The sequence below is a fragment of the Aliiglaciecola sp. NS0011-25 genome (genome assembly GCF_040370605.1).
Taxonomy (GTDB): Bacteria; Pseudomonadota; Gammaproteobacteria; order Enterobacterales; family Alteromonadaceae; genus Aliiglaciecola; species Aliiglaciecola lipolytica_A.
Genome location: NZ_BAABWR010000008.1, coordinates 1 through 57,671, shown reverse-complemented (window position 1 = coordinate 57,671; position 57,671 = coordinate 1). Strand labels below are relative to the sequence as shown.

The following is a 57,671-nucleotide window of genomic DNA, read 5'->3' as shown; positions in this document are numbered from 1 at the left end:
TTTAGTGCAGATTGAAATTTATACGCTAAGTACAAGTCGTGCATTTATTGGAGTTCGTAATGATTCGTAAATTCACTTTAAGCCTTGGATTACTATTGTCTTTTGCACTTGGCGCACAACAGCTTATTGATCCAACTAAACCCAAAGGGGCGGGCTTGCTAACCACTAAAAGCAATGAGGACGAAAATGGTCCAGCGCCTATTGTATTAACCGCTGTGTTTATCAAGAGCAACAGTAAGGTCGCCGTCATAAATGGCGAGTCTGTGCTAGAAGGACAGAGTTGGAGAGGAAACCAAGTGAAAAAAATCAATAAAGACGGAGTCGTGCTAATCGTAGACGGCCGTGAAACAGATTTGTTATTAAATCAATACTCAATTAAAAAAGATGCATCCAATGACTTCTAAGCAAATTGTACTTCTAGGATTAGCGCTGACACTATTTGGCTGCCAATCGACCTCAGAAACTGGGCCCGCTCAAAAATCCATGGACCAAGCTATGGAGCAACAAGTTGAAGCGATGCGGGATAAACAAAGCATGCCGCTAGACAATTTACCCGATGCGGTAAGCCAAGCGTTGTTGCCGGGCCAATCCTTAAGTGAAGATCCACTTTTTGATGAAGAGAAATACGATATTAGTGCTAAGGCCGTCGATGCTGTCAGCTTTTTCGCCGGTTTGGTTGAAGGTACGCCTTACAGCGTTGCTGTCCACCCTGAGGTGAAAGGTGCCATTTCGTTAAGTTTGAAGCAAGTTTCACTCGAGCAAGTGTTTGAATTGGTGTCCGATTTATACGGTTATGATGTACAAAAATTCGATCAAATCTTTCGCGTATTTCCTTCTGGCATGCGAACTGAAACCTTTCCTGTCAATTACCTATTGATGCAACGTGACGGTGCTACGCAAACCAGTATTGCCTCTGGTGGGGTAACGCAAAGTGAAAATAACCAAAACTCTAACACAAATAGCGTCAATAATTTCAGTGGTAACTCTTCCACGGGCAATAATATTGGTGGTGGCTCAAGTAGTAATAATACGAATGGCACTAATATCAGTACACGAACTGAAACCGATTTTTGGTCTGAGTTGAAAGAGACTTTACAGTCAATGGTTGGGGTTGAAGAAGGGCGTATGGTAATGGTGACTCCGCAAGCTGGATTAGTTACTGTTCGCGCGATGCCTGGCGAAATCCGCAGCGTGAAAGAATACTTAAAAGTTTCTGAAGAGATCGTAAAACGACAAGTAGTGCTAGAAGCTAGAATCATCGAAGTTTCATTAAGTGATGAATATCAACAAGGCATTAACTGGAATCAAATCGCCAACAGTAATAGCAGCAGTACACAAGTAAACTTTTCTACTACAGCTGGAAACTTTGGTAATCAAATCAGTGCTGCTATCGGTAATGTCACCAGTTTATCGTTTTTAAATGAAGACTTTTCTGGGGTATTAACATTGCTTGAAACCCAAGGTAATGTCCAAGTGTTATCTAGCCCTAGAGTGACAGCAACCAATAACCAAAAAGCGGTCATCAAAGTGGGCGACGATGAATATTTTGTAACCGAAGTGTCTAATCAAAATACCATTACCTCAGGCACCACAACGGTCACACCAAATATTGAACTTACTCCTTTTTTCTCAGGTATAGCATTGGATGTTACTCCTCAAATTGATGACAAGGGCGGCGTATTATTGCATGTTCACCCATCAGTAATCGAAACCGATGAGCAAGAGAAAGTCATCACTTTGAACGAAGAGCGATACGTATTGCCATTAGCTCAGAGCAATATTCGCGAATCGGATACGGTGATTCATGCAAATTCTGGTGAAATTGTAGTGATAGGTGGATTGATGCAATCCATAGTCTCTGAATCAGATTCAAAAACGCCGTTGCTGGGCGATATTCCGCTATTGGGAAATCTATTTAAAAGTAAAAATGATATTGAAACTAAAAAAGAGCTAGTCATTTTACTCAAGCCAACTGTAGTCGATGCAAATACTTGGAAGCAACAATTAAAGCAAAGCCGCGACCAGATGGCTGATTGGTTATACGTGGAATAACACTATGTACCTGTACCATTACGGTATAAAGGAATTACCGTTCACATTAACGCCTAACACCAGTTACTTCTTTGGCTTACCGAGTCACAAAGAAGCGCTAGCTGTGCTAGTTACTGCGCTTAAAACCGGCGAAGGTTTTATCAAAGTGACAGGCGAAGTGGGAACCGGAAAAACCTTGATATGCCGTAAGCTGTTAAATGAATTGCCAGGTGATTTTGTTACTGCCTACATTCCCAATCCATTTCTAAGCCCTGCTGAACTGCGCAGATCAGTGGCCAGTGAACTTAATGTTGCTTTGACAGATCACTCTGATCAGCAAGAGTTTACTCACCGTATTCAACAACGCCTCATTCACATACACCAACAAAACAAAGGGGTAGTATTGATTATTGATGAAGCTCAGGCTTTACCAATGGAGAGTATTGAAGCGTTAAGGTTAATGACCAACTTAGAGACTGAGTCTAGAAAGTTATTGCAAGTGGTCTTGTTTGGCCAACCTGAATTAGATCAAAAACTAGCGTTACCTGAACTACGTCAGCTAAAACAACGTATTACATTCTCATATAATCTACGCTTGATGGATGCTGATCAAGTATTCCAATACGTGCGTCATCGCATGGCTGTAGCCGGATATAAAGGCCAAGAGTTATTCAGCAAAAAGTGCTGTGAACGCTTGTTTAAGGCCAGTAAAGGAACACCAAGAATTGTCAATGTCTTGTGCCATAAAGCATTGATGTTGGCCTACGGTGAAGGCAAAAAAGAAGTATCCCTTGAACACATTCGTTTAGCTATCAACGATACGGAAGCGGCGCTGCTGCCAAACAAACATCTACGTCTAATCTTGATTATTGCCGGTTTGATTTTATTAGCGCTAGCGGCAACATTTGCTTATGAAAGTTGGCTGTTATGAGTGTCGTTAATAAAATGCTACAAGATCTGGAAGAGCGCAAAGCTGAGCCAGAATATTCAGCGGATTATCGCCCTTCAAACGAAAAGAAAAAGACGTTGGCATCCATCTATATTTTAATCGCGATATTGATAGTTGCTTTTGCTATTTGGTTGTTTAAAGACAATTTGTTTATGCAAAAGAGCCAGTCGCAAGACGTTGTTGAGATTGCGGCCGAGACTGAAAAAAATATCCAAGAACAGCCTCTTGAGAAGCAAGATCAGCAAGCAAACGTTGTTCATGACGCAGAGAGATTGATGGATTCAACGAATCCTGAATTACAGCTTGGCAATCAGTTAGAACAGCTCAATCAACTGGATAATGAAGATGTTATTGAAGGGCAGCTTCAAAGCACTGGTAACCTTCAAGCAAACGTGCAGGTTGAAGATAATGAATTGCTGCAGTCTGCAAATAATGCAATTGTTCAGCGAGTAGAAGACGATCAGCAAAGTACCCAAATAGAATCTGTGTCGATAGCCGATGTTGAGCAAAAATTGACAAAAATGAAGTCTGCATCAAAACCGCAGGAGTCTGAGAAATTAGAGAATCTAGACACTGTCGACGGTGTCTTCGAAATGAAATCTAGCGACACTGCAATTGATAAAGAACAGTTAAAGCAACAAGTTCAAATCGCCCTTAAACGAGGGGATGATCGAACTGCAATAAACTTACTGGAGAAACTTGTTGAGGTAACGCCTGAGAATACTACTGCCAGAAAACGATTGGCGTCGATGTTATTTGCTCAGGGGAATCATGACAAAGCTGATAAAACGCTGCAAAAAGGCATTGATTTATATCCTGGAAATTTAGAACTGCGAATTATGCAGGCGAGATTATACGACCAGCTAAAAAAACCTGTGCAAGGGTTCGAGTTGCTAATGGCACACACTGTATCTGCTTTTCAAGCGCCCGACTACGTAGCTTATCGAGCAACATTGGCGCAAAAAGCGAATAAGTTTGAACAGGCGAAACTGGATTATCAACAGCTAGCTAAAAGCCAGTCAGCGAATGCAAAATGGTGGCTTGGTTTGGCTGTGGTAGAAGAGCGACTAGGTAATATGAGTGAGGCTTTAGAAGCCTATCGACATGTTAAACAATTATCCCAAATGTCCGTTGAGGTTGAAGAATTTGTTGAGCAAAGAATACGCTATTTGGCAGAGGTTAAATAATGCAGCCTAAAGCTAAAATACGTCTCGGAGACTTGTTGGTTCAAAACAACATTATAACCGAAGAGCAACTCATGCAAGCGTTATCAGCTCAGCGTGAGTCCGGTAGAAAGCTAGGTGCTGTGCTGGTTGAGCAAGGGTTTGTTTCTGAACATAACCTACTGACTTTTCTATCCCAGCATTTAAAAGTACCGCTAATAAGCATACCTGAATACCGGGTGCAGCCTGAAAGTGTGAAGCTACTACCAGAAGTGCAAGCTCGTCGTTATCGTGCCATTGTGTTAGATGACAAAGGCGACCACCTATTGGTTGGTATGAGTGATCCGGCTGATATTAATGCCGTCGATGCGCTATCTTCGTTACTGACTAAACCGTTAAAGCTGGCGGTGGTTTCCCAAGCTCAATTATTTGAAGCCTACGATAGCTTTTACCGACGAACAGAAGAGATTGCTTCATTTGCCCAAGAGCTAGCCGAAGAATATCAAAACGAAGATGAGTTTGACTTCGCAAGTGGCTTAGAATCAGAGCAAGACACCGCAGTTGCTAGGCTATTACAGTCCATTTTTGAAGATGCGGTGCAGGCTAAAGCGTCGGATATCCACATTGAACCGGATGAAGGTTTACTACGGATTCGCCAACGTGTAGATGGCATGTTGCAAGAAACCATCATTAAAGAAAAGAATATCGCCTCGGCACTTGTGCTGCGTTTAAAATTAATGTCTGGGTTAGATATTTCTGAAAAACGTTTACCCCAAGATGGTAGAACGCAAGTTCGCATCAAAGGCCACACCGTTGATGTTCGTTTGTCGACTATGCCGGTGCAAAACGGTGAATCTGTGGTAATGCGTTTACTCGATCAATCGGCTGGACTTTTAACCTTGGAACAGACAGGTATGCCTGGTCCATTGCTACGTCGATTGCGGACTTTATTGCAACGCCCCCACGGTATGATTTTGGTTACCGGACCAACCGGATCCGGTAAAACTACGACATTATACGGTGCATTGAGTGAGCTGAATAAGCCAGATACCAAGATCATCACGGTCGAAGATCCTGTGGAATACCGTTTACCTAGAATCAATCAGGTTCAAATCAATAACAAAATCGATCTGACCTTTTCTAACATCTTAAGAACCACCCTTCGTCAAGACCCTGACATTATCATGGTGGGGGAGATGCGTGATGCAGAAACCGTTGAAATTGGCCTGCGAGGTGCTTTAACAGGTCACTTAGTATTATCTACTTTGCACACTAATGACGCGATAAGCAGTGCCATTCGACTCTTGGATATGGGCGCACCTGGGTATTTGGTCGCAAGTTCTTTAAGAGCAATTATTGCACAACGATTGGTACGACGAATTTGTGATAACTGCCAAATAGAATATACCCCTAATGAAGAAGAAATGTTTTGGTTGGGGAATATCGATGCCAGTGCTAAAACGGCCACATTTAAAAAAGGGGCTGGTTGCCAAAGCTGCAATCAAAAAGGCTACCGTGGTCGACTTGGGGTATTTGAATTGCTTGAGATGACCGAGCCGATGATGGATGCGTTGAAAAACTCAGACACAGTGGCATTCAGTCATGCAGCATTAAATAGTCCTGGATATTCACCTTTGGCCAGTGTCGCATTGTCTTATGCCAAATTAGGCTTTACCACTGTAGAGGAAGTGCTCAGGTTGGTGGAAATGGTTGCTGAAAGTGAGGGTATAACTCATCAAGACCAAGAACACGACGAAGAACACAAGAGTACAAATAATGAAGGTGAGGTAGATGGCTCAGTTTAATTACACTGGACGGGCATCTAATGGTGAGTTAACCAGCGGCCTAATTGAAGCTGTAGATCAGTCTACCGCTGCAAAAATATTGCTTGGTCGCAACGTAACTCCGCTAAATATTTATGAAAGTACCGAGCAAAGTGGTACTAAAAAACAAAGTAATGAAATTAACTTTTTCACCCCTAAAGTTAGTTTAGAAGATTTAGTTATTTTTTCCCGCCAAATGTATTCGCTTACTCGTGCAGGGATACCCATATTGCGTGCGGTAAATGGGTTAGCAGATTCAACTAATTCGAAGCGCATGGAAATGGCGTTGAAAGACGTTGTTGAGCAATTGGAACGTGGACGGACGCTGTCATCTGCATTGCATCAGCATCCTGAAATATTTAATCAATTATTTGTTTCAGTTGTCCATGTGGGGGAAAACACTGGTAAATTGGACGATGCATTTTTACAGCTATCCGATTACTTAATTCGCGAGCAAGAAACTCGTAAACAAATTAAATCAGCAATGCGTTATCCCTTTTTCGTGGTTCTCGCATTAATTGCCGCTCTAATTGTAATGAACATCTTTGTCATTCCCGTATTTGCCGACATGTTCAAAAAGTTCGACGCAGAGCTTCCATTGATGACTCGATTTTTGATCGGCATGTCGGATATGTTTTTAACTAAATGGCCGTTTATGTTACTTGTCATCGGTGGCGTGATTTATGCGATTAGACGGTATTTAAACACCGATGTCGGACGCTACAAATGGGATAAGCGCAAGTTGAATTTACCGGTCATTGGCGGTGTTCTAGAACGTACTTTGTTAGGACGTTTTGCGCGTAGTTTCTCGATGATGTTGGTGTCTGGTGTTCCTCTTACTGCAGCGCTAAATTTAGTTGCTGATGCGGTTGATAATCGCTATATGTCAGAAAGAATCTTGAATATGCGGCGCAGTATCGAAAAGGGTGAAAGTTTATCTCGAGTGGCCCATTCAAGTGAATTGTTTACGCCTTTGGTTATGCAAATGATAACCGTTGGCGAAGAAACCGGGCGGGTTGACGAGCTGCTAGCTGAGGTAGCTGACTATTACGAACGCGAAGTAGATTATGATTTAAAGAGCTTAACGTCTAAAATTGAACCTATATTAATCGTAATTGTGGCGGTAATGGTGCTAATTCTAGCTTTAGGTATCTTTACCCCAATGTGGGAAATGATGGGGGCGTATAAAGGCAGATAGTTAGCCCAAAGCGCGTAATTAGGAAAGAAATTGGATAAAAATCAGGCGGGACAAGAAAGTAGCAGCCAACTATTCGGCAAAATTGTTGTGTTAATAGTGTTTATTACTATTCTCACTAGTTTTGTGCTGTACTTTAATAATAGTTCGCCTGACATGAAATACATTGCAATGGAAAACTTACAACAACGTTTTTCACAAAGTGTGACTAACTCACATTGGCAATGGCAGGCCGAAGGTCGCCCGAGAATTATCGTGTTGGTGCATTATGAGTCGCAGCCTGATAACGATAACCAAGCGGTTGAAAAAGATAGGCGACCGATTGAAATGGGTTTAAATGGCTACCCTAAAGCAACACCTAGCACTGAAGGTTGTGGCAAGTTATGGCAAACCATTCTCAATGTTTCTATGAGTGTGGAAGGGTTTAAGGTATATGCAGAGTATTTTTCGGATACGGATCCTGAAGATGCCGTAGATGATGCAAAATGCCGTTTTAGATTATCCGTTGGACCATATTTTGAATATCAGTTAGCAACGGGACAAGTGAGCGCCTTAAAAAGTTAACGATAAATGAAACTTGGGCTCGGGAAAATTAACGTAAATACAATAATTTACGAAAATAAATTGTGACAAACTAATTATATAAATTAATAATAGGTACTAAATGGAGGTCAATTATGAATTTTTCAAATAATACCTCTAATCAGCTAAAAGGTGGGTTAATCATGCAAACTAAACAACGAGGTTTTACCCTCATCGAACTGGTCGTAGTGGTCATAGTATTGGGGTTGCTTGCAGCTACCGCATTGCCACGAATGTTAGATATCACTAAAGACGCTGAAGATGCGACTGTTGAAGGCGTGGCCGGTGGTTTTGCGACAGGTGTTGGTTTAGTCAGAGCTGCTTGGGAATTAGAGGGACGCCCAGAGGAAAATTTTGGTACAAATAGTACTTCTGTGGTGATTGATGGTGTGCAAGTCGGAATTGACAAAGATACAGGCTACCCCACTGGACAACTCAGTAATGACTCTAGTAGTGAAGATGACAATATTAATAACTTAGATTGTGAAAGTACGTTTAATTTGATTATGCAAAGTGCACCTACAATCTCTTCAGATTGGAATGATCTGCCTTTTGAAGACTATCGTTATTTCACTAATTCGAGTGACGGACAAGGTTCTGGTGGTAACGACTTATGTTTCTACTACCTGACTCAAACGATTAAGAATTTAACGGTAGAACCGACTGATAGAAATTCAGGTAACGGTTTTATATACGACCCTAGAATTGGCCAAGTTGTTGTTTTTAGTAATAATTAAACTAAAGCCTAATAACTAAAAAAAATAACTGTGTATAGTTAAACATACTTATATTAGCTATATCGTTGTTTAAAACAGATTGAAATTTTGACATTATAGAATTTAAAATGAGGATACTACCATGCAACAACAACGCGGATTTACATTAATAGAATTGATCATAGTCATTGTGATCTTAGGTATCTTGGCTGTGACTGCCGCACCAAGATTTATTGACTTAAGCAGTGATGCTACCGCATCTACTCTCAAGGGAGTGAAAGCGGCTATGCAAAGTGGCGCACAACTGGTTTATGCTAAATCAGCGATCGCTGGTCAGCAAACTGTTGCCAATGCTGGTGATGATACGTCAGAAGTATCTGTCAGTGGTGTTGATGTTCAAACTGACTTTGGTTACCCAGATGCTGAGTTGATGACAGAAGCAATGCTAGCCGGTTGGGTACAGTTGGATATTGGTACAGACTTCAATTTTGTCGTTGGTGCTGCAGGCGCTACTACGCCTGATGAAGGTTCTTTTGGGATTGCGCCTGGTTCAACAATAACAGACTACACTGACGATGAATGTCACGTTATCTACACTGATGCGGAAAACGCAAATAGCGCACCTGTTATTACAGTAGTCGATACTGGTTGTTAATCAGCAAAGCCAAGTAAAACTGGTTTTTGCAGATGAATAACGGTGAGAACATCATCAAATATTAGAAGTGCAATTGGCTTCACAATAGTGGAGCTGGTTGTGGTAATTATTATACTTGGTATTCTTACCGTAGTCGTAGCTCCTCGCTTCCAAACTGGCGAGGGCTTGGCTGAATACACCTACCAAGCGCGACTTATTTCTTCTTTGCGCACTATGCAACAACGTGCAATGAACGATACTCGCGACAGTTATTGCTTCCAAGTAAACGTGTTTACAGGAGCAAACTCTTCTTTCGGTCCCCCTACACTTGTTTACAAAAACAGCAACAGAGCACTTTCTTGTGCGACGACTATAGATACCTCTGAAGACGCTGCGTATGTTGTCGCTAATATAGACGAAATGGATGCTGATAATGTAACTATCACCAGTGGTGGCGGTAGCATACTGTTTAACCGATTTGGTTGCGCAAATATTGGCAGTGGTTTTTGTGCTAGCGATATTGAAGTGATCTTGCAAGGCGAAAGTGCGGTGTCGGTATGCATTGAATCACAGGGGTATATACATGCCTGTGAATAGTGCTAAAAATCAAACGGGGTTTACCTTAATTGAACTGATTATCGGGATTGTGATTTTTGCTATTGCTTTGACCTTTATTACCAGTTTGATATTTCCTCAAGCCCGCAAAAGTGTTGATCCTATAATGCAAGTGCGGGCCACGGAGTTGGCTAATACGCTTATTCGAGAAATTACTGCAAAAGCATATGACGAAAATAGTCAGAATAATACTCGTTGCAACGATGACCTAAATGATGATGGTGATTTTGATGATGCCGGTGAGTCTGCTTGCACTGCAATAGGCAACTTTGGCCCTGATAGTTCTGAGCTTCGTAATTATCCCAATTCGAATTTCGATGATGTAGATGATTATCATGGTTTGCAGCAAGGAGCAGGTTATTCCGATGCAATTATCCGTAATTCACTAGGTGAAATACTGTTAGTGAACGGCCAAAACTTATATGCAGGGTTCAGCGTATCGGTATTGGTCACTTACGACGGAGATATGGATGGCATTGCAGATAATGATCAGTCATCAAAGCTGATTTTAGTTAATGTGACTACACCAAGTGGTGAAACTCTCCAGTTTTCGACGTACCGGAGTAATTACTAATGGTAAGCTGCAAACCTAGGGGCTTTACATTAATTGAATTAATCACGGTGCTGGTGGTGTTAAGTGTTGTGTCGGTTGGGATCGCCGGTTTTATCCGCACCGGAACAGAAATTTATGTGGATGTGGTTGAGCGAGACAAATTGTTAAGCCAAGGACGTTTTGCCGTGCAACGAATGAACTTAGAAGTGAGTAATGCACTTCCAAATAGCTTACGAATAGCTGGTAATAGTTCAATTCAGTGTTTGGAATTTACCCCCATTTTGTTCAGTAGCTTTTATTTTGATTTACCTGTAGCGCCTGACCCTGCTGCTGATCAAGTGACACTGATTGCGACCGATGCAGCCATCAATGATTATAGTTATGAAAGTGGTCAATCCATTATCGTTTATCCCACCTCAGTAGATGACGTTTATGCTGACTCTGACCGTAGGTTTCTGTTGGGGGGCGAGCCTGAATTAGATCCGGCAGATTCTAAAAAGTTGTTAGTTCCTTTGGCATCCAGCGAACAGTTTGAAACCGAATCACCCAGCTCACGAGCATATATTACAGGTGCCCCAGTCAGTTTTTGTATTACCGATAATAAACTCTATCGTAAACAACAGTATCCAACCTCTAGTACGCAATCAACATCTCTTATTGGAGCGGTATTAATGGCGGAAAATATTCAAAACGATTTGACTGGTTCAACTCAAGATATGCCATTTCGAATTGCAGAGTCGAGTTTAACCCGCAATGCTTTTGTGATTACCCTGTTACGATTCGAATTGAATGAGGAGCTCGTTGTTTTTAATAACGAGATACATATTCCCAATGTTCCTTAACTCAGCGCAAAGCAGCCCTAAAAGACAATCCGGCAGCATGATCATAATTGCGTTGTTTGTGATAATTGTAATGGCCATTTTAGGTTTAACCATGGTCAAACTTTTAAGCGCTTCAGCAGATTCAGTGATTCATGAAGTTTATGGTGCTAGAGCATTACATGCTGCCCAATCATCAATGGAACGCAACATTAAAGAAGCATTTCCACTGACTCAGGATGGTTCCGGTAGCTGTGATAGTTTGAGTACCTTTTCATTTGCTTCCGTGCCTGGTTTGCAAAATTGCCTCAGTGTTTCGAGTTGTACTCTAACCACAGGGTTTGTCGACGAAACCACCCAGTATTACCATTTTGAGAGTACCGGAATTTGCACTGCAGGAAAGGTGACTGCCAGTCGCACAGTAGCGGTTGATGCAATTGTGGAATAAGAATCGCCACCGCAAATCTCTAGCATGGTCTTCAGGCCATGGAATATTCCCTGTCGAATTGGCTATCCACATTGCAGGGCTAAAGCCACCGCCTACAATCATAAATCTGTAGCATGGTCTTCAGGCCATGGAATATTCCCTCATGGATTGACTATTAATATTTCAAGGCTAAAACGCCCATCTACCCACCTAAAATGCTTATTTGACCGGTAAACTTCTAAAAAGCACAATTCTTTTGGTGTTAACACCGGATAAATCTATTCTTTACTTGCTGATTTAAAGGGGCATTGGTAAAGTTAGCGGATCATTATGTCTATCTCCAACAGGGTGCGGTCTGTTCATGTTTAAAAAGCTTCGAGGAATGTTTTCAAACGATTTATCAATCGACCTCGGTACTGCAAATACGCTTATTTATGTTAAAGGTCAGGGAATCGTTTTGAACGAACCCTCAGTAGTTGCAATTCGTCAGGAACGCGCGGGCGGACCAAAAAGTGTTGCCGCAGTAGGTACTGCAGCAAAACAAATGCTTGGTAGAACGCCTGGAAACATTAAAGCTATTCGTCCAATGAAAGACGGCGTTATCGCTGATTTCTATGTGACCGAAAAAATGCTTCAACACTTTATTAAACAAGTGCATGACAATAACTTTCTCAAACCCAGCCCTCGGGTTCTGGTTTGCGTGCCTTGTGGTTCAACGCAAGTAGAACGCCGTGCGATTCGTGAATCTGCACTAGGTGCTGGCGCAAGAGACGTATACCTTATCGATGAGCCAATGGCCGCTGCAATTGGTTCAGGCTTGCCTGTATCTGAAGCAACAGGGTCTATGGTGGTCGATATCGGTGGTGGTACAACGGAAGTCGCGATCATTTCATTAAACGGTGTGGTGTATTCATCTTCAGTACGCATCGGTGGTGATAAGTTTGATGAAGCTATTATCAATTATATTCGTCGTAATTTTGGTTCACTCATAGGTGAAGCTACTGCTGAACGAATTAAACATGAAATTGGCGCTGCTTATCCCGGTGAAGAGGTACGTGAAATAGAAGTACGCGGTCGTAACTTGGCAGAAGGTGTACCTAGAGGATTCATGCTAAATAGCAATGAAATTTTAGAAGCCTTACAAGAACCACTTACCGGAATTGTTTCTGCAGTCATGGTTGCCCTTGAACAATCTCCTCCTGAACTGGCTTCTGATATTTCTGAACGTGGAATGGTATTGACTGGCGGTGGTGCATTGTTAAAAGATTTGGATCGCTTGCTAATGGAAGAAACTGGCATTCCTGTGGTGATCGCTGATGATCCGCTAACCTGTGTAGCTCGTGGCGGAGGTAAAGCGTTTGAGATGATCGATATTCATGGTGGTGACCTGTTTAGCTACGAATAGTCTGAATTAGGGATTATTTGTGCTAGACATCGTTCAATTATTACAAACATTATCAAACAGGTATTTAGCCTAAATGAATACCATGTTTACTAGAGGGCCATCACTTGTCAGTCGACTCGCGTTGGCCTTATTCGTTTCTGTTATCCTCATTTTTGTTGATCACAAATATGACGGTTTTGCTTCGGTAAAAGTCTATTTAAACTCTATTGTTAGCCCCCTTCAGTATATTGCCAGCTTACCTGGGCAAATGTTAAGTTCAGGGGCTGAAAAGTTTTCTACCCATAAAAAACTGCTCGAAGACAACCAGCAATTAACCCTGCAAGCGATGAAAATGTCTGAAAAGCTACAACGCTTCGATTTGTTAGCCGCAGAGAATGATCGTTTACGGGCATTACTTGGAGCGCCTGTTTCAGCCCCAATCCAGAAAATGGTAACCGAATTAATGGCGGTGGATAACAATCCATTTAGCTTACAAATTATCATTGATAAGGGAGCGATAAACGGGGTTTATGAAGGACAAACCGTACTGGATGACAAAGGTATTGTCGGGCAAATAATGGAAGTGGGTACTACCAATAGCCGAGTGTTGTTGTTGGCGGATATAACCCATGCTATTCCACTTAGAAACGCCCGTAATAATGTGCAGCTTATCGCCAGTGGGTCAGGGCAGTTTGATGAACTAATTTTGGAACATGTAGCCCACAGTGCTGATATTCAAGTAGGCGACTTACTCGTATCCTCAGGGTTAGGGAATATCTTTCCAGAAGGTTACCCGACCGCGACTATCACCTCCATCGTGCGTGATGAAAGTCGTCCATTTGCATTGGTTACAGCTACGCCCATAGCGCAGCTAGATAGATTGAGATATCTATTGTTGTTGTGGCCAGCAGATGCGCCAACACAACCTATAATGCCGCAATCTACGCCAACAGTGGAGGCCCAATGAAGCTGCGCAATTATGCAATTTTTCTGAGTATTATTATTGCGTTAATTTTGCAAATTGTTCCTATGCCTCTTACGGTTGAGCAATTTCGCCCTGATTGGGTTTTATTGGTGATGTCATATTGGGCATTAGCACTTCCGAATAGGGTTAATGTGGGAATGGCATTCATAGTCGGTCTGGTGTTAGATATTTTAATGGGAACCAGCCTAGGCGTGCATAGTTTTGCCTTGAGCATCAATATCTTTATTTTGGCGTCGAATTATCAACGTTTGCGAAATTACTCTTTGTGGCAGCAAGCGTTTATTATTGGAACTTTATCTGCGTTATATCACTTGGTCGTATTTTGGTTGCAACATCTACAGACTGATGTGAACTTCTTGTTTACCTACCTGTGGCCGGTTCTGACCTCTATGTTGATGTGGCCATGGATTTTTGGTCTGTTGCGTAAAGTCAGACGGCAATTCAGAATCACTTAAGGCCCCACATGTTATTGCTAGCATCTCAATCTCCGAGGCGAAAAGAGCTATTAAGTCAACTTGGCGTAAAATTTACTACACTAAATGTTGATATTGATGAAACTCAATTAGCAAACGAAGACTCTAATGATTATGTTATACGATTGGCTATTGAAAAAGCACAACAAGGTTGGCGTCAACATACGCAGGTGGATGGCGTTATAGGTGCCGATACTATTGTGGTTGTGGATAGTGGTAATCAAGAGCAAGTGTTAGGAAAGCCAGACAATTTTCAGCATGCTCGGCAGATGTGGCAGCAACTAAGTGATAGGCAACATAAAGTGAAGACCGCGGTTGCCCTAAAAAACCATTTAGGTACCGAACATTTTATAGTGGAAACTGCCGTTCGTTTCAAATTATTATCTGAAGCTGAAATGCAATGGTATTGGCAAACTGGTGAGCCGCAAGATAAGGCCGGAGCTTACGGAATACAGGGTTTCGCAGGGAATTTTGTAAAACATATCAATGGTAGTTATAGCGCAGTGGTTGGGTTACCTTTGTATGAGACCAGTGAATTAATTAAACAGGCAGGTATTAAGCTGTATGAGTGCTGAATTACTGATAAACGTAACCCCTTCTGAATCAAGAGTTGCTTTGATTGAGAATGGTATTTTGCAAGAAATTCATGTGGAACGTCACACCAAGCGTGGTTTGGTGGGGAATATCTATCGTGGCAAAGTGAGTCGGGTTTTACCTGGGATGCAGGCTGCTTTTGTGGATATTGGTTTAGATAAAGCTGCGTTTTTACATGCCTCTGATATTGCCTTCCACAATGAAGTTAGCGACGAAATGTCGACTACCTCAATTGCTAAAAAAGACATTCGAGACTTGCTACGAGATGGTCAAGACATAGTCGTACAAGTGGTGAAAGATCCTATTGGTACTAAGGGGGCTAGGCTTACTACAGATATCACTATTCCTTCCCGTTATCTGGTTTTTATGCCCAGTGTTGACCATGTTGGGGTCTCGCAGCGTATTGAAGATGAGGCAGAGCGCGAACGGCTGAAATCTTTAGTACAGGAATATTGCAGTGATGATGGCGGATTTATCCTTCGTACGGCTGCCGAGGGTGTGCAAGAAAAAGAACTTATCTCAGACGCAGAATTTTTAAAACGTTTATGGGCGAAAATTCAATCGCGCATGAAAGGTCGAAAAGGTAATGTTTTATACGAAGATTTGCCTTTAGCAAGACGAGTATTGCGGGATTTCGTGGGTACTCAATTAGACCGCATCAGAATCGACTCTAAATTATCATTTCAAGAGTTACAGCACTTTACCCAAGAATACGTTCCTGAGCTGAATAAATTGCTGGAATATTATCAGGGCGAACGCCCAATATTTGATTTGTATGATGTTGAAAATGAGGCGCAACGTTCATTGGAACGTCGTGTGGAATTGAAATCCGGTGGCTATTTGATCATCGATCAGACTGAAGCAATGACCACTATTGATATAAATACTGGTGCGTTTGTAGGGCACCGTAATCTCGAAGAAACCATTTTCAACACCAATATAGAAGCTACTCAAGCAATCGCCCGTCAACTTAGATTAAGAAATCTTGGTGGGATGATTCTAATCGACTTCATTGATATGAGCGACGAAGATCATAAACGTCGAGTAATGCACAGCTTAGAATCTGCCACCAGTAAAGATCGGGCTAAATCCAATATCCATGGATTTACCGCTTTAGGTTTAATCGAAATGACCCGTAAACGCACCCGAGAGAGTTTGGAGCATATATTGTGTGGCGAATGTCCAGTATGTAAGGGCAGAGGTTCAATTAAAACCGTAGAAACTATCTGTTTTGAAGTTATGCGCGAAATTGTGCGAGTTAACCGCGCTTATGACGCAGATAAATTTGTGGTTTATGCATCCCAAGCCGTCGCCGAAGCTTTAATGGGCGAAGAGTCCCATATGTTAGCTGAATTAGAGGTTTTTGTTTCTAAACAAATAAAGGTACAAACTGAATTGCTTTATAACCAAGACAAATTCGATGTGGTAATGATGTGAAACCCACTTCATTCTATGCCGCTTACGTAGTTAGAAAACTATGGACGCTAGCAGCTGTTCTGCTGGTGCTGGTGGCTGTGAGCCTAAGTGTTATCCGCTTTTCGTTGCCTTATATGGACGACCATAAGCACCGAATCGAATCTTGGCTAAGTAATCGTTATGGTATCAATCTAACTATTGGTCAACTCAGCGCAAATTGGGCCAAAAGTGGCCCTTCTTTGATACTCAAAGACATTAAACTTCAACAAGACGAACAATCTCCCATTGGTCTAGAAATTGAAGATACGCAAATCGAGATCGATTTTTGGGGCACCATAGTGGCCCGACAGATTCAATCCCGACGTTTTGAGTTAAGTGGCTTGGCGTTATCCGTTAATTTAGCGCGAATTCAAAGTTCAGAAAGCGAATTTCCAGTGGTTGATGCGCTGGAAGACTTATTTCTACAACAATTGCAGCGTTTTTCAATTAGTAATAGTGTGATTGATGTCACCACGCGCTACGATCAGCAATTAATTCAAATACAGCAATTGAGCTGGCTTAATAAAGACGACCGCCACCAAGGTTCAGGTTTATTGCGCGTGGTGGAGTTAGCCAATAATTCCACAACCTTTAGTCTCGATTTAGTCGGTAATAAAGATAATCTTAGTGGTACTTTTTACGCCCGCGGTGAAGAACTTGATATGTCACCTTGGCTAAACCAATTGATTCGTACCCAAAATCAGCTAACCCAAAGTAGGGGGAACTTTACATTTTGGGCTGAGTTGAAAGAAAATCGTATTGAAAACGTGCAAATGATGCTGAATAAAAGTGAGTTTTCATGGACCTCACCGGAAAGTCAGGTTGATGCCGCGATAGTTGGCGGAAGTATTCGTGGTGTGCCGGATGAACAGGGTTGGTTAATTAATATCGACGACCTGATTCTAGAATCTCGTCAACAAAGTTTATTAACCAGTTGGACGGGGCACATTGGCCGCAATGGGCTGACTCATTTCCAAACGACTACCCCGGTCAATATCCGTACCTTGTTGCCTGTATTGCCATTGGCATTTGATAAGGAAGCAATTGACTTCATCGAACAACTCAAACCCAATGCGCGAATTGATGATTTAGCCATTGTCTTCGGTAAGCAATTTTCAGCCAGCGCTAATTTCTCTAAAGTTAGCTGGAATCAAGTGGATGGGGTACCTGGAGTGACTAACGTTGCTGGCAGTTTTAGGATGTTTGATAACCTCGCTAAATTGTCTATTTCTGGTGCTGAAGGAGAGTTTTTAGCAGACAATACGTTAGACAAAAATCTCAGTTATCAATCTATCGATTTTGATGTTTTCCTCGATTGGCAACCGCGAGGAGTGGTGGTTGATATACCTAACTTCTCATTACAAGGTAGCGATTTAAACTTAGATCTGCAGATGGCCTTTGATAGCAAGGACAAACAACTGGATTTAATCGCTAATATCGGTGAGCTGAGCGTTGAACAGGCTAAAAATTTATTTCCTGATCACTACATGGGGCCTGAAACTAAAGCGTACTTACAGGGGGCAATGCGTAGCGGAGAGTTAGCTTCCACAAACGTGCTTTGGCAAGGTTCGCTTAGCCAGTTTCCGTTTGCAAATCACCAAGGTATATTTCAGATAAGTATTGACGTCAACGACAGCGAATTTAAGTTTGCACCTGACTGGCCAGCATTAACCGATTTGGATGTGGATTTACTATTTGAAAACAAAAGCCTGGCAATGTTAGCTCATAAAGGCAAATTGAAAAATGTCGCCCTATCTCAGTTATCGGCAGAAATTCCAGAGCTAAGCAATGGAGCCGTGCTAAATATTGACGCTAACGTGAGTGCACAAAGCGCAGATATAAATGAACTAATATTAGACAGTTTTTTGGCTAACAGTTTAGGCACTGTTTTAACCGAAGGCGTTAATGTTAGTGGAAAACTTCAAACCAAGTTAGATCTGCATATCCCCTTGTCAGGCAATAACGTTATGGCTAAAGGCCGAGTATCTTTGAACGGCAACCCAGTCTATTTACCTAGCCTTAATTTGAATTTTAAAAACATGGTGGGTGAGGTTTCATTTGCCAATGAAAAGGTTAATTTTAATGGTCTTAAGGGGGAATTGTTTGAGCAAAAAATCACTGCAAATTTCGACGGCTATTCGGATCCAAATGGGGCTTACAAAGCAGATATAGAAATTCAAGGTGATTGGGAGTTACAGCCGTTATTGCGGGATCACCAGCCGAGCATGAATAAGTATCTAGCTGGACATAGTGCGTGGCAGGCAAATACGCAACTAACTTTACATAAAGACACCTATGCTTATGAATTTGAGTTGGTGAGTAATTTACAAGGGGTGACATCAAGTTTACCTGCACCATTTAGCAAAAGCAGCGAGCAAGAAAAGCAGTTGTTCGTGACTGGGAACGGCGATAATCAAGCTTCTAATTTTAGTCTATCTCTCGGCGATTCTATTTCCTTTGAGGGGGTTCTACCCCATGAAACAATGCAGTTTTCTCGTGCGCATTTATCTATCGGTGAGAGTGAAACTTTGGCAATGGGGCTGGGGTTTAGTATCTCGGCAAAAGTAAAAGACACTGATTTTGACGCTTGGTATCAAGCTATTTCAACCTTAATAAGTGATTTACCAAGTGGCAATGACCGTCCTATATTAACTGCGCCTCAACGAGTTTATGTCAATGCCGAAACCATGATTGTAGCAGGACAAAAAATCAATCAATTAGAGTTAGTGGCCAAGCACTCTAGCGATGACTGGTTACTGGAGTTCAATGCGGATCAGATTCGAGCCAAAGTCACCTTATATGATGATTGGTTGAACCGCGGTGTTGATATAAAAGCTGATTTTATTGATTTAGCTCAGTGGCATGAAGGTGAGGAAAGTGCCATATCGCAAGCCCCGATGCTGCAAAACTTACCGCCCGTTAGTTTCGATTGTAAGAGCTGCAAATTGTTTGGCAATGATTTAGGGAAAGTCGATTTTTCACTATCTAGAGCCCCCACAGGTATGCAAATTGACAATCTGAGGTTTAATAACAGCAATGGTATTTTATATGCTAGCGGTGACTGGTTTATTAGTGAACAAGGTTCAAGTACCGACTTGAAAGGTGAACTCAGCAGTCCTGATTTTGGTGCTTTACTCAAAGGGTTTGGTTTTGATTCGGGGATTAAAGACTCTAAAGCAAACTTTAAGTTTAATTTAAACTGGCAAGATGCCCCTCACAAGTTTTCGTTATCAAGCCTCGGGGGTAACATTGATTGGCGATTAACTGACGGTTATTTATCTGATGTGAGTGATAAAGGCTCTCGTATTTTTAGTATATTGAGTCTGCAATCGTTAGTTAGAAAGTTGAGTTTGGACTTCAGAGATGTATTTGCAAAAGGGTTTTTCTACGACAAAATGGGTGGCTCCATGCAAATAGTCGACGGCAAAGCGGAAACCCAAGACGTGGTAATCGACGGTGCTGCAGGGGAAATGTTAATTGCAGGTTACACTGACTTATCCACGAAGGAGTTGAATTACCGCATTGAGTTTACGCCGAACGTGACGTCAAGTTTACCCTTGTTAGTGTATTGGATGGTAAATCCTGCTACCGCGATTGCGGCGCTGGCGATTGATCAAGTTCTCACCGAGGCCAAAGTCATCTCCAATGTGAAATATTCAGTAACCGGTACTTTGGATGAACCGATACTGACAGAGTTGGATAGAAAAAGTAAAGAAGTTGCGTTACCCGCAAGAAATACGCCCATAGAACTCGATGATGAAGATATTCCTCCTCAGGTTCTTCCCGAAGAGAGAGTTAATTTGCAAATCAATGATACGAGAGGATAGTAATGGCCAATTTAGTCGCATGTCAGTTAGTTTCAAGTCCAGATGTATCGGTCAATCTACAACACGTTGAACAATATATTGCTCAGCAGCAACCTGGTGACTTAATTGTATTGCCGGAATGTTTCGCGTGTTTTGGGGCTGGTGATGCTGCGTTATTGTTAATTGCAGAGGAGCTTGGAGAAGGTGCTATTCAAGAAGCTTTGTCGGCAATGGCTAAAAAATACAAAGTTTGGTTGGTTGCCGGAACTATGCCAATTACTACTTCGAAATCAGGTAAATATACAGCGACCTGCCTAATTTTTGATGATACTGGGCGACGTGTAGATGATTATCAAAAAATCCATTTGTTTGATGTCCAAGTTGAAGATGGCACCCGCAATTATCTTGAATCCAAATATACCCAAGCTGGTGACAAACTTGTAGTCGTTGATTCACCTTTCGGCAAAATTGGTGTGGCTGTATGTTATGATATCCGCTTTGCTGCCATGTTTGTCGCTATGGGCGAGATTGACGTATTAGTGTTACCCAGCGCTTTCACCCGCGCAACGGGGAGAGCTCATTGGGAGCCTCTATTAAAAGCCAGAGCCATAGAAAAACAATGTTATTTGGTTGCAGCTAATCAAGGCGGTATCCATGCCAACGGTCGCGAGACTTACGGACATTCTTGCGTGATTTCTCCTTGGGGGGAAATCTTATCTGAGATAGAAACAGGCAGTGGCGCAGTCAGTGCTAAGTTTGATCCCAGCGAAATCAGTAGAATTCGCACTAACATGCCAGTTCAGCAACATAATCAATTCAGGAGTTACCTTGTCTAATTTGGTCGAAGAAAATTTATTATATGCAGCAGATTTAGATCCCAATAAGGTCGTATCCGCCTTAAATCTGATTTGTCAGCATCAAAATGATTTTGCCGATATTTATTTTCAATCTAGTCAGCATGAAAGTTGGGTATTGGAAGACGGAATAATTAAAGACGGTAGCTATAATATTGAAAAAGGCGTAGGTGTGCGCGCAGTTAGCGGTGAAAAAACCGGTTTCGCCTACTCTGATGATATTAGCCAAGAAGCGTTGACTAAAGCGGCAAAAGCATCTCGCAGCATCGCAAGTACTGGAGGTAGTTTCAATGTTGCTGCCAGCGCACCCAAACAATCATCTGCAAGGTATTTTGCTGAGAATCCCATCCTTGGTATGCAAGAACATCAAAAAATCACCTTATTGCAGGATGTTGATAAATATATTCGAGATAACGAGCCCTTAGCTACCCAAGTCGTTGTGAGCATTAGTGGGGTGTATGAAGAAGTATTAATTGCTGCTACAGATGGCACTTTTACTACCGACATACGGCCACTTATTCGACTTAATTGTTCTATCTTAATTGAAAACAATGGAAGAAGAGAGCGCGGTAGTGCCGGTATGGGTGGACGTTATGGATACCAATATTTCTTACAATCTGATGGGGATAAAACGCGTTATCAAGTACTAGCTGATGAAGCAATCCACATGGCCAGAGTAAACATGCAGGCAATTGATGCCCCCGCAGGTTTGATGCCTGTTGTTTTGGGAGCTGGCTGGCCGGGCGTATTATTGCACGAAGCTGTAGGGCACGGTTTAGAAGGTGATTTTAATCGTAAGGGTGCTTCAACTTTTAGTGGAAAAATGGGACAACAAGTCGCCGCTAAAGGGGTAACTGTAGTTGACGATGGAACTTTGGCTGACCGCCGTGGTTCATTATCCGTTGATGATGAAGGTACACCAACACAACGAAATGTTTTGATTGAAGACGGTGTTTTAACCGGGTATATGCAAGACAAATTAAATGCTAGATTGATGGGTGTTAATCCTACAGGAAACGGACGTAGAGAGTCCTATGCTCATCTTCCTATGCCGCGAATGACGAATACCTTTATGTTAGAGGGGCAATATAGCCCTGAAGAGATTATTAGTAGTATCGACAAAGGGGTTTATGCGCCTAACTTTGGTGGTGGGCAGGTAGATATCACATCGGGTAAGTTTGTATTCTCGACCTCAGAAGCATATTTGATTGAAAATGGCAAAATTACCACTCCAATCAAAGGCGCAACGCTAATTGGCAATGGCCCTGAAGTAATGCAAAAAATTTCGATGATAGGTAATAATTTGAGCCTAGACAAAGGCGTTGGCGTGTGTGGTAAAGACGGTCAAAGCGTGCCGGTAGGCGTTGGTCAGCCCACCCTTAAAGTCGACGAATTAACCGTAGGCGGAACCGCCCTATAACATGGGCTCCAATCAATCTAGCGGGCTGTTGTAGCATGGGCTTCAGGCAATGGAATGATCAATCAATCTAGCGGGCTGTTGTAGCATGGCCTTCAGGCCATGGAATGATCAATCAATCTAGCGGGCCGTTGTAGCATGGCCTTCAGGCCATGGAAGGTTCAGTCAATCTAGCGGGCTCTGTAGCATGGCCTTCAGGCCATGGAATGATCCATATCCTGCGCGGGGCTAAAGCACCCGCCTACAGGAGGAATGATCCATATCTTGCGCGGGGCTAAAGCAACCGCCTACAGGAGGAATGATCCAAATTTTGCGCGAGGCTAAAGCAACCGCCTACAGGAGGAATGATCCATATCTTGCGCGGGGCTAAAGCAACCGCCTACAGGAGGAATGATCCAAATCTTGCGCGGGGCTAAAGCACCCGCCTACAGGAGGAATGATCCAAATCTTGCGCGAGGCTAAAGCACCCGCCTACAGGAGGAATGATCCAAATCCTGCGCGGGGCTAAAGCACCCGCCTACAACATTTCTTTTAAATATTGGAATAATTCACGTGCGGCTTTGGGGGGCTTATTTAGTTCTTGCTGTTTTTTAGCCTGACGAGAATATTGTCTTAACTTTTGGCGATCTAGTTCTGGGTGCTCGTTGATTAACACATCAATGCCTCTATCACCCTGCAATACTTTGTCTCGCGCTTCTTCTACATGATGGAACTTGCCAGTTTGTTGGCGATGAGCTAATTGCAACTGATCTAGAGCTAACTGGATAGGCTGGGTATCTCGATGCCGCATCAGCTTACCAATTAGTTGTAATTGACGGCGGTAACCATCTTTCTTCTTATTGATTCTACGAGCTAGTTCAACTGCTTCGGTTAACTCTTCATCCATAGGGATTTTAGATAATGAAGCCGCACCTAGCTCAACTAGTGCTTCCCCCAATTTTTGAATAGCAAGACTTTCCTGCTTAAGTTGGGTTTTGCTTTTAATTTCTTGTTCTGGGCCGTTTCCGGTAAAATTCGTATCGCTCATGATAATGTCTTTAATGTTACACTATGCCAATTGTAACCCAGCTAATAGCGCACAGCATTAAAAGTTGTGCATAGAAAGTGAGTCTTATATGCAAATGGAGCAACAATTAGCCCAAATTCAACAAGCAGTTGAAGACGTTTTGGCATTGGCTAAGCAGAAAGGGGCCAGTCATGCAGAAGCTAGCATGTCGAAAGTTGAGGGGATTTCCGTATCCACTCGGTTAAAAGAAGTAGAAACAGTTGAATTCACCAACGATGGTGGTTTAGGTATCAGTGTTTATTTTGGTCAACGTAAGGGCAGTGCATCAACTGCAGATTTGAGTATAAATGCGCTGACTTTAGCAGTAGAAAAAGCCTGTGAAATTGCTAAGTACACCAGTGAAGACCCCTACTCAGGTCCTGCTGATGAGGCTTTAATGGCCTATGACTATCCAAACTTGGATATGTACCATCCGATTGAACTCGATACGCAACACGGGATTCAGCAAGCTATTTTAGCCGAAGAGGCAGCCTTGGGCTTCGACCCTAGAATTACCAATTCAGACGGTGCTTCATACAACGCTAATATTGGTATGAAGGTGTATGGCAATAGTCATGGGTTCATTGGTGGTTATCCAAGTAGTCGCTACAGTTTAAGTTGTGTCGTTATCGGAGAAGATAACGGTGATATGCAGCGCGACTATAGTTATACCGTTAATCGTCAAGCCGATTTGATGACGCCTGCCGCACAAATCGGAAAAGAAGCCGCAGAATTTACTCTAAGCAGACTAAATGCGCGTAAATTGAAGACGGCTAAAATACCGGTTATTTTTCATCGTGATGTCGCTGCGGGTCTACTTGGCCATTTTGTTAGTGCTATTAGTGGCGGCAGCTTGTTCCGGAAGTCATCTTTTTTGCTCGACAGTTTAGGTAATCAAGTTTTACCTAGCTGGTTTGAAATACTCGAACGTCCGCATATTAAATCGGGGCTTGCCAGCTCACCTTTCGATAATGAAGGTGTTAAAACTGAAGATATGACTATAGTGAGTCAGGGTGTATTGAACCATTATCTTTTAACCAGTTACTCGGCGAGAAAGATGGGGATGCAGACTAATGGCCATGCTGGTGGTATTCATAATTGGTTGATTAAACATACTGGCCACTCTGATGATGCATTATTAAAGGAAATGGGAACAGGCTTGTTAGTCACTGAACTAATGGGCCAAGGCGTGAATATCGTTACTGGCGATTATTCTCGAGGTGCGGCTGGCTTTTGGGTTGAAAATGGAGTGATTCAATATCCCGTTCACGAAATAACCATTGCTGGTAACTTAAAAGACATGTTGATGAACATTTCTGCCGTTGGTTCTGTGGCTGAAACTCGAGGAAGTATCCACACAGGATCTATCTTAGTAAGTGAAATGCAACTCGCTGGCAGTTAAAGCACTATTTGAATCGATTGTATGTCATCTAACATTCTGCTTTCTAAACGGAAAAAGTTAGGTAAATTTGCGTTTAATTAGTGACCATTAGCGATTCATCAGATAGTAAAAAAGGGCTTAATAAGCCCTTTTTTACGGTGTCTAATACGTCAAATTGAAACGATTACATGTCAACGGTGCCGCAGAAGCGGTAGCCTTCTCCATGAATGGTTACAATCAAATCTTCTGAGTTGACTTCTGATTCGAAGTGCTTACGTATACGACGGATTGTTACGTCAACAGTACGGTCATTAGGACGCAATTCACGACCTGTCATTTCCATTATCAACTGCTCTCTTGTTAGGATTTTTCCAGGGTTACTTAGGAACAAGTGTAACGCGCGGAATTCACTACGAGGGAGACGGAATTCGTTTTGGCTAGGAGATATTAGACTGCGACTATCACCATCTAAAATCCAACCATTAAAGCTTACGCGACTTGGAAGATCGTCATCTTCATTGTTGCTGAGCGTTCTATTCAAAAGATTTCGCGCTCTAATCGTTAGCTCTCTAGGGTTGAATGGCTTAGTTAAATAATCATCCGCGCCGATCTCTAATCCTAAAATACGGTCAACATCGTTATCTCTGCCGGTTAAGAATATCAAACCGACATTTTTGCGATCTCTGACTTCACGAGCAAGTATCAGCCCATTCTTTCCAGGTAAATTTATATCCATAACAACTAGGTTAATGTTGTTATTTTCGAAAAAATCATGCATTTCGCTGCCATCTTCAGCTTCGAATACATTATAACCTTCAGCTTCAAATAAGCTTTTCAAAGTAGTCCGTGTTACTACTTCATCTTCAACAATTAGTATATTGGGCGTCATTGTTTTTATCCGTTTTATTTCAATATATTTAGTTTAACAGAAAATATCTATAAATCAGGCTATTATCCAGTGAAATTTGCATACTTTAGTAGTCTTGCACTAAACTTTATGGGAGAATCGGCATACTGCTCTTTATTTACGTAAATCCTTATCTTGTCGTACTCTTCAATAAGGCTAAGCAATCCCCCGTTTTTAATAAAAGATATAGTTTCTCCAATAGTGACAATAGATAAGCTTGTTTGTTTCAAATCTTTGTATAAAGTTTTGGACTCGCTCGACTTATCGACAAATATATAGTTACAGCCTTGTTCAATAGCAGTAGGTAGAGAGTCTACTTGTTGGAGCTGTATCTGTTTTTTATTATGATTCAGTAAATCTGATTCATTTAGCATTAAATAGTGTTTTTGAGACTCTTGCTCTATTAAACAAAACTTTAAACTCATGAAAGACTGTTGCCACTTCGAATAGTTGACCACATGTAAAAAGAAGGTGGAACGAATTGACGTTGCGGACACTTCAAAATCATTGTTGTGCGCATAAACAATAGTGCTCCATGTCACAGTGATGAAAATAATTATTCTCAAAATCATAATTTAAGAACCCTTTGCCAAAGTTTTTGGGTCGATTATTCTCACCGGAAAAAGGATTGTAAATTCAACACCTTTATCTACTTCGCTGGTGATGGTGATAGAACCATTCAGTGCTTGGGTAATTAAGTTGTAGACCAAATGCATTCCCAAACCACTGCCACCTTGTCCACGTTTAGTGGTCACAAATGGATCAAAAATCCGCTTCCTTAGTGGTTCTGGAATGCCTTTGCCATTATCCACATAGCGTATTTTTATTTTATTTTCTGAAACTAAATCAATATATATGTCGATTTTACCTTCATCCATAAATTCAAAGCCATGAGTGATTGAGTTCATCACTAAATTCATAATAATCTGATTAATTGGTCCGGCTTTGGTTTCAATATATAGGTCGTTTGGACAATGAACACTTATTACGTGTTTATATTTTTTAAGTTTAGGGCGCATGGACATCAAAATCTCATCCAGTAATTGCGCAAAGGCAAATACACGATTGCTTTCACTTGATTGATCAACAGCTACTTGTTTAAAGCTGGAGATAAGCTCTGCAGCTCGATTCAAATTGCGATAGATAATGCTCAGGTTTTCTTGTCCCTCAGAAATAAACTTCGAGAGCGTACTGGCTTTTAATGTTTTTGCTTCGAATTCACTTTCAATATGATTAAGCCTATCTAGCATCATTGTTGAGGCTGTTACCCCGAGTCCAATCGGTGTGTTAACTTCATGTGCTACGCCTGCAACCATGTCCCCTAAAGAAGCCATTTTTTCGTTTTGGACCATTTGTCGTTGGAACTGATGAAGTTTTTCTAAGGTTTCAATTAGTTCTTGATTCGCTGCTTTTAAGGCTACAGTTCGCAGTTGCACCTTTTCCTCTAGACTGGCATGCAATTTTCGCTGTTCTTGTTCGGCAAAATCTCGTTCTTTTAGATAGTGCTGAGTACGATCTAGCATATCGTTAAATGCAGACCCAAGAATATCTAGCTCTTTGATGTTGGTACTCTCGGCTCGACCTTTGTAATCTCTTTGTCTGGAAATACGCTGAACTAAAGTGGCTAAATTAATTATTGGGTTTGCCAGTGTTTTTTGTAAACGTAGTGTCAGCAGGTAACAAATTATCAATATAATGAGTAACGCGGCGAAGGTGGTGACAATGGAACTGGAAATCAATTGGTTTAAAATATCTGCCGATACGCGCAAATACACGTAACCGATAATCTTATCGTCTAATTTAATTGGTTTAATAAATTCGAATTTGTTATCTGTTTGAACTGGCGTTTTAAAGTCCTCAATGTGCTTCCACATTGGTGGCGTTCGAGCTTGGTCCGGACGGTTGTAACTGGTGAAGTAAGTGGGATTTTGCCCTTCAACTACTCTGTAAATATGCACAGCTTCAATGAATGTGGCAGCTTTTAATATTTGTAAATTTTCTTCCTCTATTAAATCATCATCAAATTCTAAACTCGAGATTGCATTGTTACTGATAATTTCAGCATAAATGATAACTTGTTGAATGAGTTCATTTTTGTAATTAGTAATTTGATTGATTAATGAAATGCTAGAGGTAACAACAAGCGCCGATGTTGTGATGGCCATTACCACCCAAACAATCAGGGTTTTTAAAGATAAATTTTTTCCGCCTGTTAGCATATAGTTAATCTGCTTCTTATGATGGCAAGTCTGCTGCTAGGGATAATAGTGATATAAATTGTTTAAAAAGAAAACACTTAGGCTCATAAAAGTGGAAAGAATTATAGGCCAAGGGCTAAATATGTGTTTTTCACTATTTTCGAATTATTTCAAGTAAGGTTTTTTCGTCAATATTCAATTTCACAGAGGCTCTGGTTAAAGACACTATCTGGTCTACCTTGCCGGCATCATCAGTAGCGGGTATGCGCAAAGAGTCAAAGTCGGCCATACAAATACACAAAATCTCTCCTTCTTTGATCGCAAACTGCGGTACATCAACAGGCGAGCGTTTGTACAAAATATTCGGGCAAACACTAGTGCGTTCAGGCAGTTGAATGCATTTTTCTGGCAAACTATCTTGTGCATTAACTGAATAGCTAATGCACCAGAGAAGCGACAGAGTCAGTAAAATACTGTTAAAACGACCTGAGGTAATAGTTGTTAGCATGACTGATAAAGCGCCTCATATTCTAAGGCTGCTTGATGCCAAGTAAATCGAGTATTCATACCGCGTAGTTTCATTTCATTAAAGCTATCTGGGTATTCGTAGTAATGCAACAGAGCTCGGTAAATACAACCAAGCAACGCCGAACTGTCTGGGTGTTCAAATACGAAGCCTGTGGCAATATCCGGCTGATGAATAACGTCAATAACCGTATCTTTCAATCCACCCACGGCTCGAACGATAGGCAAGGTGCCATATGCCAAACTATACATTTGATTCAAGCCGCAAGGCTCAAACAAAGAAGGCATTAGGAAGAAATCGCTGCCAGCTTCCAACAAGTGAGCCAATTCAACACTGAATGTCTCAATGAAAATAAATTTGTCTGGATGTATTTGGGCATGTCTATGCAGCACTTCACTTATTGAAGGGTCGCCTGTTCCAACAATTAAAAGTTGTACATTGTGTTGCAATAAATCTTCTAAAATTGGCAGTATATAACCAAAACCCTTTTGTTCGGTTAGACGACAAACCATACCAATTAATGGCACATTAGGTTTTTGTTCGAAGCCAGAGGTTTCCTGCAATTTTCGTTTACATTCGGTTTTCCCTGCTGGGTTATTTACGTCAAAATTCGCAGGAATGTACTTGTCGGTGGCTGGATCCCATTGACTGTAATCACATCCATTTAAAATACCTGACACATCTTTTCTTCGCGCAGTAAATTCATTGTAAAGCATGTGGCTACCTAAGGTAGTTAACAGCTCAACCGCATAATTTGGGCTTACCGTATTAATTTTATCGGCGTAGCGAATCCCAATTCTAAGAAAGTTTAATGCGTCTCCGTCGAGCTGGTTATGTAACTCAGAATGATTGCTTACATAAGGAATTTGATCGATACGATGAGTACCGTGAAAAGCGCCGTTGTGGATGGTTAGAATGCATTTGCTGTGTTCAAAAAAGCCGCTGTTGTCGGTCTTCAAAAAATACGGTGTTAAGGCAGTATGCCAATCGTTACAGTGCACGATGTTAGGCTGGAAATCGATGGCTCGGCTAGTCGCTAAAGCAGCATCAGCAAAAAATGCGAAACGTTGCGCATTGTCGGCAAAAGCGTGATAGCCGTCAGTGTAAAAACCATCCCGATGAAAGTATTCGGGGAAGTCCACAGCAAAAACCGGTACATCTTGAATATGTAATTGACGGACGTTGAATGAATAGGTTTTGTTACCTGAAACAATACCTTGAGAAGCGACTATGGGCGCATCGAACTTATCTGCTAATAGCTTGTAATAGGGCATCACTATGATGACATCATGACCTAGTTTTTTAAGCTCGATTGGCAATGCTTTAGCCACGTCGGCCAAACCACCTGTTTTAGCTAAGTCTTCTACTTCGGATACTACAAAAAGAATCTTCAATATTTATCTCTCCAATTCATAAACTTGAGAATAAAGTAACTATTACTTTAAACTGAGTAGCAGGTTACATGACGACCTGAGTGTCTAGCAAGTGGCACCCAAGAGTAGGTGACCAACTCAGTTACTTAGATAAATGGGTTATATAAATAACTGTATTCTATTTTTGCGCTCTGTAAAGGTTAAATTTAGAAGTTTGTGCCACTGTTGAGACCATTGGCAACGAACCTTTAATTATATCTGGATAGGGTAAAAAGCGATTAGCCACCAACATTAATGTGCCTTTTGGAAGTAACGCGAACTTCACTTCTTTGATAAATTTGTCGGTTACACTATAGTCAGTTTTAATCCCAGTATGAAACGGAGGATTGGTTAATACTGTGTTGAATTTGTGGCTAATTTCAGCCAATCCATTTGAAGCAATAACATTAGCTTTGAGATTATTGGCCGACAAACTTAGTTCGCTACAGTAAGTTGCCAAAGCGCTTACATCACATAGTGTCAGCGTAATCTCAGGATTGATTTTTGCTGCAAAACAACCAATGACCCCCGAACCAGATGCAAAATCTAGTACTTTTCCTGTTAGCTTTTCAGGTAGGTTTTCAATCAAAAGTTGGCTAGCAGGATCGAGTGCACCTGTATTAAAAATCCCAGGTAAAAAGGCAATTTTGCATACTACGTCATTTACCTGAATATCTTTGTATTGAACAAATTTGGTGATGTCAAAACTGTGTTTTTCTTCAATGTAAGCGCAATATAAACTGCAATGGCGAGCCGAATCGATTTTGTTTATTCGTTGGGAAACTTTAGCAAACAATTTATCAGCACTCTTGATGCCGGATTTATTTTCCCCAACCAAAAAGATATTTCCAGATGGTTTGACGCATGCAGCCATATTGGCAATTAACAGGGCGGCGTGCTCTTTCGACTTAGGCATGTAAATCACAGCCCCGTCAAACAACTCACTGTTTGGCTTTTCGGGGTTTTGATTATGGTTTAGCGCAACAGGATAATGTGCAGAAAATAAATGTTTATTATTTTTCGGACATTGTTGAAATACGTCATAAAATTGATGGAAACCAAAAATATTTGGATTATCTAATGCTGAGAAAATGTCTGCTTCAGGAGGGTTAACAAACAGCCACCTACCTTCTGCAAATTGCTCTTTATTACGCACAAGCACTTGGCTTGTGGTCGATAACATTAGTTCACCCTCGCAAACATCAGATCCCAAACGCCGTGTCCTAGGCGATGGCCACGCTGCTCAAACTTTGTCAGTGGTCGGTTATCTGGTCGCGGGACATAATCTTGGCTTTCCGATAAGTTTTTGAAGCCTTCTGCTGATTGCATCACTTCAAGCATGTGCTCTGCATAATTCTCCCAATCGGTTGCCATGTGGAACACACCATCTATTTTCAATTTAGAACGAAGTTTCTGAACAAAATCAGGCTGAATGATGCGACGCTTGTGATGACGTTTTTTGTGCCATGGATCAGGGAAAAACAACTGTAGGCGGTCGATACTTTCATCGGCAATACAATCTGCCAATACTTCTACTGCATCATGCTCGTAAACACGTAAATTAGTTACGTTTTGTTCGTGGGCATCAGCCATACATGTACCTACACCTGGTCTGTGCACCTCAATTCCAATAAAATCTTTGTCTGGTTCATTGGCAGCCATTTCAACCAAAGATTTACCCATACCAAAACCAATTTCCAAAACAACCGGAGCAGCGCGTCCAAATACTTGTGTAAAGTCCAATTTTCCGTCTGCATGGAGTAAACCCATTGTTGGCCAAAACTCTTCAAGGGCTTTAGCTTGGCCCTTAGTCAAACGACCTTCTCGCTTAACAAAGCTACGTACTTTTTGAACGTATACGCCTGCTGCTTCGGCTTCTTCTTGAGTTTTAAACTGGCTCATGCAAATGTTGTCTCTTATCTAAAAATTGTTTTTCTAAAATGGGGCGGCATTTTACCTCAGAATGAATACCTGCACTAGCGCAAACCTAGCATTTAGCCATGCCGTGGTGATTTAATGGGGGAAACCAAGCTAGAATAATAACTTGTGCAAGTGCTTCGCGATTAAATCAGGTTCAGCCAATAGCATCATGTGTCCAGTGCCATTGATGAGATTAAAATCTGCATTGGCTAATGAATTGGCAAAATCTTCAATTGCTTGAGCAGGTGCTACTTGGTCCAATTCTGCTGCTATAAAATGAATCGGAAAGGTACTTGTTTTCAATTTCGGCGATAGGTCAGGCCTTGGCGTCGTTGATTGAACGTGTGCTTTCAATACGCTAGGGCCAAGATCACTTTCCATGTCTTTTACTATCTCAACTAAATCTGCGTTTCTCATTTCAGTTTGAGTGAAAAAGTGTGCAAGTCTGGCTTGGTTCATGGTTACCGATTTTTTGTCATCTATCATTTTTATCAGCATTTTACGCTGCTGAACTTCTTGTGCGCTGAGGCCGTCAGGACAGTAACCAATTAAGGTTAAAGAGGCTACCTTATCTGGGAATTGCAAGGCGGTTAAAGCCGCAATATAGCCGCCCATGGAAAAGCCGACTAAATGAACCTTTTGCTCAAAGCTGTTTATACGGTCACTGCTCAATGCCTGCATTTGTTCTAATGTATCGGCCCACTGCAAAGGCACATAACTACGTTGGGCAAGATTCAGTTTTTTCCATAAAGGGATCCAAATACGCTCATCACACAAAGTTCCAGGAAAAAAAATAGTAGGGGTGGTTATTTCTAGCATCATTAATCTATTTCAATAAAATTCTAGTATGATCATAACAAACCCGATGCGTTAAAACCGCAAAATCAATTCAAGGTATTATGCAAAGTCCAACTACTGACTCGACGTTTAGTCAAAAATTACTGAACTGGTACCATCAAAATGGTAGAAAAGATCTGCCGTGGCAGCAGCAGAAGACCCCCTATCGAGTTTGGGTGTCAGAAATTATGTTGCAGCAAACTCAGGTTAAAACCGTGATTCCTTTTTATCAGCGCTTTATGCAACGCTTCCCCGATGTGATTGCTTTAGCCAACGCGCCTATTGATGATGTGCTGCATCTTTGGACTGGATTAGGATATTACGCTAGAGCCAGAAACCTGCATAAAGCAGCGCAAACATTACGTGACCTTAACGCCGGCGTATTTCCTGAGACACTCGAGGGAATGGTAGCGTTATCGGGTATAGGGCGTTCCACTGCCGGTGCTGTATTGTCCATCGCCAATGGCAAACATGTGAGTATTTTAGATGGCAACGTTAAGCGTGTTCTTACCCGTTATTTTGGAATCCATGGGTGGCCAGGGAGCAAGGCCATTGAACAACAATTATGGGAGTACGCTGATGACCTTACCCCAGCCAAAGATACAGGATTGTATACACAAGCTATTATGGATTTAGGTGCGACTCTATGTACACGGTCTAAACCTAATTGTGATGCTTGCCCTGTGCAAACCACTTGTTTGGCGTTTGCCCAAGGTACACAAGCTGAACTGCCCACTAAAAAGCCTAAAAAAACCACTCCAGTGCGAACCACGGTAATGTTGCTACCTGTTTGGCGAGATCAAGTACTTGTGTATAAACGACCAAGTTCAGGTATTTGGGGAGGCCTATTTGGTTTATATGAAGCTGACACTTTGCAAGACGCCGAATCCAAAGCACAAAGTTTAGCCTTAGGTGATATCCAAATTGAACAACTCGCTCAATTCCGACACACTTTTAGCCACTTCCATCTAGACATCAAACCGCTATTGATGCACCTCAAAAAACCACCCACTTTGAGAGTCGAAGAACAAGAAACCCTTTGGTATGATTTAAATTCACCGCCAAAAGTAGGATTAGCAGCGCCAACCATTAAACTTTTTAGTACACTACGCAAAAATCTTTAATAGAACATTTGGGATACATTGATTATGAGCAGAACGGTTTTTTGTCAAAAACTACAAAAAGATGCCGATGGACTGGACTTTCAACTATATCCGGGGGAATTAGGCAAAAAGATTTATGACAATATTTGCAAAGAAGCTTGGGCAGACTGGCAAAAGAAACAAACCATGCTGATTAATGAAAATAAACTCAATATGATGCAACCCGAAGCGAGAAAGTTTTTAGAAGAGCAAATGGTTGGGTATTTGTTCGAAGGCAAAGAGCCAGATATCGAAGGATACGTTCCACCTTCTGCGTAAAGTAATCTAAAATAATGCTTAAATAGAAGTCGATTTGCTGAGTTTTCGAACAAACAGCGCTTAAAACTAAAAATTTATTAAAAATCGGTTGACTTGATAGCCAAGAATCCGTTTAATACGCACCCACGGCGCTACCAAGTATACTTTTTAGTGTTGTGATTTGACCAAAAGTCAGTGCCTCGATAGCTCAGTTGGTAGAGCAGCGGATTGAAAATCCGCGTGTCCCTGGTTCGATCCCGGGTCGAGGCACCATTTATTCCAAGAGCCCTGCATGAAAATGCGGGGCTTTTTCGTTTTAGGTTGAAATCGAACCAGTGCCACGGGTCGTGTCCCGCTGCTGCGCGTGCGTCTCGATCCCGGGTCGAGGCACCATTTATTCCAAGAGCCCTGCATGAAAATGCGGGGCTTTTTCGTTTTAGGTTGAAATCGAACCAGCGCCACGGCTCGTGTCCCGCTGCTGTGCGTGCGTCTCGATCCCGGGTCGAGGCACCATTTATTCCAAGAGCCCTGCATAAAAATGCGGGGCTTTTTCGTTTTATGTTGAAATGAACCAGTGCCACGGGTCGTGTCCCGCTGCTGCGCATGCGTCTCGATCCCGGGTCGAGGCACCATTTATTTCAAGAGCCCTGAACAGAAATGTTCGGGGCTTTTTCGTTTTGGGATTCAAATCGAACCAGCGCCACGGCTCGTGTCCCGCTGCTGCGCGTGCGTCTCGATCCCGGGTCGAGGCACCATTTATTCCAAGAGCCCTGCATAAAAATGCGGGGCTTTTTCGTTTTAGGTTGAAATGAACCAGTGCAACGGGTCGTGTCCCGCTGCTGCGCGAGCGTCTCGATCCCGGGTCGAGGCACCATTTATTCCAAGAGCCCTGCATGAAAATGCGGGGCTTTTTCGTTTTAGGTTGAAATCGAACCAGTGCCACGGGTCATCAAAGATAGAACATGACAAGCTAGCAAGCTGAGTAACGGTGGAGATTGTTGTTGTGTTTATCAATATGCTTATTTAGTGCGGATGAGCCGCTTTATCAGCTAATCAATGTGAGTAACTTGTTGTTTTATAGAAGCCTACGGGGACTGCGGCTTTTTAAATTATGCGTGCTGACCCCGTTAACAATGATTACCCTCTTTTATGTTTTAATTGCTTTTTACTAAAGCAGCTAAACGGCCTGTGACTTCACCAAACTCAGCAAGAGTTTCATCGAATATTTGTTTAATCGATTTTGTTTCTTTAATGCGCCCTGCAACTTGTCCTGTTAAGGCGATTCCTGCCTCTAGATCGCCACCAAAGTATACCGCTTGTGTGTCTTGGAATTCGCTGAAAATACTTGGTGAACCTTCCTCTAAAATCCGAGTTGAGCGTTTGGTGCGCAGTGCTCTTAACGCTGGTCCTGGACCTTTGCGGTTTAAAAACAGTGTGTCAGTTGAGTCAGCGGCAATAATCGCATCTTTCCAGTTTTGATGAACTGGACTTTCTGTTGCACTTAAGATGCGAGTACCCATAAGAACGCCGTCAGCACCAAGTGCAAAGGCGGCTGCCATACTACGACCGTCCATAATGCCGCCAGCAGCGACTATAGGCACGTTTACCGCTTCACAAACTTGCGGTATCAATACCATGCTAGAAACGTCGTCAGCGTTTTTGAAACCACCCCCTTCACCACCTTCTACAATAAGCCCATCGACTCCAGCTTCTATTGCTTTTAATGCACCCTTCAAATTTGGAACAACGTGAAACACGGTTAAGCCAGCCTCTTTGAGTTTATTTGTGTATTTGGTAGGATCGCCAGCAGATGTGGTAACAAATTTAATGCCTTGATCAATAATAAAGTCGAGAATATTCGGGTCGCGCACAAACGCTTGAGCAATGTTCACTCCAAAGGGTTTATCTGTCAGGTCGCGCATTTTTAAAATTTCTTCTCGAATGGCATCCAATTCACCTGAACTCGTCTCAATAATGCCCATACCGCCTGCATTTGAAACCGCTGATGATAACTGTGAGCGTGCTATCCACCCCATCGCCGCTTGTATGATAGGTTTTTCAATACCGAGCATATCTGTGATGCGTGTTTTGATTACAATATTAGTCATATCTTTCCTCTGAAATGAATCACGAATAGGGTAGTTGGCATTATAGATTTGTAATTGATATTGGTACTTTTTTTCATGAATAGAATACCTAGCTTCTGGCTTATTGATAGTTGACAAGATTGGCTTCAATTATTGTAAAGATAGAATTTGTGGGACAAGTCATGAGCTGGAAATATCAGTGCCAAAAAGCATTAGAAAATATATGCAACCTGAGTTAAATCATAACCTTGCGCTATGATGACCGGTATTTGCTGACGAGTAGAGTAAATCCATTTCTCCACCCGTGATGGTGATTTTACTCTGTCTTATTAATAGTTATCTGGATGTCGCAAATATTTTTTCATTAAACAAATTTTGTCAATTTTTTTTACATATTTCCCTTTATGGGAGGTAATTATTTTTATCTAGGTATTAATAAATTATTGAAATTTCAGTATAAAAAATGAGCTGGTCTAAACTATGCTTGTAGTTAAACTAGGTGCGAAATTGATGTGAGCATCGGAAGCTTCGGTAGGATTGAAGCATTACTGTCAAAATTAAAAAGGAAATCAAACAATGATTAAAACAAAAAAGCTGGCATTAGCAAGCATTACATTAAGTGCGATGTTAGGTGCATCGGCTGCAACGGCCGCTCCTATTTTTATGCAAGGCAATTTCCTCTGGACCCAAGTGTCAGATGATGGCACCTTAGGGAATGAAAGCGACGTACCTGGACTTATCCACGATCCAACAGGAACAGGAACTTTTGATACTGCCCGAGGAGATTATCTTCGCCCGGGGATCCCGTTTGAAGGCTTTGGTATATCGTCTGACCAATTCGGTACTGTAGGTAATAGAAACTCTAGCGGGGATTCGGTAAGCCAAGTATCTATTACTGACCTAGGTGGTGGCGCATTTGACAACCATGTTCGCTGGACGGGTACTGCCGATAATGGTTTCTTCGATATTGTTCATGACTTTTTCTTTGATGATACCGATGAAAACCTGAATATTACGACCACGATTACCGCTATTAATGACATGACTAATCTTGCATTTTCAAGAGCAATTGACCCTGATCCAGATAACTATTCTGGCGGTTCGGCAAGCACAAACAATGAGCGTGGGTTGGACTTAAATAATGATGGCGATTATGATGATGCTGGCGAATTGGCGCAAACTGATTTCATCAGTGCCTCTGGCGTTATAAGCGGTCTAACTATCGGTATGTTTACTGATAGTGATTATGAACATAATACAGGTATAGAGGGTGCGTGTTGTTCACAAATCAACCCTGCCGATTATTTACTCGGTGGTGATTTTGCACCAATAGCATTTGGTTTCGACTCTTCAGGGGATAATGGTATCGGGCTTGGCTTTATGATTGGAGACTTGAATGCAGGGGACTCAGCAACTCTTAATTATTCTTATGTTTTCGGTGATACAGTGGGTACTGTAGATATTCCTGGAGATGACGATCCAACTACCGTTCCAGTTCCAGCAACTATCTTGCTGTTCGGCATTGGCTTAATGGGTATGAGCATGCGTAAGCGTTTTGCGAAATAACATTCGCAAAAAGTTTAAGACCAGTTTAGTGCACCAGTTCTAAGGTATATTCAACTCGGTTATAAGCTGCTATGTATTGCTCGCGTAGATGTATCAATTACCGAGCCAAAGTAATCTCTAATTAAATGCTCCTGGACAGAAATGTTCGGGAGCATTTTTATATTCAAGGTCAAATGCGTGGTCCCGTCACGCCTCCTTTTGTTATTATTTCATACAATCAAAAATTGCATGGTAGGCGAAATCATATAATCCAAGTGATGGGGAGATATCCTTTGTAGCTATTAACCCCTAAGCTAATAAAATTGATTACTGGGCTATTATGCTACCTAACCCTTATAACGATGTTAAACATGCACCGTTTAAACTTGTTACGCAACTTACTTATTGAATAGCAAATCGTTCCTAAAAGGCGCTATTTGCATAGAATTCTTTATAAGGTTATTGAGCTTGCTAAATAAGCTAGTTTGCATATACCTATCCCCTCGACTAATGCCGACTTTAACCAACTTTGAAATCATCTGCAGAATGTAACAAATGTAAAATCGCTATTATTTTTCATAAAAGCTAATGATAATAGTTCTCATTAATATTGAACTGTAATTTATCAAATTCCAAAGGAGCTTTTTTTGAAAACACTAGCGTTGCTGAGCGCCGTTTGCACATTAACAAGTACGATGTCTCATGCTCAAATTCAAACAGACAAAGACAATTCATCTATAGAAAAAATTTCAGTGGTAGGGGCGGCCACTAATTTGAGTATTACGGCGGAAGAAATTGAGCAGTATCAAGCAAACGATCTTGCCGATATATTTCGTTACTCACCCTCAATTAGCGTGGGGGGGGCAGTTGGTGTGGCACAAAAAATTTATATCCGAGGCTTAGAAGATGCGTTTTTAAATGTCACTGTTGATGGTGCTCAACAAACCTCAACCTTGTTCCACCACATTGGTCGAGTAACTATTGATCCTGATTTGCTTCAACAAATCGACGTGCAAGCCGGTGCGGGAGAAGCAACTAGCGGCCCAGGCGCTATTGGCGGTTCTATTCGATTTAAGACCAAAGATGCACACGATTTATTAGCAGAAGATGAAAACTTTGGTGGCCGAATTAAAGCTAACTATTTTTCCAACGATGGTAGACGTTTTAGCGGGAGTCTCTATGGCAAACTTAGTGATAGTTGGGGGTTACTCGGTTATTACAGTACGATTGACCGGGATAATATGGAAGATGGTGATGGTAATGAAATTTATGGCACGGCTGCCGATCAAGACATGCTGTTTTTAAAAGCCAGTGGCGAAATTGCAGAAAATCACTTTTTATCCTTGAGTGTTGAACAACGTGATGAAGAAGGTGAGTTTTCAGCTCGTCCAAACTGGGCTGTTTTAGAAGGCGCAGCACTTTACCCTAGCGAAGCTCAGCGCGACACTTACGTTGCTAATTATCGCTTTGCACACAATGAATTTATCTATCTAGAAGCGACAGCCTTCCAAACTAAGTCATCCTTTCGTGGGGGGCGATTTGATTGGTTAGCGGATATTGATACTTATGGTTTTGATCTTCGCAATACCAGTGAAACAGGCAAACACAAATTTGTTTATGGTGTTGATTATCGAAGTGATGAAGTCACTAGTGGCCCAGCTCAAGGAGCTACCGAAAATGCCGAGGAAGGCAGTGTTTTGGGTATTTATGCCCAAGGCTACAGTGATCTTACCGCGCAATTGTTGCTGAGTTATGGTGTGCGATATGACGATTATGACTTTCAGCAAAAAATATTATTGGACGAATATTACGGTACTCCGATAACTGAAAGCGCCTCTTCTTTAGATGATTCAGAAGTGAGCTTTAATATTGGTCTAGCTTATGAGTTGACCGAATCTTGGACTCTTGGCTTAGGCTATGCGCAAGCCGCTAGAGGTAAGCAAATCGGGGATGGATTTACCATTGACGGTTACTTATATGATGGCTCAGATATTCCAGTCGTTGCCGAGGACTTAGTTCCTGAAACGGTAGAAAATTTGGAAGCCTCAGTGGAATATAGCTCCACTAACCTGAATGCCAAATTCAGTGTATATGATTCGTCATTAGATGATGTTATTTTCGAAGGTTATGAAGGAAATTCAGTATTTAATAATATTGGTACCTTAGAAAGCAGCGGTGTCGAGTTCGATTTGGCCTATCGTTGGAATTCATTTGACTTGTTTCTAGGGTTTTCCCATACACAAACCGAACTTGAACCTAGAGATGGTATATATAGTGAGAGTTATTCTTCTATCGATCTCAATGGCTATGAATTTGTTGGTTTAGGAAATAGTCGAGGCAATACTTGGGTAGCTGGTTTAGATTACGATATCAATACCGATGCCTCAGTTGGCTTCAGTGTGACTAAAGTTGAGTCAATAGACATAGATACGCTGCATCAAGCAGTAGATTTAGGTTGGACAGATTCCCTTTACCGACTTAACAAACCCAGTTATACCACTGTAGATATGTATGCAAATTGGCAACTCAATAATAGTCTTATACTCAATGTTGCGGTCACTAACTTATTTAATGAGCAGTATATTGATCATTCAAGTGTAGGTGATTATAGCGAGGTCTTCGCAACCGTTATTGGCCCTTATGAAGCCGGTAGAGATATAAGAATATCAATATCTTACGATTTTTAACTTAATTGTTGATAAGTCGAGATGTTTTTAAAATCCTTTAAGAGGTGGGTCTTTTGGACCCACTTGAGCTTAGGTTTAGTGGCTGGTATTTTTGTATTCTTCATGTCTTTTAGTGGTGTGCTATTAACATACGAAAGGCAACTGAAAGAACTAAGTGAAATGTCTTATGCTGTACAACCTAATGTCAGCATAGCGCGCATCACTACTGATCAAGCCGTAGCTGCTGTACAAAGGTTAAAACCTGATGAGCCCCATATTTATGTACGTTGGGTAAATCGAGAAGGCGCGGCAATTCCAGTCTGGGCGGGTAAAAATAGTTACTTGTTACACCCATATACTGGTGAAGTATTACGCCATGGTGAGGGTAGTGTTACCGAGTTTTTTCATTTGGTCACCGACTTTCATCGCTATTTGTCACTAGTAGGCGAGGCCAAAGTAATTGGTAAAAATATCACCGCGTATGCCAATTTAGTATTTATTTTTTTACTCCTCAGTGGATTGTATTTATGGTTGCCAAAACGATTTAATTGGAAATTAGTTAAACAAAATTTGCTATTGCCCAAAGGTTATCGAAACCATCATCATCGTAATCGTCAATGGCATTTCGTATTTGGAATTTGGTGTTTACCGGTTTTGTTGGTGATTTCCTCTACTGCCACTATATTTCATTTCTCTTGGGCCAATACCGCATTATATGGTGCGTTTGGTGAAAGTGTGCCGCAACGAGAACAACATCCTGAAGTAACAAGTTTAGCGGCCGACGAGGTGCTTTATGAGGACTTGTTCACAAAAGCAAAACAGCATGCCTTAGATAATGGTTATCAGGATTGGTATTCTATGTGGATGGAAATAGGCGATAGTGAACATGAGGCGCGTTTTTATATCGACAAGTCCATAGGTCATAGACAGGAACTCGCTTATTCGTTGTATTTTGATACGCGAAATGGTGATATATCAAAGATACTGAGAAAAGAGGACTGGTCCAGTGGCGGCCAAGCTTGGGGGACTGCTCGCTTCTTGCATACTGGTGAATACTTTGGATTTATTGGTCAGACAATAGCAGGTGTAGCGTCATTGCTCGCTTGTATTTTGGTTTACACAGGGATTGTACTCGCGTGGCGGCGACTAATTGGTAAATAATTGGCCGCATTGGTGTATTAGACTAATTCGGTAGGGTGATTATTATTTGTAAGCCACTGAGCCTGCCACTTTCAGAATAATGGTTGACTGCGGTAATACAGCCACCTACAGCTGCAATTTGTCGGTACGCTAAAGCTAAGCCAAGTCCGAATCCTCGATTTGTGTTCGTATCATTCAATATTGAATTTGTGGCTCTAGCTTTATCAACACGGAAGAAAGGTTTGAATATGTCAGATAGCATTTCTTCTGGGACTCCGGGACCTTGATCCTTAATCATTAATTTAAATCCGCTCAGAGTTTGTGTCAGGGACACTTCAACTTCGCTTTCTTCTGGCGTATGGCGTAAACCGTTGCGAATGATATTTTCAATCGCTTGTCCTAACGCTAGCTGACTACTTTTGGTAATGAGTCCTTTGTCAGGAAGCTGAGTGATTAGTTTTCTGTTGGGATATTCAAAACGCGCGTCATCACAAATGACTTGAATTAACTCCACTAAGTCAAAGTCATCTGAATCTAATCGCGGAGATTCGGTATTGAGCCATGCTAGAGTCAGCGTATCTTCGACTAAATTGCGCATTGTACTGGCTTCATAGCGCAGGCGTTCGATGGCTTGCTGTGGATTGATTTGCTGTTCGACGAAGTCCACTGCCATATCAATCCTTGTGAGTGGTGTGCGCAATTCGTGGGATAAGTCAGCAAGAAGTTGTCGTTGATTATTGATGAGTTGGCTTATTCTTTCAGCCATTTGGTCAAAGGTACCTGCAAGCCTTGTCAATTCATCATTTCGGTGCAGTTCAGATATATTTATTCTGGCATCAAGATTCCCTTCACTGAACGCTTTAGTGGCATTTTCTAGCCTTCGCAACGGTGCCATTACATGCTGGTAAAGAACAAAACTTAGAATACATAACAAAATTAAGGGCAGGGCGATTTGCAGTAAAACTTTTGCATAAGTAAGCAATGCTCCAGGGCGCATTCTTTGCGGAAGTCGAATTAAAAAGTGAGTTGATGAGTCAGAAAAAGGCACTTCAATAGTTGGGTTCTCTTGAAAGTACAAATGAACCTTCCATTCAACGCTTCTACCTAGTTGAAACCGATCGACAAATGTATTTGAAAGTTTGCTATCCGCAAAAGGAGTAATCTTAGAAGTTACTACAGCAGCCCAAGTATTTTCTTTTTGCTGTAGTTCTTTTAACCACTGAGCAAGAGCTACTTCCCCTTGTTGCTGTAAAATCTGCTCAGCATGCTTACCGTATTCTAGTAATTGTTGTTGATGTTCTTTAGCAATAAAGCTCATACTCGTTTCGGTATGGTTTGTTAACCAGGAAATCGCTAAAAACAGCAAAACAGTACCCACAGCGATGATAGCGCAAAGACGCCAAAACAGAGGGTTTCTCATATAAACCGATAGCCCTTGCCATGAATGGTGGCAAGACGTTCAGGTGACATACCAGCATCGACTAATTTTTTGCGAATTCGACTAACATGCATATCTAAACTTCTGTCGTATCGACTAAAAGCTCGATATAAAACGCTTTGATATAAATAAGCTTTACTCATCACTTCGTTTTGGTTCTCGAGTAAAATCCAAAGCAATCTAAATTGGATGGGGGTCAATTCGACGTGCTCGTTAGCGAATATAACCTGCTGTTTATTTCGATCCAGATACAACTCGTCAACCTTGAGTTGGGTTGATTGATTGGCTCGCTCTGATTGCAAATGGCTACGCCGCAACAACGCTTCTACACGGAGCATCATTTCGGTGAAATTAAATGGTTTTGGCAGATAATCGTCAGCACCTTTACGATAGCCTTCGATGCGCTCTTGTTCAGCTCCGCAGGCGGTTATCATCATAACCGGTGTTTGTTTTACTTTTCTTAATTGATTTAAAACTGAAAAACCATTAAGCGAAGGAAGCAGTACATCTAACAAAATGAGATCGAAACTTCTGTGAATGGCGGTTAACATGCCTTTTTTGCCATCGAGGCATTGTTCAGTAGCGAAACCTTTTTCTTCGAGCAACCTAGCGATTTGGTCACTTAGTGTCATATCATCTTCAATGATTAAAATACGAGCAGCGGACATAGTGTTCAAACCGTGTTTGTTAATCTAACGCTTCAATCTTATTGATAATCATTCTTATTTTCAAGTGAATTATTTAAAGTCTGATCAGAAACCTAGACTCATAACTCCATTACCATTAGCGAGAACTGACATTTTTATGGATGCTATGTGTGTATCTATGTGCGTACCACAACCTAATGAGTTTTAGCCAAAAGTTATTTCCTCTTTCGCTATTCACATTGTCACTTTTTGTAAAACTTGCGTTTGGAAAACATATCCGCTATTTTATATGTAACTTAATGGTTACATAATGGTTATGGACAATACTTTCAGCGCGCTTGCAAATAAAACTCGACGTCAAATTCTTGATTTTGTGAAGAATAATCCCGCTTGTCTGGTGAATGATATTAGTCGTCAGTTCGCTATGAGCAGGGTGGCGATAATGAAACACTTAAAAATACTAGAACAGGCCAATTTGTTAGTTACTGAAAAGATTGGTACATCTAAACACCATTATTTTAACGTCATACCCATTCAACAAATTTATGATCGCTGGACGGATGAATATAGTCGTTTTATGGCATCCCGTTTAACCGGCTTTAAAAACCAAATCGAACAACAATTGCAGGATGATGAAAATGAGCCAGAACAAGACAAAAAGTGTTCATAAAATTTTTATTGCGGCGCCAATAGATAAAGTCTGGCAACAACTAACTAAAACAGACGGTCTACAAGCTCAGTTTTTTAATGCTCGTTTGGACACCCCTGGGCTTGAACAGGGTGCAGCTATAAGAATGCGCACTGGTAAAAATGGTAAATATACCTCGGTAGTAGGGGAAGTGCTGGAATTCGATCCTCCCTATACCTACTCCCATTCCTTTAAATTTACCAGTTTAGACGATCCTTATTGCAAGGTGACTTATAAGTTGAAGGAAGTGGACGGGGGAACTGAATTTACCCTTATTAATGAAGATATGCCGGTTGCAACGAAAACTGCAAAATACATGGAGCAAGGTGTCCCGTTTATTTTAAACACTTTAAAAGGTGTCGTTGAGCATGGCAAACCGCCATTTAAGTATCAACTTATGCTATTCATGATTGGCGCTTTGTCTTTTACTGTGCCAAGTAAATGTAAAAGTGAGCATTGGCCGCTCTAAATGGTTAATGATAATGACTCGTTAATAAACAGATAATCACAATTGGGAGAATAGTTATGGCAACTCCAGAAGAAATGGCGCAAACCATGCGCAACAACGTGGAGCAGAAAACCGGAAAGGCCATGAACAGCTGGTTTGAAATCATCACCAAAGGACAGTATGAAAAGCATGGTCAAATAGTTAAAATGTTGAAAACTGAGTTCGCTGTGACCCACGGTTTTGCTAATTTAATCGCCCATGACTATCTCAATCGTAATGCAACTCCGTCAAACGAAACAGACTTAATAGAGACGCAATATAGTGGCTCTAAGCAACATTTGAAAATAATATACTCAACTATTATTAAAGCTCTCGATAGTTTGAGTGAAATGCAAATAGCGCCAAAAAAGTCTTATATTAGCTTGCGGCGCAATAAGCAATTTGCACTCATTCAACCTTCCACTAAAACCCGTGTTGACCTTGGTCTTAATCTTAAAAATGTCGAGCCTCAGGGGCGATTGGAAGCTTCTGGTAGTTTCAATTCGATGGTGTCTCATCGGATTAAAATCACTGATATAAATCAAGTAGATGAAGAACTGATTGATTGGCTGAAAATGGCATATCAGCAAAGCTAAAAATTGCCAATTAGACGTAAATGAAAGATGGTGAAGGATAGACAGGCATATTTTCACTGGTGTTATGAGCCTGCTTATTTTGCAGGCTACTCAAAATTTTAAATCAAGGTGTGCACTGGTTAAAATGCACAAATCATCAATTTGATTTTTCGCGCCAATGAATCATTCGATCGTTGCCATGAAATATGCCAAAAGTCGCTACCGAGGACGGATTCTCAGTATATGGGCCGTCATAGTTAGAGTCGATATCGCTCCAATCAAATTGTAACCAAGTTGGGACTTCAAACTCAATTTGCACATCACCTTGGTTATTAACTCCAGGTGGAGAAAGGAGGAATTCTGCACGTCCCGACTCGAACGTACCTGCGCCTGACGCGCTAGTAGTGCCTGGAGCTAGACTTATATCGGTTATGTTGACGTCGGTTGCTGCGTCGAAGCGAGTGAAATTATCTTCGCTACTGATAACAAAACGACTTCCATCCCAATACTCGATTTGCATCGGGATATTCAATGAAGTGGTTTCTGGGCCGTAGTTATTCTTCAAAACCCATCGACCAAAACGCACTTCTTCGCCGAATGGTAGCAATTCAAGTACCCCGTTGGCAGCATTTCCATCTGAATCGTTTGCCGCAATTCCATCTGCATCTATAACCGATGTAACCTTCAAACTTAGGTTACTTGTAAATGGTTCAACTAACGCGTTGGCATTACGCTCATAAATAAAATTATCGGTTGAGTTAAATTGGTAACTAATTACCCCATTCATTTCGGTTATCGTCGGCGATTTTAGATTTGCGCTCAAAGAGACATTAGTAGTGGCATCGGCACCAATTTGGCTTGAATCTTCGGTGGGACTGACTCTAACAATATTGGACTCATCTAAATTTACGAAATCACCGGTATAGTTTAACGTTGTATGCCCATCTAAAGATTTGGCCGTTATGGTGAATTCAGGTTCAGTCGCGTAGCTAATTTGACCTGAAGCAGGGCTTGCAATGTTCATCTGTCCAGTATAGACAAAAGGATCGCCTCCAGACAGAAATCCATCAAATACTGTCTCTAAGTCAAAATACGCTGGGGTAAACCTACCGATACTTTCACTTGTTGCGACATCAATAGTTTTACCAAAATAACCATTAACTGGCGGTGTTGCCGTTATAGTAAATACACCTACTTCTGAAACACTTTGATTTGTTTCTAATTTTACGCCGTTGTCGGCTGTATCAATACTGATGTTTGCCACCCCTAAACTCACCGAGTTACCCGTTAACGGTGCAACAGTATCTACTGTAAGGGGAATATTCTTCAATTCAAAGTTGGGTGTAATGGTACCGTCACTACATGCAGCGGCGACTGATAAATTAAAGTCTTCACCGGCTTTTTTAAATACATTGCAGCTAGCATCGTTTGTTGTACATTCTGCATTAGCATCAGGGCTGGCAACAATTAATTTAGCCGGGCTAACTACCGTTGTTACTGTTGAAGAAGCCAACCCGTTGCCACTTGCGTCATTTACTTCAATGCTAATTTTACCGGCGTCTTGGTATTCAAAACTTAATACTGCCGTTCCGGATTCATCAAAATTGATGATTCTATTCTGAGTAACTGAGGCGGCAGCCATGGCGGTGGAATCTAAAGTGGGTACCTTGGTTCCAGTGGTTGGATTTGCATAATTGAAAACTAGATCTAGGGATAAATCGCCATTTTCCGCAGCCGCACAACTGGTACTACTGTCACCGACCTTAACCGCTTGAATTGTTAAGTTTGTGGTGCTGCATGCAGTGTGATCTTCTAAGCTAAGCAGGTAACCACCGCTGGAAAAAACAATATCACAATCAGGTATACACTCTAGATCACTCATTGCTGGAACATCTGTTTCGGCTGATAGGGTGATTGTTTCTGCGGTTGTATGGTTAAACTCGACACTGACAGTTTCACCACTGGGAATAGTGATTGGATTATTACTCCATGTAGACGGACTTCCCGTGGCTGACAGGGTTACATTGACGTCTATGGGGACTAAATCTGTACAGTCTAGATTGGCACAGGCTTTGAGCGTAACAGGTTCAGCGCTGCAGGTTAAACCATCTCCATCATGTTCAATTTGGATATGATGTAGTGGCACAGTACAAGAGCGGGTTGTGCCCATAAGGCTAGATACTTCTGCCGCATTCAAAGCCGTCGGCCTCAGGTTTACCTCATCAATGGCCCCATGGAAAACGCTTTTCTGATTTGCCGATGAATATAAATTACCAATATAAAAATCCCCGGAAGTATTAGGAATTAGGCTACTGGACTCAGAAAAAGTACCGTCAAGAGTACCATTAACATATAGTTTTACTCTTTCTGATTCGTCTTGGGTACCATCGAAAACAATAGCAATATGATACCAAGTATCAACCACAAAACTGGTGTTCGATTGAAATCTGTCATTCGCCCCATCTATGTCTACATACAGTCGGTTGCCGCCAGAGTTGGTAAAAAAAGCACCATAAGAAACGCCGTCAACACCATCAGGTCCTTTTGAAAACACCCCCCGTGAATCCGTGCCATTGGTTTGATTAAAACTACTGGCTTTAATCCACGCTGATAACGTCATGGCTGTTAACTCGTCTAAACTGTCTCCATTTGCACTAACAATATAATCATCAACGCCATCGAATTCTCCATACCCACATGAACCTGGATCGCCCTCAAGGGCGGGGCTCATCGCAGATGTAGTTGGATCAGTACCCACCCCGTAACCCACTGAAACTGCGTCGTAACCACTGTTAGTGCTATCTTTTACTTCGTTTGCCGTACCATTCCAGCTGGTTTCATCCATCCGCCACTGCGCGTTTTTGCAGACCCCTTCATTTAATTTAAAATCAGTGGCCCTTACGTAAGATGAGCTTCCATAATTGTTCAAGCTACGGAAACGCAGAATATTGGTGGTGATAGGATCAAAATCATAACTCTGTAATAAAGTCGTATTTTCAGCAGTAAATATGTAGCTTGGGGTAATTGCTGTGCCCAGTAATTTAAAATCAGCGATACCTGTATAACTTGGGTCACCGTGATTTTTAATGGTTACTAAACGTGCTCCTATTACATCTGTAACTTCATCTTCCTCATCCAATACTATGTCATATGGTGCTGCTGACATTGGCACACTAAAGGTGGTTGATGGAGTAACCGATTCCCCGATTACTTCAAATTCACGTAGCCCGATGTAAGATGTATCACCGTGATTGTTGATGGTTATTAACTTGACTGCAGTGACTTCCTCAGGAATGTCATCTTCATCTAACTGAAAAGTTTCTCCGTTTGAATGCATGGCCGCGGTAAAAATTTTCGTTCTGGTAATTGATGGGCCAAGTAGTTCAAATTCTCTGGCCCCAATGTAGGTATTGTCACCGTGATTACTAATGGTTACTAGTTTCACATCGGTTACATCAGTTGGCACATCGGCAGGGTCTAGAGTAAAAGTCTGAAGACTATCGTTCATAGCCGCTGTGAAGGTTTTGCTTTGGGCTACTGACAATCCCAGCAGCTCAAATTCACGAGCACCGATATAGGATGGATCGCCGTGATTACTAATAGTGATGAGCTTCACATCTGTGACGTTAACGGGGATGTCTTCACTATCTAGGCTGAACAATTCACCATTGCTATGCATTGCTGCTTTAAACGTCTTACTTTCACTAACCGATGGCCCTAAAAGTTTAAATTCTTTCGCGCCAATATAACTAGAATGACCATAGTTGGAGATTGTGCGTAAGCGCACATCCGTTATATTTTCAAACTGATAAGCTGGATCTATGCTGAAGCTTTCACCGTCGTCATTTTTAGCGGCAGTATAAGTATAGGTAGGTCCAACTGAATCACCTGAAAAGGTTAATTCTCTGGCGCCCGTGAAGGTAGAGTGTCCGTAATTACTTAAGGTACGTATGCGTGTAGCTGTGACATTGTTATAAGCGCCGACAGACCAAGTTTGCAAATCATTATCCATGTTGGCGGTAAAAGTCGTCCCGCCGTCTGGGGCATTGATGGTTTGCCATGGACCGTTTGAAATTTGAATATCAAGTTCAAAGGTCTGTACTGATATATTGTTACCGTAATTAACCAGAGAGAAAGTATCGAAATTAATCGGATCTCCATTGGTACCGTCATTATCGGTGTCAAAAGTAAAGGCTAAGGTATTATTTTGTTTGGAGGACAACCATTGATTGCTTTGGTCACCATCGTGTAAATTTTTGGCGGCGTAAGAGGTAGAGTTATACTCACTATCTAGAGTAGTTAAGCTACCACCGTGATAGCTCAATGAGAAATTGTGATTTGGTTCGTTGGCCACTGAGCCAGCGACAGGAATTTTTATCCAATCTGGATTAGAAAGGGTTTTAACTTCAATTTGAAAGTACTTAATTGAAATATCGTTATTGCCGTAGTTAACTAAATTGAAGCTTTCAAGTTTAAATCTGTCCCCGGCTCCTGATAAATTACCGTCATCATCGAGATCAAATTGGAAGTCCAAGGTATTGTTACTTTTACTACTTAACCAAGATGAGTTTAAGTCGCCGTCATGTAGATTTGCAGCTGCATAGGAGGTGGCGTTATATTGGCTATCAATATTGACTAAGGTCCCACCTTGTTGCGCTAAAGCAAAATTATAGTCAGGTTCGCCAATGACAGAGCCTGGCACACTGAGTTTTTGCCAGTTTGGATTTGCTGATGTCTTAACCGCTACTTGGAACTCGTTGATAGCGCGGTCATCGTTTCCATAGTTTTTCAAATAAAAACTTTGTAAGGTAAATTGATCCGCGGCAGTGGCGAGTGAGCCGTCCCCATCAGCATCAAATTGAAATTCAAAGAAATTGTTACTTTTATTACTTAACCAAAACGAGTTATCGTCACCGTCATGAATATTTTTCGCAGCCCATGACGTGGAATTAAGCTCGCTGTCGATACTAGTTAAGGTGCCGCCTTGAAAGGACAAAGCGAAGTTATAATTTGCTTCGCCACTTGTGGAACCAGGTACCGCTATTTTTTGCCATGTTGGATTTGAGGCGGTTTTGACTGAAACTTGAAACTGCTTAATTGACCGATCGTCATTTCCATAGTTTCGTAATCGGAAGCTTTCGAGGGTGAAATAGTCTGTTGCCGTACCCATTAAGCCATCTTCGTCAACGTCAAATTGGAAGGCTAGGGTGTTATTTCCATTCGAGCTTAGCCATCTACTATTTGCGTCACCATCGTGAATATTGTCAGCACCCCAAGAGGTGGAATTCAATTCGCTATCGATCTCGACCAAAGTACCGCCATTATGGGACATAGCAAAATTAAAATCGTTATCACCAATAGCTGAGCCCGGCACATAAATTTTTTGCCAACTTGGGTCACTCAGAGTTTGCACTGCAATTTGAAACTGTTGTACTGAACGAGTGTGCGCTCCATAGTTTCTTAGGTTAAATTTACTAAAGGTAAAGATATCATCAGTATCTCCTTCGGCTCCAGTTGTACCATTACTATTTGGGTCAAAAGAAAATTCGATAGTGTTATTATTTTTGCGACTTAACCAAAGTGAGTTGTCATCGCCATCCTGCATATTCTCAGCAGCCCAGGTAGTGGCGTTGTATTCGCTATCAACAGTGCCTAATACACCACCATTATGTGTCCTGGAGTAAATATAGTCGTCATCACCCGCGACTGAGCCGGGGACTTCAAGTTTGTTCCAAGTTACACCATCAGTGGTAACTTCAATTTGGAATTCTTTTACTGAGCGATCATCGTTACCGTAGTTTGTAATTTGTATTTCACTGATGGGGATTGAATTTCCAGCGTTGCCATTCCAGTCGGTATCAAAATTAAACTCAATGGTGTTATTCGATTTTTTCGACAACCATCTTGATTTGTTGCTGCCGTCGTTAAGGTTTTTCGCACCATAGGTTGTGCTATTGTATTCACTGTCCACCGATACCAATCGAGCCCCTTGCGCCCAACTCAAATAATCAATTTTTGCAGTGGGGTTTTGCTCAGCTACGATTGGACGCCATCCATCAGTACCAGAGTCGGCACTTAAAGAGCTGTCTGAAGTGGTGAGTAACATAAATTGTTTTAGTGAACTTGAATCTTTACCATAATTGGTTAATTCAAATTCTTCTACACAGTATGCTTCGTTGCTGTCGTTGAGTTGGAAATTAATGTTGTTGCTTAATTTGCTAGATAACCAGTGAGTGTTTGAATCACCGTCCTGTAAATTACTGGCCGCCCAAGTGGTACTATTATATTGAGTATCTACTAAGGTTATAGTCGAGGGTTGTAATACGTCTGCTAAAACATAGGTAGCAGGAAGAGCTGCCAGCAAAGCAATAATTTTAAAATGGCACGTTTTGGTGGTTTGCATTACAACCTAGGCTTCATTACCCTCAATAAACATCATATGATAATAACCCAGCTCCAATGTAATTGTAATGTTAGGAACTAGACATGCGTATAAATATGCTCTTCATACTGTCATTTATAACGATAGCGGCTTGTAGCCCTAATTCGTCAGAGACTGAGCAGTCAAAAAGTCCAGAGAGTTTGCTTATGGAACAACAAAAGGGTGACCAGGTTATTGAGCTTGAAGCTGAAAAAAAGTTAATAACCGATTCACACACTGAAATCGAACAGACACTCAGCTCATTGGAAAACCGTGCTGAGCTGGAAATGGCGCAATCTGAAAAAGACCTAATCTCACTAGCCGCAGAAAAAAGAAAAATCGAGGAACAACAGCTACTTGAAAGCGCGAGAGAAAAGACCGAAAAGTTGGAAGCCTTGTTAAAACAAACCGAGCAATAGTTGGATATAGCAGTGTGCCTTTCACCGCTTCGTTATTTGCAGGAGGCTTTCACCACAACGTTTTAAGCCAGCCGCTTCCTTTGTATTGTCACCCTTAGTCTTTCATTAATATGTTAGTGTATTCAATTAGCATGTGGTCATCAAAAACGCTTAGGTTTTTAGCAGTATTGTGTTGTGCGATTGACTTGCCGTTCCCACTTTTGTCGCATCGGCTAAGCTCGTAGGAGTGGGTAAAATAAAAACTAAAAGAACTAAAATGCTAACTACTAGGGCTGTGACCACTGCAAAAATATATTTAATCATTAAATTATTCCCTCATTTGTTCTAGTGATTACGTTGTTTAGACCAAGCCAATGCGGTTATCGCTAACAGTACCGCGCTCATGATTAAAATTGCTAGCATGTTGTAGAGCAAATCTCGTTCCCCTGGGGCACCTATAATATGCAATGCAATTTCGCTCAGATGATAGGTGGGTAATAAGTGTGCAAAAGTTTGCATGCCTGGTGGGAATAGCATGATTGGGACCCATAATCCCCCTAACGCCGCAAAAGCTAGAAAAATGATATTGGAAACCGCTACGGACGCATTACCATTGCAAACAAAGCCAACAATTAAACCGATTAAGATAAATGGCAAAGTGGCAACAATGTGGGTAATTAACATCAATGCCCAGGTACTTTGAGGCAACGCTACAGCCGCCCCGAAACCGGCGATTATATACATGATTGCCAATGACATACTTGAAAACAAAAGGGTGCTACAGATCTTCGCACCTATGTAACTGAAGCCTTGGCTAGGCGCTGCTAATTTCAGATCTAACCAGCCTTTATCCCGCTCGTTTGCCACACTAATTCCAAATCCAAATATTGCAGGTCCCATAACGGCAAATACGCCGTAAGTGGCTAGTAAATAACCTGGCGAACTATTACTGCCGGGAATTAGGATGGCAAATAATGTATAAAATGCCACTGGCATCCCTAATGTGGGAAAGATGAATTCAGGTGCGCGAAAGGCTTTTAGCAATTCGGCACCGGTTTCCAATACAAAAGAGGCGACTATCCTGTTCATAATTTATCTCCTTGGCTAAGGTGACTGAACACGTCTTCTAATTTGGGTTGGCTAACGGTAAGGTCAGCAATTTGGGAATCTAAATTCAATATTTCTGACAGTGATAGATTGACGTTTTTACTGCGAATTTCACTAAAGCGTCCTGATTTCGAAACGGAAGTCACGCCGGTTATAACACGCAACTTATCTGCCGGAATTTGAGTTTCACAGCGAATAATTGAGCCGCTAGTTTGCTTTTTGATTTCATTAGGCGAAGCATCAGCCACTATTAAACCTGAGTTCATAATCATGATTCTGTCGGCTAAATTTTCGGCCTCTTCTAGATAATGAGTGGTGAGTACTATGCTTTTGCCTTGTTTGGCAAACTGCCGAATGATAGCCCACATATTTCGTCTGGCTTCAATGTCTAAACCCGTAGTGGGTTCGTCTAAGAAGATTAATTGGGGGTTACCAACTATGGCTAAGGCAAACTGCGCACGCCTTTTTTGACCGCCAGATAATTTTTTATAACGCTTATCTGCAAAGCCTTCAAGTTCACACATTTCAATGGTTTGCTGTACTGAAAATGGGGCGGGATAATAGCTTGCAAATAGCGTTATTTGCTCGCGAATTGTTAGCAAATCTGGCAAGTCTGAGTCTTGTAAAATGACCCCAGTTTGACGTTTAGCATTCATAGAGCCGGGTTGATGCCCCATTATTTGCATGTCACCGGAGGAGATTTTTTCTAAACCTAGCGCACATTTAATGAGAGATGTTTTTCCTGCACCGTTCTGACCTAAAATGGCAAATACGCCAGCACCTTGAATACTAAAATTAACGCCTTTAATAGCTTCAATTGCTGCGTATGATTTTTTGAGGTTTTTAGCTTGTAAAATTGGTGTTGAAAGATCCATATAAACTGCCTGCTTAATGTTTAGTATCCCAATATTATCGAGCGGGTGATACTTCACAAGTGACGAAAGTCACATTCTGCATTCGCTTAAAATGGATCTTTTAGGGCAGGCTTAGTTAACCGGTAAATTAGTCTGCAAAAATTGCAGCATATTCCCACCCATGACCTTGCTTATAGATTCCTTTGACACACCTTTGTTTAAAAGGGACTGAGTGATGAGTGCCAACTGGCTGGTATCGAATGCCGTAGTGACAGCACCATCAAAATCTGAACCTAGAGAAACGTGCTCATCGCCAACCAAGTTGATGCCATAAATGATCGCATCTGCTATATCTGTTGGTTGAGTACTACATATGGCACCATCCCAATGACCAACAGCAATAAGGCCTCCAGCTTGGGCAATTTGTTGCATTAAGCCATCATTAATATTGCGTTTTGATTGACAGTGACCATAGAAGCCTGTGTGACTAACTACTAGCGGCGAGGTGCTAATTGCTAGCACATCTTTAACGGTTTGTTCAGATGAATGGGATACATCGACAATAATGTCTAACTGCTGCATTTTTTTGACAGCCTGTTTACCAAATTCAGTTAAGCCCATTTGGCTTGTGCCATGCAATGAGCCGCCTAATTTGTTGTCAAAAAAGTGTTGCAAGCTCATCATTCGAAAACCTTTGTTGTACAGAACTTGAATGTTCTCCAACTCTCCATCTAACGCGTGAGAACCTTCTGTTCCCAAAAGCCCAGCAACCAACTTAGGATGTTGTAGACGCTTTTCTAAAAATGTCGCTAGTGTTGTTTGCGAAGTGACCACAACAAAATCGTTTGCATGCTCTTGCGCTTGTTCTAAAAGTTTATCAGCTTGAAATAATGCCCTTGCAGTTAAGCTAGTCCAGGTGTCCATCGGCCAACCTTGAACTAATGCTAATCGAGTAATGTTGTCTGCGGCATCTGTGTTATTTTCTTCGTAATTTAGTCCCACTGGCGATTTGGTTACAGTAGTAAACATTTGTAACGCAACATTACCTTGCTGCAAACGCGGAATGTCCACATGTCCAGTTTGCCCGTGCTCAGACAAATCCCTGTTCCACAGCAGTGAATCAGCATGCCAATCGCCTACTATTAACGAATTATGAAATGCTTGAGCATCTTGACTGATCGTGATGGTGTCAACCGGCTCCACTTTGTTCATTTGTTGTTCCAAATAGCTTGGTACAAAAATGCGAACACCAGTATAACCAAGTAACACCACTGCTAAGGCAGTTAATGCAACACGAGTTCTCTTCATTGAGTTCTCCAATATTAAGGCAGGGATCAGACTAGGTTGTGTGCCTATTTCTGAAAGGCTTTTTGCAAGTATGCATTAAATGCGGGCATAGCTTCAACTCTAGCTTGAGCAATCACTTTTGCTTCTGGCATTTCGTTTAATTTGGCTAATAGTTCCTTGGCTCCAGGCACTTCGGCTAATAAGTCGATATCAAATAACTTAGTTGCTATTGGCAGCGCTATATCAGCAGAATACAAAAAGAAAATATCTGCAGCGGTAAACTGGTCGCCAGCGATATATGGAGAAAAAGAAGCGACTCTAGAGAGTGACTGCATGCCGTTTAATAGTGCACGTTTAACTTCTTTTTTAGTGATATCCTCTCCTGGTACACCCCAAAAAGCTTCTGCCATACAACGCCTTGCAGGCAATTCCATATAAAGCTCAAGCATTTTTATCAGCTCTTTGGTTTTGGCTTTCTGAAATGGGTCTTCGGGATATAATTTGATGCCAGAATAATTATCATCTAGGTATTCTAAAATGACATTGGTTTCAATCAAGACACCATGTTCCGTTTCTAACGCAGGCACTTTGCCCGTAGGGGATATAGCTAAATATTCTGGTGTTTGATTTGGGTAGGTTATCACTTCTTGGTAATCGATTTTTTTTAGATCAGCGGCCAATTTCACCATATTGAAGTAATTGCTAACGGCAAACCCATATAATTTAAGCATAACATTCTCCCAACTTATAAAAGAAAGCATAATGTGCTTGTTTATCCACAAAGACACAACATTTGAATACTTATAGTTATGAATAAGAGCTGAAAAGCACTTGAGGTAATCTATGTAAGATTATGTTTTTTAGTAACTAATTTTTTGTATCGTAAATTTTGTGTAGTAAAACCTTCTTTAAAATGTCACTGAAATTAAACTCTATTGTCATCACTTCCTAGCACTCTAGCGCCCGAAAATTAAATACAAAAAGGGAACCATGGTGCGCAACAATAAACAATTACCTTTTCATTATTCGAGTCTTGGAATGCTCGTGGCAGCTGCATTATTTGCACAGCATTCGTATGCCCAAGAAAACACCCAAGAAGCTGAAATAGAAGAAATCAGTGTTATCGGTAAAAGTGTTTCTTATGCCAATAACCAGACATCGGAGACGATGTTATTGCAGCAAAGTTCGCTTACCAGTGTTCTGTCCGTTATCGATAATTTACCTGGTGTATTAATTAATGAAGGGGATACCTTCGGAACAGATGATTGGTCAACCACTGTTTCTATTCGAGGATTCCAGTTAAGTCTAGATCAACAGCAGATTGGTATCACCGTCGATGGTATTGCCAATGGTAATTCCAACTATGGTGGTGGCGCTAAAGCGAATCGTTATATCGACACTGAAAATCTTGCAACTGTTGAAGTGTCTCAAGGTACATCTGATATAGCATCTCGTTCTAACGAAGCCCTAGGCGGCACATTAAATTTCGTAACTATTGAGCCTGGCACTGAAGAACAAATGATTTTTAGTACCACATTGGGTGATTTCGATGCGCAAAAAATGTTTGTGCGTTATGAAACCGGCGAAATAGCTAAAGATACTTATGCGTGGTTTAGTGTTTCAAGTTCTAGCAATACCGATTGGGTTAATCAATCGGCTGAAAATACTCGCGATCACATTGCCGCAAAAATCATAAGCAGTTATGGCGACACTGATTTAACCGCATATTTTTCTTGGGATGATGCCCATGAAGACAACTACCAACGAGTTAGTTTGGATCAGTTTGTTCAAAATCCAGATTGGGATCGCTTAACGTCTGAATGGACTGGGATTCCCTATATCGATCAATTATATCGTAAAGGCTGGTCGACACTACGTGAAAATCGGTTTGCTTATGTTGAATTAGAGCATGATTTCGGTTCTGTAGTCGTCAATGCTAATGCCTATTATCATTACAATGAAGGTCGTGGCGATTGGATCCCTCAATACCTAGTGGATGTGGAAGCTGATGGCACGGATCAGCCTCATTCTGAGTTGGTTTCTGGCAATACCGTAGAAGGTGGCAGTGCGTTGTCGACAATCTACTTTGTGGATGCTACTGGCGTTGCTTTGTCACCCATTGATGGTTGTGTAAGTTCAATCACCTTCCCTTATGGCGGAGCTGGTGCCGAATATGATCCAGCGTGTTATGCATCTGGTGCATTGCCTGTTAGTTCTTATCGCCATACTCA

At 41.5% G+C, this 57,671-nt stretch carries 51 protein-coding genes and 1 tRNA gene (1 of these 52 running past the window's edge); 34 read left to right on the top strand and 18 right to left on the bottom strand.

What is annotated here, in order from left to right:
- The 22 genes from ABWV72_RS08590 to tldD all read left to right on the top strand — a co-directional run.
- Positions 1-70, top strand: the 3' portion of a protein-coding gene (locus tag ABWV72_RS08590) for an MSHA biogenesis protein MshJ (RefSeq protein ID WP_353369979.1). Its footprint begins 611 nt before the window's first position; the window shows 70 of its 681 coding nt (coding positions 612-681); the start codon falls outside the window, past its left edge; its stop codon occupies positions 68-70.
- Positions 60-404, top strand: coding sequence for a hypothetical protein (locus ABWV72_RS08585; RefSeq protein ID WP_353369977.1), 345 nt, complete (start codon positions 60-62; stop codon positions 402-404). The genes ABWV72_RS08590 and ABWV72_RS08585 overlap by 11 nt, the downstream gene beginning before the upstream one ends.
- A complete protein-coding gene (mshL, locus tag ABWV72_RS08580; RefSeq protein ID WP_353369975.1) occupies positions 394-2,052 on the top strand; it encodes a pilus (MSHA type) biogenesis protein MshL in 1,659 nt (552 codons plus the stop codon). The genes ABWV72_RS08585 and mshL overlap by 11 nt, the downstream gene beginning before the upstream one ends.
- A 4-nt stretch (positions 2,053-2,056) precedes the next feature.
- Positions 2,057-2,962, top strand: coding sequence for an ExeA family protein (locus tag ABWV72_RS08575; RefSeq protein ID WP_216050477.1), 906 nt, complete (start codon positions 2,057-2,059; stop codon positions 2,960-2,962).
- Positions 2,959-4,167 carry a tetratricopeptide repeat protein gene (locus ABWV72_RS08570; protein ID WP_303502220.1) on the top strand — a complete coding sequence of 403 codons (1,209 nt, stop codon included), beginning with the start codon at positions 2,959-2,961 and terminating at the stop codon, positions 4,165-4,167. The genes ABWV72_RS08575 and ABWV72_RS08570 overlap by 4 nt, the downstream gene beginning before the upstream one ends.
- Positions 4,167-5,948: a GspE/PulE family protein gene (locus tag ABWV72_RS08565; RefSeq protein WP_216050475.1), complete on the top strand. Its 1,782-nt coding sequence runs from the start codon at positions 4,167-4,169 to the stop codon at positions 5,946-5,948. Before ABWV72_RS08570 ends, ABWV72_RS08565 begins: the two co-directional genes overlap by 1 nt.
- Positions 5,935-7,164: a type II secretion system F family protein gene (locus ABWV72_RS08560; RefSeq protein ID WP_353369972.1), complete on the top strand. Its 1,230-nt coding sequence runs from the start codon at positions 5,935-5,937 to the stop codon at positions 7,162-7,164. The genes ABWV72_RS08565 and ABWV72_RS08560 overlap by 14 nt, the downstream gene beginning before the upstream one ends.
- Positions 7,165-7,194: 30 nt before the next feature.
- Entirely contained in the window at positions 7,195-7,725 is a 531-nt protein-coding gene (locus tag ABWV72_RS08555) for a hypothetical protein (protein ID WP_216050473.1), read from the top strand.
- Between the two features lie 113 nt (positions 7,726-7,838).
- Positions 7,839-8,480, top strand: coding sequence for a prepilin-type N-terminal cleavage/methylation domain-containing protein (locus ABWV72_RS08550; protein WP_436792314.1), 642 nt, complete (start codon positions 7,839-7,841; stop codon positions 8,478-8,480).
- Positions 8,481-8,601: 121 nt separating this feature from the next.
- Complete coding sequence (locus ABWV72_RS08545) at positions 8,602-9,114, top strand: prepilin-type N-terminal cleavage/methylation domain-containing protein (protein ID WP_353369969.1); 513 nt, start codon at positions 8,602-8,604, stop codon at positions 9,112-9,114.
- A gap of 99 nt (positions 9,115-9,213) precedes the next feature.
- On the top strand, positions 9,214-9,690 hold the full coding sequence (locus ABWV72_RS08540) for a prepilin-type cleavage/methylation domain-containing protein (RefSeq protein WP_353369967.1): 477 nt from the start codon (positions 9,214-9,216) through the stop codon (positions 9,688-9,690).
- The gene (locus tag ABWV72_RS08535; RefSeq protein WP_353369965.1) at positions 9,677-10,282 is read left to right on the top strand and encodes a type IV pilus modification PilV family protein; all 606 of its coding nucleotides are present in this window, start codon (positions 9,677-9,679) and stop codon (positions 10,280-10,282) included. The genes ABWV72_RS08540 and ABWV72_RS08535 overlap by 14 nt, the downstream gene beginning before the upstream one ends.
- Entirely contained in the window at positions 10,282-11,103 is an 822-nt protein-coding gene (locus ABWV72_RS08530) for a prepilin-type N-terminal cleavage/methylation domain-containing protein (RefSeq protein WP_353369963.1), read from the top strand. Before ABWV72_RS08535 ends, ABWV72_RS08530 begins: the two co-directional genes overlap by 1 nt.
- A 91-nt stretch (positions 11,104-11,194) precedes the next feature.
- Positions 11,195-11,527 carry a type II secretory pathway protein gene (locus ABWV72_RS08525; RefSeq protein ID WP_303502210.1) on the top strand — a complete coding sequence of 111 codons (333 nt, stop codon included), beginning with the start codon at positions 11,195-11,197 and terminating at the stop codon, positions 11,525-11,527.
- Positions 11,528-11,867: 340 nt separating this feature from the next.
- Positions 11,868-12,911: a rod shape-determining protein gene (locus ABWV72_RS08520; RefSeq protein WP_008843593.1), complete on the top strand. Its 1,044-nt coding sequence runs from the start codon at positions 11,868-11,870 to the stop codon at positions 12,909-12,911.
- A 73-nt stretch (positions 12,912-12,984) separates the two neighbouring features.
- A complete protein-coding gene (gene mreC / locus ABWV72_RS08515) occupies positions 12,985-13,857 on the top strand; it encodes a rod shape-determining protein MreC (RefSeq protein ID WP_303502259.1) in 873 nt (290 codons plus the stop codon).
- Complete coding sequence (mreD, locus tag ABWV72_RS08510) at positions 13,854-14,330, top strand: rod shape-determining protein MreD (RefSeq protein ID WP_216050466.1); 477 nt, start codon at positions 13,854-13,856, stop codon at positions 14,328-14,330. Before mreC ends, mreD begins: the two co-directional genes overlap by 4 nt.
- Positions 14,331-14,338: 8 nt before the next feature.
- Entirely contained in the window at positions 14,339-14,923 is a 585-nt protein-coding gene (locus ABWV72_RS08505) for a Maf family protein (RefSeq protein WP_216050465.1), read from the top strand.
- On the top strand, positions 14,913-16,379 hold the full coding sequence (rng, locus tag ABWV72_RS08500) for a ribonuclease G (RefSeq protein WP_216050464.1): 1,467 nt from the start codon (positions 14,913-14,915) through the stop codon (positions 16,377-16,379). Before ABWV72_RS08505 ends, rng begins: the two co-directional genes overlap by 11 nt.
- A complete protein-coding gene (locus ABWV72_RS08495) occupies positions 16,376-20,224 on the top strand; it encodes a YhdP family protein (RefSeq protein WP_353369959.1) in 3,849 nt (1,282 codons plus the stop codon). Before rng ends, ABWV72_RS08495 begins: the two co-directional genes overlap by 4 nt.
- A 2-nt stretch (positions 20,225-20,226) precedes the next feature.
- A complete protein-coding gene (locus ABWV72_RS08490) occupies positions 20,227-21,039 on the top strand; it encodes a carbon-nitrogen hydrolase family protein (RefSeq protein ID WP_216050462.1) in 813 nt (270 codons plus the stop codon).
- On the top strand, positions 21,032-22,477 hold the full coding sequence (tldD, locus tag ABWV72_RS08485) for a metalloprotease TldD (RefSeq protein ID WP_216050461.1): 1,446 nt from the start codon (positions 21,032-21,034) through the stop codon (positions 22,475-22,477). Before ABWV72_RS08490 ends, tldD begins: the two co-directional genes overlap by 8 nt.
- A gap of 514 nt (positions 22,478-22,991) precedes the next feature.
- On the opposite strand, the gene yjgA is transcribed toward tldD, so the two are convergent.
- Positions 22,992-23,501: a ribosome biogenesis factor YjgA gene (gene yjgA / locus ABWV72_RS08480; protein WP_216050460.1), complete on the bottom strand. Its 510-nt coding sequence runs from the start codon at positions 23,499-23,501 to the stop codon at positions 22,992-22,994.
- A gap of 88 nt (positions 23,502-23,589) precedes the next feature.
- Here yjgA and pmbA point away from each other — a divergent pair, with 88 nt between their 5' ends.
- Positions 23,590-24,921 carry a metalloprotease PmbA gene (gene pmbA / locus ABWV72_RS08475; protein ID WP_216050459.1) on the top strand — a complete coding sequence of 444 codons (1,332 nt, stop codon included), beginning with the start codon at positions 23,590-23,592 and terminating at the stop codon, positions 24,919-24,921.
- A gap of 163 nt (positions 24,922-25,084) precedes the next feature.
- Here pmbA and arcA read toward each other — a convergent pair whose 3' ends face one another.
- The 8 genes from arcA to ABWV72_RS08435 form a co-directional block, all read right to left on the bottom strand.
- Entirely contained in the window at positions 25,085-25,789 is a 705-nt protein-coding gene (arcA, locus tag ABWV72_RS08470; RefSeq protein WP_216050458.1) for a two-component system response regulator ArcA, read from the bottom strand.
- Between the two features lie 62 nt (positions 25,790-25,851).
- A complete protein-coding gene (locus tag ABWV72_RS08465) occupies positions 25,852-26,379 on the bottom strand; it encodes a YfiR family protein (protein ID WP_353369955.1) in 528 nt (175 codons plus the stop codon).
- Between the two features lie 3 nt (positions 26,380-26,382).
- Positions 26,383-28,026, bottom strand: a complete 1,644-nt coding sequence (locus ABWV72_RS08460) for an ATP-binding protein (protein ID WP_502902132.1) — start codon at positions 28,024-28,026, stop codon at positions 26,383-26,385.
- A gap of 133 nt (positions 28,027-28,159) precedes the next feature.
- Complete coding sequence (locus ABWV72_RS08455) at positions 28,160-28,513, bottom strand: hypothetical protein (protein ID WP_342806615.1); 354 nt, start codon at positions 28,511-28,513, stop codon at positions 28,160-28,162.
- On the bottom strand, positions 28,507-29,925 hold the full coding sequence (glgA, locus tag ABWV72_RS08450) for a glycogen synthase GlgA (RefSeq protein ID WP_216050454.1): 1,419 nt from the start codon (positions 29,923-29,925) through the stop codon (positions 28,507-28,509). The genes ABWV72_RS08455 and glgA overlap by 7 nt, the downstream gene beginning before the upstream one ends.
- Positions 29,926-30,082: 157 nt before the next feature.
- Entirely contained in the window at positions 30,083-31,126 is a 1,044-nt protein-coding gene (locus tag ABWV72_RS08445; RefSeq protein ID WP_342806617.1) for a methyltransferase, read from the bottom strand.
- Complete coding sequence (gene trmB, locus ABWV72_RS08440) at positions 31,126-31,845, bottom strand: tRNA (guanosine(46)-N7)-methyltransferase TrmB (RefSeq protein WP_216050452.1); 720 nt, start codon at positions 31,843-31,845, stop codon at positions 31,126-31,128. The genes ABWV72_RS08445 and trmB overlap by 1 nt, the downstream gene beginning before the upstream one ends.
- 129 nt (positions 31,846-31,974) lie before the next feature.
- Complete coding sequence (locus ABWV72_RS08435) at positions 31,975-32,685, bottom strand: alpha/beta fold hydrolase (RefSeq protein WP_216050451.1); 711 nt, start codon at positions 32,683-32,685, stop codon at positions 31,975-31,977.
- Between the two features lie 77 nt (positions 32,686-32,762).
- Here ABWV72_RS08435 and mutY point away from each other — a divergent pair, with 77 nt between their 5' ends.
- The 3 genes from mutY (at position 32,763) to ABWV72_RS08420 (ending at position 34,373) form a co-directional block, all read left to right on the top strand.
- Positions 32,763-33,824, top strand: a complete 1,062-nt coding sequence (mutY, locus tag ABWV72_RS08430) for an A/G-specific adenine glycosylase (RefSeq protein ID WP_353369949.1) — start codon at positions 32,763-32,765, stop codon at positions 33,822-33,824.
- A gap of 24 nt (positions 33,825-33,848) precedes the next feature.
- Positions 33,849-34,121 carry an oxidative damage protection protein gene (locus tag ABWV72_RS08425; protein ID WP_216050449.1) on the top strand — a complete coding sequence of 91 codons (273 nt, stop codon included), beginning with the start codon at positions 33,849-33,851 and terminating at the stop codon, positions 34,119-34,121.
- A gap of 176 nt (positions 34,122-34,297) precedes the next feature.
- A tRNA-Phe gene (locus ABWV72_RS08420) sits at positions 34,298-34,373 on the top strand.
- Between the two features lie 881 nt (positions 34,374-35,254).
- On the opposite strand, the gene ABWV72_RS08415 is transcribed toward ABWV72_RS08420, so the two are convergent.
- Positions 35,255-36,208, bottom strand: coding sequence for an NAD(P)H-dependent flavin oxidoreductase (locus tag ABWV72_RS08415; protein ID WP_353369946.1), 954 nt, complete (start codon positions 36,206-36,208; stop codon positions 35,255-35,257).
- 555 nt (positions 36,209-36,763) lie between these two features.
- Here ABWV72_RS08415 and ABWV72_RS08410 point away from each other — a divergent pair.
- The 3 genes from ABWV72_RS08410 (at position 36,764) to ABWV72_RS08400 (ending at position 41,559) form a co-directional block, all read left to right on the top strand.
- The gene (locus tag ABWV72_RS08410; protein WP_353369944.1) at positions 36,764-37,753 is read left to right on the top strand and encodes a PEP-CTERM sorting domain-containing protein; all 990 of its coding nucleotides are present in this window, start codon (positions 36,764-36,766) and stop codon (positions 37,751-37,753) included.
- Positions 37,754-38,427: 674 nt separating this feature from the next.
- Positions 38,428-40,419, top strand: a complete 1,992-nt coding sequence (locus ABWV72_RS08405; protein WP_502902134.1) for a TonB-dependent receptor domain-containing protein — start codon at positions 38,428-38,430, stop codon at positions 40,417-40,419.
- A gap of 21 nt (positions 40,420-40,440) precedes the next feature.
- Positions 40,441-41,559: a PepSY-associated TM helix domain-containing protein gene (locus ABWV72_RS08400; protein WP_353369940.1), complete on the top strand. Its 1,119-nt coding sequence runs from the start codon at positions 40,441-40,443 to the stop codon at positions 41,557-41,559.
- Between the two features lie 22 nt (positions 41,560-41,581).
- On the opposite strand, the gene ABWV72_RS08395 is transcribed toward ABWV72_RS08400, so the two are convergent.
- Together ABWV72_RS08395 and ABWV72_RS08390 are read right to left on the bottom strand one after the other, a co-directional pair.
- Positions 41,582-42,958, bottom strand: a complete 1,377-nt coding sequence (locus tag ABWV72_RS08395) for a histidine kinase sensor domain-containing protein (RefSeq protein ID WP_353369938.1) — start codon at positions 42,956-42,958, stop codon at positions 41,582-41,584.
- The gene (locus tag ABWV72_RS08390) at positions 42,955-43,644 is read right to left on the bottom strand and encodes a response regulator transcription factor (RefSeq protein ID WP_353369936.1); all 690 of its coding nucleotides are present in this window, start codon (positions 43,642-43,644) and stop codon (positions 42,955-42,957) included. The genes ABWV72_RS08395 and ABWV72_RS08390 overlap by 4 nt, the downstream gene beginning before the upstream one ends.
- 295 nt (positions 43,645-43,939) lie before the next feature.
- Between ABWV72_RS08390 and ABWV72_RS08385 the strand changes: the two genes are divergently transcribed.
- From ABWV72_RS08385 to ABWV72_RS08375, 3 genes are read left to right on the top strand one after another with little or no spacing between them, the layout of a single operon-like run.
- On the top strand, positions 43,940-44,293 hold the full coding sequence (locus ABWV72_RS08385) for an ArsR/SmtB family transcription factor (RefSeq protein ID WP_216047960.1): 354 nt from the start codon (positions 43,940-43,942) through the stop codon (positions 44,291-44,293).
- On the top strand, positions 44,262-44,780 hold the full coding sequence (locus ABWV72_RS08380) for an SRPBCC domain-containing protein (protein ID WP_353369933.1): 519 nt from the start codon (positions 44,262-44,264) through the stop codon (positions 44,778-44,780). Before ABWV72_RS08385 ends, ABWV72_RS08380 begins: the two co-directional genes overlap by 32 nt.
- A gap of 56 nt (positions 44,781-44,836) precedes the next feature.
- Positions 44,837-45,394 (top strand): DUF5655 domain-containing protein, encoded by a 558-nt coding sequence (locus tag ABWV72_RS08375; RefSeq protein WP_353369931.1) that lies wholly within the window; start codon positions 44,837-44,839, stop codon positions 45,392-45,394.
- Positions 45,395-45,530: 136 nt separating this feature from the next.
- Here ABWV72_RS08375 and ABWV72_RS08370 read toward each other — a convergent pair whose 3' ends face one another.
- Entirely contained in the window at positions 45,531-51,776 is a 6,246-nt protein-coding gene (locus ABWV72_RS08370; RefSeq protein WP_353369929.1) for a LamG-like jellyroll fold domain-containing protein, read from the bottom strand.
- Positions 51,777-51,961: 185 nt separating this feature from the next.
- Here ABWV72_RS08370 and ABWV72_RS08365 point away from each other — a divergent pair, with 185 nt between their 5' ends.
- Positions 51,962-52,213 (top strand): hypothetical protein, encoded by a 252-nt coding sequence (locus tag ABWV72_RS08365; protein WP_353369927.1) that lies wholly within the window; start codon positions 51,962-51,964, stop codon positions 52,211-52,213.
- 150 nt (positions 52,214-52,363) lie between these two features.
- On the opposite strand, the gene ABWV72_RS08360 is transcribed toward ABWV72_RS08365, so the two are convergent.
- From ABWV72_RS08360 to ABWV72_RS08340, 5 genes are all read right to left on the bottom strand, one after another.
- Positions 52,364-52,516 carry a hypothetical protein gene (locus ABWV72_RS08360; RefSeq protein WP_342806633.1) on the bottom strand — a complete coding sequence of 51 codons (153 nt, stop codon included), beginning with the start codon at positions 52,514-52,516 and terminating at the stop codon, positions 52,364-52,366.
- 21 nt (positions 52,517-52,537) lie between these two features.
- Positions 52,538-53,281 carry an ABC transporter permease gene (locus ABWV72_RS08355; protein WP_342806635.1) on the bottom strand — a complete coding sequence of 248 codons (744 nt, stop codon included), beginning with the start codon at positions 53,279-53,281 and terminating at the stop codon, positions 52,538-52,540.
- On the bottom strand, positions 53,278-54,174 hold the full coding sequence (locus tag ABWV72_RS08350; protein ID WP_342806638.1) for an ATP-binding cassette domain-containing protein: 897 nt from the start codon (positions 54,172-54,174) through the stop codon (positions 53,278-53,280). Before ABWV72_RS08350 ends, ABWV72_RS08355 begins: the two co-directional genes overlap by 4 nt.
- Before the next feature lie 111 nt (positions 54,175-54,285).
- The gene (locus ABWV72_RS08345; RefSeq protein WP_342806640.1) at positions 54,286-55,461 is read right to left on the bottom strand and encodes a dipeptidase; all 1,176 of its coding nucleotides are present in this window, start codon (positions 55,459-55,461) and stop codon (positions 54,286-54,288) included.
- 44 nt (positions 55,462-55,505) lie between these two features.
- Positions 55,506-56,171 (bottom strand): glutathione S-transferase family protein, encoded by a 666-nt coding sequence (locus tag ABWV72_RS08340; RefSeq protein WP_342806642.1) that lies wholly within the window; start codon positions 56,169-56,171, stop codon positions 55,506-55,508.
- A 307-nt stretch (positions 56,172-56,478) separates the two neighbouring features.
- On the opposite strand from ABWV72_RS08340, the gene ABWV72_RS08335 reads away from it, so the two are divergent.
- Positions 56,479-57,671: TonB-dependent receptor plug domain-containing protein (locus ABWV72_RS08335; protein ID WP_353370158.1), on the top strand; the 1,193-nt coding region annotated here is incomplete at its 3' end.

Excerpts from the sequence above, each read along its gene's own strand:
- yjgA (WP_216050460.1), bottom strand. The coding sequence starts at position 23,501 with ATGAGCGATACGAATTTTACCGGAAACGGCCCAGAACAAGAAATTAAA.
- ABWV72_RS08365 (WP_353369927.1), top strand. The coding sequence starts at position 51,962 with ATGGAACAACAAAAGGGTGACCAGGTTATTGAGCTTGAAGCTGAAAAA.
- ABWV72_RS08560 (WP_353369972.1), top strand. The coding sequence starts at position 5,935 with ATGGCTCAGTTTAATTACACTGGACGGGCATCTAATGGTGAGTTAACC.
- ABWV72_RS08445 (WP_342806617.1), bottom strand. The coding sequence starts at position 31,126 with ATGTTATCGACCACAAGCCAAGTGCTTGTGCGTAATAAAGAGCAATTT.
- ABWV72_RS08455 (WP_342806615.1), bottom strand. The coding sequence starts at position 28,513 with ATGCTAACAACTATTACCTCAGGTCGTTTTAACAGTATTTTACTGACT.
- ABWV72_RS08385 (WP_216047960.1), top strand. The coding sequence starts at position 43,940 with ATGGACAATACTTTCAGCGCGCTTGCAAATAAAACTCGACGTCAAATT.
- pmbA (WP_216050459.1), top strand. The coding sequence starts at position 23,590 with ATGCAAATGGAGCAACAATTAGCCCAAATTCAACAAGCAGTTGAAGAC.
- ABWV72_RS08490 (WP_216050462.1), top strand. The coding sequence starts at position 20,227 with ATGGCCAATTTAGTCGCATGTCAGTTAGTTTCAAGTCCAGATGTATCG.
- ABWV72_RS08520 (WP_008843593.1), top strand. The coding sequence starts at position 11,868 with ATGTTTAAAAAGCTTCGAGGAATGTTTTCAAACGATTTATCAATCGAC.
- ABWV72_RS08360 (WP_342806633.1), bottom strand. The coding sequence starts at position 52,516 with ATGATTAAATATATTTTTGCAGTGGTCACAGCCCTAGTAGTTAGCATT.
- ABWV72_RS08345 (WP_342806640.1), bottom strand. The coding sequence starts at position 55,461 with ATGAAGAGAACTCGTGTTGCATTAACTGCCTTAGCAGTGGTGTTACTT.
- mutY (WP_353369949.1), top strand. The coding sequence starts at position 32,763 with ATGCAAAGTCCAACTACTGACTCGACGTTTAGTCAAAAATTACTGAAC.
- ABWV72_RS08355 (WP_342806635.1), bottom strand. The coding sequence starts at position 53,281 with ATGAACAGGATAGTCGCCTCTTTTGTATTGGAAACCGGTGCCGAATTG.
- ABWV72_RS08545 (WP_353369969.1), top strand. The coding sequence starts at position 8,602 with ATGCAACAACAACGCGGATTTACATTAATAGAATTGATCATAGTCATT.
- rng (WP_216050464.1), top strand. The coding sequence starts at position 14,913 with ATGAGTGCTGAATTACTGATAAACGTAACCCCTTCTGAATCAAGAGTT.
- ABWV72_RS08550 (WP_436792314.1), top strand. The coding sequence starts at position 7,839 with ATGAATTTTTCAAATAATACCTCTAATCAGCTAAAAGGTGGGTTAATC.
- ABWV72_RS08570 (WP_303502220.1), top strand. The coding sequence starts at position 2,959 with ATGAGTGTCGTTAATAAAATGCTACAAGATCTGGAAGAGCGCAAAGCT.
- trmB (WP_216050452.1), bottom strand. The coding sequence starts at position 31,845 with ATGAGCCAGTTTAAAACTCAAGAAGAAGCCGAAGCAGCAGGCGTATAC.
- ABWV72_RS08395 (WP_353369938.1), bottom strand. The coding sequence starts at position 42,958 with ATGAGAAACCCTCTGTTTTGGCGTCTTTGCGCTATCATCGCTGTGGGT.
- ABWV72_RS08400 (WP_353369940.1), top strand. The coding sequence starts at position 40,441 with ATGTTTTTAAAATCCTTTAAGAGGTGGGTCTTTTGGACCCACTTGAGC.
- ABWV72_RS08370 (WP_353369929.1), bottom strand. The coding sequence starts at position 51,776 with ATGCAAACCACCAAAACGTGCCATTTTAAAATTATTGCTTTGCTGGCA.
- ABWV72_RS08435 (WP_216050451.1), bottom strand. The coding sequence starts at position 32,685 with ATGATGCTAGAAATAACCACCCCTACTATTTTTTTTCCTGGAACTTTG.
- ABWV72_RS08390 (WP_353369936.1), bottom strand. The coding sequence starts at position 43,644 with ATGTCCGCTGCTCGTATTTTAATCATTGAAGATGATATGACACTAAGT.
- ABWV72_RS08375 (WP_353369931.1), top strand. The coding sequence starts at position 44,837 with ATGGCAACTCCAGAAGAAATGGCGCAAACCATGCGCAACAACGTGGAG.
- mreD (WP_216050466.1), top strand. The coding sequence starts at position 13,854 with ATGAAGCTGCGCAATTATGCAATTTTTCTGAGTATTATTATTGCGTTA.
- ABWV72_RS08585 (WP_353369977.1), top strand. The coding sequence starts at position 60 with ATGATTCGTAAATTCACTTTAAGCCTTGGATTACTATTGTCTTTTGCA.
- ABWV72_RS08340 (WP_342806642.1), bottom strand. The coding sequence starts at position 56,171 with ATGCTTAAATTATATGGGTTTGCCGTTAGCAATTACTTCAATATGGTG.
- ABWV72_RS08530 (WP_353369963.1), top strand. The coding sequence starts at position 10,282 with ATGGTAAGCTGCAAACCTAGGGGCTTTACATTAATTGAATTAATCACG.
- ABWV72_RS08465 (WP_353369955.1), bottom strand. The coding sequence starts at position 26,379 with ATGATTTTGAGAATAATTATTTTCATCACTGTGACATGGAGCACTATT.
- mreC (WP_303502259.1), top strand. The coding sequence starts at position 12,985 with ATGAATACCATGTTTACTAGAGGGCCATCACTTGTCAGTCGACTCGCG.
- ABWV72_RS08535 (WP_353369965.1), top strand. The coding sequence starts at position 9,677 with ATGCCTGTGAATAGTGCTAAAAATCAAACGGGGTTTACCTTAATTGAA.
- ABWV72_RS08460 (WP_502902132.1), bottom strand. The coding sequence starts at position 28,026 with ATGCTAACAGGCGGAAAAAATTTATCTTTAAAAACCCTGATTGTTTGG.
- ABWV72_RS08350 (WP_342806638.1), bottom strand. The coding sequence starts at position 54,174 with ATGGATCTTTCAACACCAATTTTACAAGCTAAAAACCTCAAAAAATCA.
- ABWV72_RS08380 (WP_353369933.1), top strand. The coding sequence starts at position 44,262 with ATGAGCCAGAACAAGACAAAAAGTGTTCATAAAATTTTTATTGCGGCG.
- ABWV72_RS08575 (WP_216050477.1), top strand. The coding sequence starts at position 2,057 with ATGTACCTGTACCATTACGGTATAAAGGAATTACCGTTCACATTAACG.
- ABWV72_RS08505 (WP_216050465.1), top strand. The coding sequence starts at position 14,339 with ATGTTATTGCTAGCATCTCAATCTCCGAGGCGAAAAGAGCTATTAAGT.
- ABWV72_RS08565 (WP_216050475.1), top strand. The coding sequence starts at position 4,167 with ATGCAGCCTAAAGCTAAAATACGTCTCGGAGACTTGTTGGTTCAAAAC.
- ABWV72_RS08415 (WP_353369946.1), bottom strand. The coding sequence starts at position 36,208 with ATGACTAATATTGTAATCAAAACACGCATCACAGATATGCTCGGTATT.
- ABWV72_RS08425 (WP_216050449.1), top strand. The coding sequence starts at position 33,849 with ATGAGCAGAACGGTTTTTTGTCAAAAACTACAAAAAGATGCCGATGGA.
- arcA (WP_216050458.1), bottom strand. The coding sequence starts at position 25,789 with ATGACGCCCAATATACTAATTGTTGAAGATGAAGTAGTAACACGGACT.
- ABWV72_RS08410 (WP_353369944.1), top strand. The coding sequence starts at position 36,764 with ATGATTAAAACAAAAAAGCTGGCATTAGCAAGCATTACATTAAGTGCG.
- ABWV72_RS08525 (WP_303502210.1), top strand. The coding sequence starts at position 11,195 with ATGGTCAAACTTTTAAGCGCTTCAGCAGATTCAGTGATTCATGAAGTT.
- ABWV72_RS08405 (WP_502902134.1), top strand. The coding sequence starts at position 38,428 with ATGTCTCATGCTCAAATTCAAACAGACAAAGACAATTCATCTATAGAA.
- mshL (WP_353369975.1), top strand. The coding sequence starts at position 394 with ATGACTTCTAAGCAAATTGTACTTCTAGGATTAGCGCTGACACTATTT.